At 71.4% G+C, this 57,120-nt stretch carries 50 protein-coding genes (2 of these 50 only partly in view); 35 read left to right on the top strand and 15 right to left on the bottom strand.

Going from position 1 to position 57,120, the window contains the following annotated elements:
* The 10 genes from ACVCAG_RS12060 to ACVCAG_RS12105 form a co-directional block, all read left to right on the top strand.
* Positions 1-398, top strand: the final stretch of a protein-coding gene (locus ACVCAG_RS12060) for an ATP-binding cassette domain-containing protein (protein WP_440083428.1). 580 nt of this gene lie to the left of the window's left edge; only the last 398 of its 978 coding nucleotides appear in the window; its start codon lies beyond the left edge, outside the window; the stop codon is at positions 396-398.
* A gap of 91 nt (positions 399-489) precedes the next feature.
* A complete protein-coding gene (locus tag ACVCAG_RS12065) occupies positions 490-1,314 on the top strand; it encodes an ABC transporter permease (RefSeq protein WP_440083429.1) in 825 nt (274 codons plus the stop codon).
* A 159-nt stretch (positions 1,315-1,473) separates the two neighbouring features.
* A complete protein-coding gene (locus ACVCAG_RS12070) occupies positions 1,474-2,685 on the top strand; it encodes a methyltransferase domain-containing protein (RefSeq protein WP_440083430.1) in 1,212 nt (403 codons plus the stop codon).
* 57 nt (positions 2,686-2,742) lie between these two features.
* The gene (locus tag ACVCAG_RS12075; RefSeq protein ID WP_440083431.1) at positions 2,743-3,345 is read left to right on the top strand and encodes a dTDP-4-dehydrorhamnose 3,5-epimerase family protein; all 603 of its coding nucleotides are present in this window, start codon (positions 2,743-2,745) and stop codon (positions 3,343-3,345) included.
* A 120-nt stretch (positions 3,346-3,465) separates the two neighbouring features.
* On the top strand, positions 3,466-4,743 hold the full coding sequence (locus ACVCAG_RS12080; protein WP_440083432.1) for an activator-dependent family glycosyltransferase: 1,278 nt from the start codon (positions 3,466-3,468) through the stop codon (positions 4,741-4,743).
* Positions 4,744-4,825: 82 nt separating this feature from the next.
* Positions 4,826-6,142 carry a P450-derived glycosyltransferase activator gene (locus tag ACVCAG_RS12085; protein ID WP_440083434.1) on the top strand — a complete coding sequence of 439 codons (1,317 nt, stop codon included), beginning with the start codon at positions 4,826-4,828 and terminating at the stop codon, positions 6,140-6,142.
* 129 nt (positions 6,143-6,271) lie between these two features.
* Complete coding sequence (locus ACVCAG_RS12090; RefSeq protein ID WP_440083435.1) at positions 6,272-7,432, top strand: aminotransferase class V-fold PLP-dependent enzyme; 1,161 nt, start codon at positions 6,272-6,274, stop codon at positions 7,430-7,432.
* A gap of 12 nt (positions 7,433-7,444) precedes the next feature.
* Positions 7,445-8,179: a methyltransferase domain-containing protein gene (locus ACVCAG_RS12095; protein WP_440083436.1), complete on the top strand. Its 735-nt coding sequence runs from the start codon at positions 7,445-7,447 to the stop codon at positions 8,177-8,179.
* A gap of 25 nt (positions 8,180-8,204) precedes the next feature.
* Positions 8,205-9,503, top strand: a complete 1,299-nt coding sequence (locus tag ACVCAG_RS12100; protein ID WP_440083437.1) for an activator-dependent family glycosyltransferase — start codon at positions 8,205-8,207, stop codon at positions 9,501-9,503.
* A gap of 152 nt (positions 9,504-9,655) precedes the next feature.
* Positions 9,656-10,888, top strand: coding sequence for an activator-dependent family glycosyltransferase (locus ACVCAG_RS12105; protein ID WP_440083438.1), 1,233 nt, complete (start codon positions 9,656-9,658; stop codon positions 10,886-10,888).
* A gap of 21 nt (positions 10,889-10,909) precedes the next feature.
* Here the strand turns inward: ACVCAG_RS12105 and ACVCAG_RS12110 are convergent, their stop codons facing one another.
* Positions 10,910-12,148 (bottom strand): nucleotide disphospho-sugar-binding domain-containing protein, encoded by a 1,239-nt coding sequence (locus ACVCAG_RS12110; RefSeq protein WP_440083439.1) that lies wholly within the window; start codon positions 12,146-12,148, stop codon positions 10,910-10,912.
* Between the two features lie 7 nt (positions 12,149-12,155).
* Positions 12,156-13,337 carry a hypothetical protein gene (locus ACVCAG_RS12115; protein ID WP_440083440.1) on the bottom strand — a complete coding sequence of 394 codons (1,182 nt, stop codon included), beginning with the start codon at positions 13,335-13,337 and terminating at the stop codon, positions 12,156-12,158.
* Between the two features lie 134 nt (positions 13,338-13,471).
* On the opposite strand from ACVCAG_RS12115, the gene ACVCAG_RS12120 reads away from it, so the two are divergent.
* From ACVCAG_RS12120 to ACVCAG_RS12150, 7 genes are all read left to right on the top strand, one after another.
* Positions 13,472-14,779 carry an activator-dependent family glycosyltransferase gene (locus ACVCAG_RS12120; RefSeq protein WP_440083441.1) on the top strand — a complete coding sequence of 436 codons (1,308 nt, stop codon included), beginning with the start codon at positions 13,472-13,474 and terminating at the stop codon, positions 14,777-14,779.
* Positions 14,780-14,802: 23 nt separating this feature from the next.
* Positions 14,803-15,840 carry a cytochrome P450 gene (locus tag ACVCAG_RS12125; protein WP_440083442.1) on the top strand — a complete coding sequence of 346 codons (1,038 nt, stop codon included), beginning with the start codon at positions 14,803-14,805 and terminating at the stop codon, positions 15,838-15,840.
* A 29-nt stretch (positions 15,841-15,869) separates the two neighbouring features.
* The gene (locus ACVCAG_RS12130; RefSeq protein WP_440083443.1) at positions 15,870-16,169 is read left to right on the top strand and encodes an antibiotic biosynthesis monooxygenase; all 300 of its coding nucleotides are present in this window, start codon (positions 15,870-15,872) and stop codon (positions 16,167-16,169) included.
* A gap of 114 nt (positions 16,170-16,283) precedes the next feature.
* On the top strand, positions 16,284-17,066 hold the full coding sequence (locus tag ACVCAG_RS12135; protein ID WP_440083444.1) for an SDR family NAD(P)-dependent oxidoreductase: 783 nt from the start codon (positions 16,284-16,286) through the stop codon (positions 17,064-17,066).
* 12 nt (positions 17,067-17,078) lie between these two features.
* Entirely contained in the window at positions 17,079-18,008 is a 930-nt protein-coding gene (locus ACVCAG_RS12140; protein WP_440083445.1) for an SRPBCC family protein, read from the top strand.
* A 4-nt stretch (positions 18,009-18,012) separates the two neighbouring features.
* Positions 18,013-19,290, top strand: a complete 1,278-nt coding sequence (locus ACVCAG_RS12145; RefSeq protein ID WP_440083446.1) for an activator-dependent family glycosyltransferase — start codon at positions 18,013-18,015, stop codon at positions 19,288-19,290.
* A 6-nt stretch (positions 19,291-19,296) separates the two neighbouring features.
* A complete protein-coding gene (locus tag ACVCAG_RS12150; RefSeq protein WP_440083447.1) occupies positions 19,297-20,565 on the top strand; it encodes an activator-dependent family glycosyltransferase in 1,269 nt (422 codons plus the stop codon).
* On the opposite strand, the gene ACVCAG_RS12155 is transcribed toward ACVCAG_RS12150, so the two are convergent.
* Entirely contained in the window at positions 20,544-21,245 is a 702-nt protein-coding gene (locus ACVCAG_RS12155; RefSeq protein WP_440083448.1) for an NAD-dependent epimerase/dehydratase family protein, read from the bottom strand. The two genes, ACVCAG_RS12150 and ACVCAG_RS12155, sit on opposite strands and share 22 nt — an antisense overlap.
* Between ACVCAG_RS12155 and ACVCAG_RS12160 the strand changes: the two genes are divergently transcribed.
* Positions 21,244-22,119, top strand: coding sequence for a phytanoyl-CoA dioxygenase family protein (locus tag ACVCAG_RS12160; RefSeq protein ID WP_440083449.1), 876 nt, complete (start codon positions 21,244-21,246; stop codon positions 22,117-22,119). The genes ACVCAG_RS12155 and ACVCAG_RS12160 overlap by 2 nt on opposite strands.
* Before the next feature lie 52 nt (positions 22,120-22,171).
* On the opposite strand, the gene ACVCAG_RS12165 is transcribed toward ACVCAG_RS12160, so the two are convergent.
* The gene (locus ACVCAG_RS12165) at positions 22,172-23,377 is read right to left on the bottom strand and encodes an acyl-CoA dehydrogenase family protein (RefSeq protein WP_440083495.1); all 1,206 of its coding nucleotides are present in this window, start codon (positions 23,375-23,377) and stop codon (positions 22,172-22,174) included.
* 224 nt (positions 23,378-23,601) lie between these two features.
* Between ACVCAG_RS12165 and ACVCAG_RS12170 the strand changes: the two genes are divergently transcribed.
* The 3 genes from ACVCAG_RS12170 (at position 23,602) to ACVCAG_RS12180 (ending at position 27,632) form a co-directional block, all read left to right on the top strand.
* Positions 23,602-24,783, top strand: a complete 1,182-nt coding sequence (locus tag ACVCAG_RS12170; protein WP_440083450.1) for a P450-derived glycosyltransferase activator — start codon at positions 23,602-23,604, stop codon at positions 24,781-24,783.
* 914 nt (positions 24,784-25,697) lie between these two features.
* Positions 25,698-25,880: a hypothetical protein gene (locus ACVCAG_RS12175; RefSeq protein ID WP_440083452.1), complete on the top strand. Its 183-nt coding sequence runs from the start codon at positions 25,698-25,700 to the stop codon at positions 25,878-25,880.
* Between the two features lie 798 nt (positions 25,881-26,678).
* Positions 26,679-27,632, top strand: a complete 954-nt coding sequence (locus ACVCAG_RS12180) for a sulfotransferase domain-containing protein (RefSeq protein WP_440083454.1) — start codon at positions 26,679-26,681, stop codon at positions 27,630-27,632.
* Positions 27,633-28,012: 380 nt separating this feature from the next.
* Here the strand turns inward: ACVCAG_RS12180 and ACVCAG_RS12185 are convergent, their stop codons facing one another.
* The 5 genes from ACVCAG_RS12185 to ACVCAG_RS12205 all read right to left on the bottom strand — a co-directional run bounded on the left by ACVCAG_RS12185 (position 28,013) and on the right by ACVCAG_RS12205 (position 33,557).
* Positions 28,013-28,762, bottom strand: coding sequence for a DUF4158 domain-containing protein (locus tag ACVCAG_RS12185; protein ID WP_440083455.1), 750 nt, complete (start codon positions 28,760-28,762; stop codon positions 28,013-28,015).
* A gap of 156 nt (positions 28,763-28,918) precedes the next feature.
* Complete coding sequence (locus ACVCAG_RS12190; RefSeq protein WP_440083456.1) at positions 28,919-29,548, bottom strand: hypothetical protein; 630 nt, start codon at positions 29,546-29,548, stop codon at positions 28,919-28,921.
* Entirely contained in the window at positions 29,535-31,115 is a 1,581-nt protein-coding gene (locus ACVCAG_RS12195; RefSeq protein ID WP_440083457.1) for a VWA domain-containing protein, read from the bottom strand. Before ACVCAG_RS12195 ends, ACVCAG_RS12190 begins: the two co-directional genes overlap by 14 nt.
* Before the next feature lie 125 nt (positions 31,116-31,240).
* The gene (locus ACVCAG_RS12200; RefSeq protein ID WP_440083458.1) at positions 31,241-32,407 is read right to left on the bottom strand and encodes a toxic anion resistance protein; all 1,167 of its coding nucleotides are present in this window, start codon (positions 32,405-32,407) and stop codon (positions 31,241-31,243) included.
* Between the two features lie 34 nt (positions 32,408-32,441).
* Positions 32,442-33,557 (bottom strand): hypothetical protein, encoded by a 1,116-nt coding sequence (locus ACVCAG_RS12205; RefSeq protein ID WP_440083459.1) that lies wholly within the window; start codon positions 33,555-33,557, stop codon positions 32,442-32,444.
* A gap of 177 nt (positions 33,558-33,734) precedes the next feature.
* Here ACVCAG_RS12205 and ACVCAG_RS12210 point away from each other — a divergent pair, with 177 nt between their 5' ends.
* A complete protein-coding gene (locus tag ACVCAG_RS12210) occupies positions 33,735-34,292 on the top strand; it encodes an HIT domain-containing protein (protein WP_440083460.1) in 558 nt (185 codons plus the stop codon).
* 186 nt (positions 34,293-34,478) lie between these two features.
* Here the strand turns inward: ACVCAG_RS12210 and ACVCAG_RS12215 are convergent, their stop codons facing one another.
* Entirely contained in the window at positions 34,479-36,158 is a 1,680-nt protein-coding gene (locus ACVCAG_RS12215) for an ATP-binding cassette domain-containing protein (protein WP_440083461.1), read from the bottom strand.
* A 730-nt stretch (positions 36,159-36,888) separates the two neighbouring features.
* Between ACVCAG_RS12215 and ACVCAG_RS12220 the strand changes: the two genes are divergently transcribed.
* Positions 36,889-37,494, top strand: coding sequence for a TetR family transcriptional regulator C-terminal domain-containing protein (locus ACVCAG_RS12220; RefSeq protein ID WP_440083462.1), 606 nt, complete (start codon positions 36,889-36,891; stop codon positions 37,492-37,494).
* Here the strand turns inward: ACVCAG_RS12220 and ACVCAG_RS12225 are convergent.
* Positions 37,461-38,771 (bottom strand): phosphatase PAP2 family protein, encoded by a 1,311-nt coding sequence (locus ACVCAG_RS12225; protein ID WP_440083464.1) that lies wholly within the window; start codon positions 38,769-38,771, stop codon positions 37,461-37,463. The two genes, ACVCAG_RS12220 and ACVCAG_RS12225, sit on opposite strands and share 34 nt — an antisense overlap.
* Before the next feature lie 257 nt (positions 38,772-39,028).
* A complete protein-coding gene (locus ACVCAG_RS12230; RefSeq protein WP_447189834.1) occupies positions 39,029-42,700 on the bottom strand; it encodes an NB-ARC domain-containing protein in 3,672 nt (1,223 codons plus the stop codon).
* 548 nt (positions 42,701-43,248) lie between these two features.
* Between ACVCAG_RS12230 and ACVCAG_RS12235 the strand changes: the two genes are divergently transcribed.
* The gene (locus ACVCAG_RS12235; protein ID WP_440083467.1) at positions 43,249-44,358 is read left to right on the top strand and encodes an aldo/keto reductase; all 1,110 of its coding nucleotides are present in this window, start codon (positions 43,249-43,251) and stop codon (positions 44,356-44,358) included.
* Between the two features lie 128 nt (positions 44,359-44,486).
* Here the strand turns inward: ACVCAG_RS12235 and tuf are convergent, their stop codons facing one another.
* The 3 genes from tuf to ACVCAG_RS12250 form a co-directional block, all read right to left on the bottom strand.
* Positions 44,487-45,653 (bottom strand): elongation factor Tu, encoded by a 1,167-nt coding sequence (gene tuf / locus ACVCAG_RS12240; RefSeq protein WP_440083468.1) that lies wholly within the window; start codon positions 45,651-45,653, stop codon positions 44,487-44,489.
* 304 nt (positions 45,654-45,957) lie between these two features.
* Entirely contained in the window at positions 45,958-47,709 is a 1,752-nt protein-coding gene (locus tag ACVCAG_RS12245; RefSeq protein WP_440083469.1) for an ABC transporter transmembrane domain-containing protein, read from the bottom strand.
* Entirely contained in the window at positions 47,706-48,728 is a 1,023-nt protein-coding gene (locus ACVCAG_RS12250; protein ID WP_440083470.1) for a radical SAM protein, read from the bottom strand. Before ACVCAG_RS12250 ends, ACVCAG_RS12245 begins: the two co-directional genes overlap by 4 nt.
* Positions 48,729-49,132: 404 nt before the next feature.
* On the opposite strand from ACVCAG_RS12250, the gene lxmK reads away from it, so the two are divergent.
* The 11 genes from lxmK to ACVCAG_RS12305 all read left to right on the top strand — a co-directional run.
* The gene (gene lxmK, locus ACVCAG_RS12255) at positions 49,133-50,221 is read left to right on the top strand and encodes a class V lanthionine synthetase subunit LxmK (RefSeq protein WP_440083471.1); all 1,089 of its coding nucleotides are present in this window, start codon (positions 49,133-49,135) and stop codon (positions 50,219-50,221) included.
* On the top strand, positions 50,218-51,243 hold the full coding sequence (locus ACVCAG_RS12260; RefSeq protein WP_440083472.1) for a T3SS effector HopA1 family protein: 1,026 nt from the start codon (positions 50,218-50,220) through the stop codon (positions 51,241-51,243). The genes lxmK and ACVCAG_RS12260 overlap by 4 nt, the downstream gene beginning before the upstream one ends.
* 5 nt (positions 51,244-51,248) lie before the next feature.
* Positions 51,249-51,407: a hypothetical protein gene (locus tag ACVCAG_RS12265; RefSeq protein WP_440083473.1), complete on the top strand. Its 159-nt coding sequence runs from the start codon at positions 51,249-51,251 to the stop codon at positions 51,405-51,407.
* A gap of 81 nt (positions 51,408-51,488) precedes the next feature.
* Positions 51,489-51,647 carry a hypothetical protein gene (locus tag ACVCAG_RS12270; protein WP_440066705.1) on the top strand — a complete coding sequence of 53 codons (159 nt, stop codon included), beginning with the start codon at positions 51,489-51,491 and terminating at the stop codon, positions 51,645-51,647.
* A gap of 39 nt (positions 51,648-51,686) precedes the next feature.
* Positions 51,687-51,839, top strand: coding sequence for a hypothetical protein (locus ACVCAG_RS12275; protein WP_440083474.1), 153 nt, complete (start codon positions 51,687-51,689; stop codon positions 51,837-51,839).
* A gap of 79 nt (positions 51,840-51,918) precedes the next feature.
* The gene (locus tag ACVCAG_RS12280) at positions 51,919-52,887 is read left to right on the top strand and encodes an LLM class flavin-dependent oxidoreductase (protein ID WP_440083475.1); all 969 of its coding nucleotides are present in this window, start codon (positions 51,919-51,921) and stop codon (positions 52,885-52,887) included.
* Positions 52,880-53,461, top strand: a complete 582-nt coding sequence (locus ACVCAG_RS12285) for a flavoprotein (protein ID WP_440083477.1) — start codon at positions 52,880-52,882, stop codon at positions 53,459-53,461. The genes ACVCAG_RS12280 and ACVCAG_RS12285 overlap by 8 nt, the downstream gene beginning before the upstream one ends.
* A complete protein-coding gene (locus ACVCAG_RS12290) occupies positions 53,458-54,375 on the top strand; it encodes a hypothetical protein (RefSeq protein WP_440083478.1) in 918 nt (305 codons plus the stop codon). Before ACVCAG_RS12285 ends, ACVCAG_RS12290 begins: the two co-directional genes overlap by 4 nt.
* A complete protein-coding gene (locus tag ACVCAG_RS12295; protein ID WP_440083479.1) occupies positions 54,372-55,592 on the top strand; it encodes an insulinase family protein in 1,221 nt (406 codons plus the stop codon). The genes ACVCAG_RS12290 and ACVCAG_RS12295 overlap by 4 nt, the downstream gene beginning before the upstream one ends.
* Position 55,593: 1 nt before the next feature.
* Positions 55,594-56,790, top strand: coding sequence for an insulinase family protein (locus tag ACVCAG_RS12300; RefSeq protein WP_440083480.1), 1,197 nt, complete (start codon positions 55,594-55,596; stop codon positions 56,788-56,790).
* Positions 56,791-56,877: 87 nt separating this feature from the next.
* On the top strand, positions 56,878-57,120 hold the 5' portion of the coding sequence (locus tag ACVCAG_RS12305; protein ID WP_440083481.1) for a sulfotransferase. The gene runs 468 nt beyond the window's last position; only the first 243 of its 711 coding nucleotides appear in the window; its start codon is at positions 56,878-56,880; its stop codon lies off the right edge, out of view.

The raw sequence follows: 57,120 nt of genomic DNA on the forward strand, positions 1-57,120 counted from the left end.
AGTACCTCGACGAGGCCGACCGTCTCGCCCACCAGATCGCCGTGATCGACACCGGCGCCGTGATCGCCGACGACTCGCCGGCCCGGCTCAAGTCGATGATCGGCGGCGACCAGATCGACGTGGTCATGCGGGAGGTCGCCGACCTGCCCGCGGCCACCGAGATCATCGCCCGGATCTCCGGTACGAACCCCGAGGTCGATCCCGACTCCGCCCGGGTCACCGCCCCGGTCAAGGACCCGCTGGAGGCCATCACCGCCACGGCGCGGGAACTGCGCGAGGCGGGCCTCGAGGTGGAGGACCTCACGCTGCGCCGTCCCACGCTCGACGAGGTGTTCCTCAGCCTGACCGGCCGCGCCTCCGCCCCCGCCTCCGGCGCCGGCGCCGAGGAGGCCGGGTGAGCGGCCACCGTCCCGGCCGCCGCGACCGCCCGACCCCGGGGAACGGTCGCCCGATTCCGGAGAAGATTCCACAGAAGAGGATGATGCGCCCGTGAGCACACCCGCCCTGGTCATCCCCCGCACCCCGGCCGAACGGCTGCGCTGGGTGTTCACCGACGCCCGGATCATGACCGGGCGCGAGCTGATCCACTGGGTCCGCAACCCGGTCGTGATCCTCGGTTCCCTGCTGTTCCCGCTGATCATGGTGCTGCTGTTCGGCTTCATCTTCGGCAGCGCGATCACGGTGGTGGGAGGCGGGAACTACCGGGAGTTCCTCATGCCCGGCATGTTCGGGCAGACGATGGTGTTCGGCGTGATCTCCACCGTGTTCGTCGTGTCGACCAACATCGCCAGGGGGGTCACCGACCGCTTCCGGTCGATGCCGATCACCTCCGGCGGCGTGCTGCTGGGCCGGGCCGTCACCGACGTCATGACCTCGGCACTGGACCTGGTGATCCTGATGGTGTGCGGCCTCCTGGTCGGCTGGCGGGCGCACAACGGGATCGGCCCGGCCCTGGCGGCGGCCGGGCTGCTGCTGTTCCTGCGGTTCGCGCTGATCTGGGTGGGCATCTGCCTGGGGCTCAGCCTCACGCCGGAGGCCGCGGGAGCGGCGTGGATGCCGCTGTTCCCGCTGACGCTGCTGGCCAACACCTTCGTCTCGCCCGAGCTGATGCCCGGCTGGATGCGGTTCGTCGCCGAGTGGAACCCGCTGTCGGCGACCGTGCAGGCGTGCCGCGAGCTGTTCGGCAACCCGGGGGTGGGCGACCGGTCGTGGGCGGCCCAGCACGCGCTGGAGCTCGCGATCGCCTGGCCCCTGCTGATCACCGTGATCTTCCTGCCGCTGGCCGTGCGCCGCTACCGCCGCCTCAACCGCTGATCCACATCCGGTTCGAGAACCGCTGAAGAGCGGTCGCAGTCCCGCCTCCAGCGCGGGTCTACGACCGCTCAAGAGGAGAGGCCGACCGTCGGAAGGGTCCACCCCGCGGAGCCGTAACGGTGAACCGGTGCGGAATCCCACGCGTCCGAGGAAGGTCTCATGTGTCGTGTCTGCGGCGGTACCGTCCACGAAGTGTTCGACTTCGGGCGTCAGCCCCTGTCCAGCGCGTTCCTCGGTCCCCATGATGCCGAGAAGGAGTATTTCTACCGGCTCGCCGTGGGCGTCTGCGAGTCCTGCACGATGACCCAGCTCATCGACGAGGTCGCCAGGGACCGCATGTTCCACGAGGCCTACCCGTACCACTCCTCCGGATCGGTCCGGATGCGCAGGCACTTCGAGGACACGGCCCAGCGCCTCCTGGACACCCACCTGACCGGCGCGGACCCGTTGGTCGTCGAAGTGGGCTGCAACGACGGCGTCATGCTCAAGACCATCGGCAAGGCCGGGGTCCGGCACCTGGGCGTGGAGCCCTCCGGCGGAGTGGCCGAGCTCGCCAGGGCCCAGGGGGTCCGGGTGCGCGTCGACTTCTTCGAGGAGTCGGTGGCCGGCGACATCCTCGCCGAGGACGGCCCCGCCGACGTCATCTACGCGGCCAACACGATGTGCCACATCCCCTACATCGGCTCGATCTTCCGGGGGGTGGACGCGCTGCTGGCGCCGGACGGCGTGCTGATGTTCGAAGACCCCTACCTGGGCGACATCCTCCAGCGCAACACCTTCGACCAGGTCTACGACGAGCACTTCTTCTTCTTCACCGTCCGCTCCGTGCAGAACGCGGCGGCCCGGTACGGGTTCGAGCTGGTCGACGTGGAGCGGCTGCCGGTCCACGGCGGCGAGCTGCGCTACACGATCGCGCGGGCGGGGCGGCGCCGGCCCACCGCCGCGGTGGCGGAACTGGCCGCCGAGGAACGCGGCCGGGGCCTGGCCACCCCCGCGGACTTCACCGGCTTCGCCGCCGGCGTGAACCGCATCCGCGACGACCTCGTAGGCCTGCTGCGAGGGCTGCGGGCCGAGGGCAAGCGGGTCGTGGGCTACGGCGCGACGGCGAAGAGCGCGACGGTGACGAACTTCTGCGGGATCGGCCCCGACCTGGTCTCGTTCGTGTGCGACGCCACCCCGGCCAAGAACGGCAAGCTGATGCCCGGCTCGCACATCCCGGTGCGGCCGCCGGAGGCACTGGCCGACCCCTATCCCGACTACGCCCTGCTGTTCGCCTGGAACCACGCAGAAGAGATCATGGAAAAGGAGCACGCCTTCCGTGAGGCGGGCGGCCGGTGGATCCTCTACGTGCCCGAGGTTCACCTCATCTGAGGCGGCGCGGATCACCGCAGGCGGTCTTCACGATTCCGAGGATTCGAAGGACACGACATGCAGTTGCGGAAGCTCGCCGTCGAAGGCGCATTCGAGTTCCAGCCGCAGATCTTCGGCGACGATCGGGGGATCTTCGTGTCGCCGTTCCAGGAGACGGCGCTCCGCGAGGCACTGGGGCACGGGCTCTTCCCGGTCGCGCAGACCAACCACAGCAGGTCGCGGCGCGGTGTGGTGCGCGGCGCCCACTTCACGCTCACCCCGCCCGGCGTCGCCAAGTACGTGTACTGCGCGCAGGGCAGGGCGCTCGACATCGTCATCGACACCCGGATCGGCTCGCCGACCTTCGGGCGCTCCGACTCCGCCGTGCTGGACCCGGAGAGCTTCCGCGCGATGTACTTCCCGGTCGGCGTGGCGCACGCCTTCGTCGCCCTGGAGGACGACACGGTGATGTCGTACATGCTGTCCGGCGAGTACGTGCAGGAGAACGAGCTCGCCCTGTCCGTCCTCGACCCGGCGCTCGAACTCCCGATACCCCGGGACTTCGAACCGATCATGTCCGAGCGGGACCGGGCCGCGCCCACGCTGGCCAAGGTGGAGGCGGAGGGCGCGCTGCCCGGCTACGCCGAGTGCCTGCGGATCGAGCGCACGCTCCACGGCTAGGTTCCGCTCCTCGCGGTCCGCCGCGAGGGCTCGTCGAGGGCGTCGCGAGCGGCGTCTGGCAACCTCGCCTTCCCGCCACGCCGTGGCGGCGCGTTTCGATCCGGATCGGAGGTGGTGCACGTGCGAGTCCTGATCCTGGCCCTTCCCGTCAAGGCCCACATCTATCCGCACGTCCCGCTGGCCTGGGCGCTGCGGGCGGCGGGCCACGAGGTGTGCGTCGCGAGCCAGCCCGACCTCGTGGACGAGATCGCCGAGACCGGCCTCGCCGTGGTGCCCGTCGGCGAGGCTCTCAACCTGTCCGAGGCCATCAAGGCCATGCCCATGGAATCGGACCGGATGCTGAACCCGTGGGAACTGATGAGGATGGCGGAGTTCGCCCGCGACGATCTCGACGACGACTTCGTCCAGGGCGTGTCCCTCGTGATGGCGACCATGGGGTTCTCGCCGATCTTCCTCGGCGGCCTGGTGGACGACCTCGTGGACTTCGCCCGCTCCTGGCGCCCGGACCTGGTGATCTGGGACATGCTCGCGCTCGCCGGGCCGGTGGCGGCCAAGGCGTGCGGCGCCGCCCACGCCAGGGTCGTCTTCAGCCTGGACCTGATCGGGCGGATGCGGAGGCGGCACCGGGAGATCATGGCGCGCCGGCCGCCCGAGGCGCGCGAGGACCCGATGCGCGAGTTGCTCGAACCGGAGCTGGCGCGTTTCGGCTGCTCGTTCACCGAGGACGTGGTCGTCGGCCAGTGGACGATCGACTCCCTTCCGCCGTCGATGCGGCTCGCGACCGGGCTGCGCCGGATGCCGGTCCGGCACGTGCCCTACAGCGGGGGAGCGACGATCCCCGGGTGGCTGCGCGAGCCGCCGCGCCGGCGCCGGGTGTGCCTCACCTTGGGGCTGTCCCGCCGGGAACTGGCGGGCGCCGAACGGGTCGTCGTCTCGGAACTGCTGGAGGCCGTGGCCGACCTCGACGTCGAGGTGGTGGCCACGCTGAGCGCGGACCAGCTCGACGGCGTGCCCGAGGTGCCGGACAACGTGAAGGTCGTGGACTTCGTCCCGCTCCACGAACTCCTCGCCACCTGTACGGCCAGCGTGCACCAGGGCGGCTTCGGCACGATGCAGACCGTGCTCGCCAACGGCGTACCGCAGATCGTGCTGCCGAGCGGGCTGTGGGACACGGCACTGAAGGGCCGCCTGGTCCAGGACGCCGGGGCCGGCCTGTACGCCGATCTCGACACGCTCACGGCGGCCGGACTGAGGGAGATGCTGACCCGGGTGCTCGACGAGCCCTCGTTCGCGAAGAACGCCGACCGGCTGCGCGCCGAGATGCGGGGCCTGCCCGCTCCGAGCGAGGTCGTGCCGGTGCTGCAGAGGCTGACCGGCGAGCACCGCCCCGGGGCGTGACCGACATCCGGCCACCGAATCCGGCCACCGAATCCAGCCCTCGTCGAGCGAGCCTGGAGAGGCCGTCCCTAGCGTGGGCCGCATGGCGAACGGCACGACGGACAAGCCCCTGGCCGACACGATGTCGGACAGCGAACTCAGCTACGTGCTGCTCCTGGCGCACGGCGCCCAGTGGATCGCGGGAGTGCGGGGCGACCCCTACGCGCTGTTGCTGCGCGGGGCGGGCGACGACCCGCACGACCTCGGCCGGCGGATGCGCGACCTGGGCCCCCTCTACCGCAGCCACGCCGCGGCGTGGGTGACCGCGCACCACGAGCTCGCCGCCGCCGCGCTGCGGGATCCGAGGCTGAGCCCGGAGCACGCGGCCGCGCGCGAACCGGACGACCGGCGGGCCGAGGAGGAGCGCATCCTCCCGTTCGCGTTGCCGGGACCGGCGCTGCTGCTGCCGCTCGGCCGGGCCTCCCTCGCCCTGGACGGGCCGGGATACGAGCGGCTGCGCCGGCTGACCGGCTCCGCGCTCGGCGAGGCGGCCCTCGATCGCGCGCACGGGCGGACGGCGGACCTGTGCGCGGCCCGGCTCCGCGCGCTCGGCGACGACTTCGACCTGCGGGAGGACTTCGCCCGCCCGGTGGCCGCGGACGCGGTCGGCGCCCTGCTGGGCCTGCCCGCCTCCGGCAGCGAGCGCTTTCGCGCGCTCTGTTCCGGTACGGCGGGCGCCCTCGACGCCACCGTGTGCCCGCCCCTGCTCGCGGAGGCCCGCCGGATCACCGAGGCGATCGGCGGGATGCGCGAGCTGCTCGACGCGGCGGCGGGCCCGGGCGGCGTGTCCGGCGGCCTGGCCGGCGAGCTGGCCGCCGCCGCCGCGCGGGCGAACTCGCCGGAGGACGACGCCCCGGCCGCGTGCGCGTCGCTCGCCGTGGTCGGCACCGAGATGACGGCGAACCTGATCTGCGAGGCCATGGCCGCCCTTCTCGACCATCCGCAGGAGTGGGCGCTGGTGCGAGACGACCCCGCGCGGGCCGCCGCGGCGATCGAGGAGACCATGCGGTACGCGCCACCCGCGCGGCTGCATCGGCTCTACGCCCACCAGGACGTCGAGCTGGGCGGGCGGGCGGTGCGGGCCGGGGACGAGCTGGTCGTCGCGGCGGAGGCGGCCGGCCGTGACCCGGCCGCGCACGACGAGCCCGGCCGCTTCAGCGTAGGGAGAACGGGTGCTCGCGCGCTGCCCGACGGGCCGCTGACCGGGCTCGCCGGCCCGCCGGCCCGCCGGCTGGCCGCCGCCGCGGTCGGCGCGCTCGCGGCCCGGCTGCCGGGCATCCGGCGGACCGGTCCCGTGGTCCGCCGCCCGCGCTCGCCGGTGACCCGCGCCGTGCTGCGCCTGCCGGTCGCGATCCGCTGACCGATCTCGCACCCCGCTCGACGATCGCTGGACGGCTCGCTCCGCAGGGGAGGGGCCCGGCCACCATCCGTTCTCTGCCGGGCCCGGTTACGTTGCACCGACATGAAGCGCCGTTCCCGGAGTCGCGAGATGATCAATGTTTTCCAGCCGAGTGTCGGCGAAGAGGAACTCGAGGCGGTACGCGAGGTGTTCTCCGCCAACTGGCTGGGATACGGCCCGCGCACCCGGGCGTTCGAGGCGGAGTTCGCCGCGCACCTCAAGGTGGCGCAGGAGGGCGTGCTCTTCATCAACTCGTGCACCTCGGGCCTGTTCATGGCGATGGAACTGCTGGAGCTCGGCCCCGCCGACGACGTGGTGCTGCCCTCGGTGAACTTCGTGTCCAACGCCAACGCCATCGCGTCCACCGGCGCCCGGCCGGTCTTCTGCGACGTCGATCCCCGTACGCTCAACCCGTCGGCCGCCGACGTCGAGCGCGCGCTCACCCCGCGCACGAAGGCGGTGGTCGTGCTGCACTACGGCGGGCATCCCGGTGAGATCGCGGACATCGCGGGGCTGTGCCGGGAGCGCGGCGTGGCGCTGGTCGAGGACGCCGCCTGCTCCATCGCCTCCAGCGTGGACGACACGATGTGCGGCACGTTCGGCGACATCGGCGTGTGGAGCCTCGACGCGCGTAAGATCATCACCACCGGAGACGGCGGCTTCCTCCGCGTCCGAGATCCCGAGCTGGCCCGCCGGGCCCACCGGCTGGCCTACCACGGCATGGTCGACCGCAGCTCCTTCACCGCGATGGAGAACCTGCGGCGGCGCTGGTGGGAGCTGGAGATCCAGGAGATCGGCCGCCGCGACATCGGCAACGACGTCTCGGCCGCGATCGGCCGCGTGCAGCTGCGCCGCCTTTCCGGCTTCGTGGCGCGGCGGCGCGCGATAGCCGAGACCTACGACCGGCTGCTGGCCGGAGCCGAAGGCGTACGGCTGCCGCCCCCGCTGCCGGCCGGGCACGCCGGCTCGTACTACTTCTACTGGGTGCAGCTCGACGCGGCCATCCGCGACCAGGTGGCCGAGGACCTGCTGGACCGCGACATCTACACCACCTTCCGCTACCCGCCCCTGCACACGACACCGCTCTACCGGGCGCAGCGCCGGCTGCCCGCCACGGACGAGGCGGCCGAGACCACCCTGTTGCTGCCCATCCACCAGAACCTCACCGACGAGGACGCCGAGACCGTGGTCGTCGAGCTCCTCAAGGCCGTCGGCAACAGGACCGGCCGCGCCACAGGCGGCGCGCAGTGACGGGCCGAAACCGTGTTCGACGGTGACTACGCCGAGGTGTACGACCTGGTGTACCGCGGGCGCGGCCAGGACTTCCGCGGCGAGGCCGCGCTGGTCACCCGGCTCGTCGGGGAACGCCGCCCGGGCGCCGGCTCGCTGCTGGACGTGGGCTGCGGCACGGGGGAGCACCTCAGGGCGTTGCGCGCGTCGTTCCCGCACGTCGAAGGGCTCGACCGGTCCGAACCGATGATCGCGGTCGCCCGCGCCAAGCTGCCCGGCGTCACCGTGCACGCCGGCGACATGCGCGACTTCGACCTCGGCCGGACGTTCGACGCGGTGATCTGCCTGTCGTCCGCCGTGGCCTACCTCCCGTCCGCGGCCGCCATGCGGGCCGCCGTCGCGCGCATGGCGGCCCACCTCGCGCCCGGCGGCGTGCTGCTCGTCGAACCCTGGTACTTCCCCGACACCTACCTGGACGGGCACATCGCCGGCGACGTCCTGCGCGAGGACGGGCGCACCGTCTGCCGGGTCTCCCGGGCCGAACGACTCGGACAGGGCGTCCGGGTGGACAGCCACTACGTGGTGGCGGACCGGCGGGACATCAGGCACTTCACCGAGACGCAGGTCTTCGGGCTGTGGCCCCGGGAGTGGTACGCCAGCGCGCTCCGGGACGCGGGCTGCTCCACCGAGTACGTCGAGGGCGTGCAGTCGCGGCGCGGCCTGTTCGTCGGGCGGCCGGTCGCCGCTCCCGGTGCGGACGTCCCCTGAACGCGGAACCTTCGAGGAGAGAAACGTGCGCGTGCTTTTCGTGACGACCCCGACCAAGGCGCCGGGCTATCATCGCGTGCCGCTGGCGTGGGCGCTTCGGGCCGCCGGGCACGAGGTCTGTCTCGCCGACCGGCCCAACCTCGTCGACGACATCACGCGCACCGGCCTGACCGCCGTCGCGATCGGGGACGCGCTGGAGGCCGACGAGAACATCGCCGCCAGCGAACGCCGGCTGCAAGGGGTGTCGGCGGACCAGCTGCCCGACCCCGAGGTGCTCATGCGGATCGAGGAGACCCGCCCGGAGAAGCTCACCTACGACTTCATGCACGGCGTGCTCACCGTGATGACGACGACCGTCTTCCGCACCTTCAGCCCGTCGCGCACCGTCACCGAGCTCGCCGGCTTCGCCCGCGAGTGGCGGCCGGACCTGGTGCTGTGGGACCCGCTGGTCTTCGCCGGCCCGGTGGCGGCCAGGGCCTGCGGGGCCGCGCACGCCCGGCTGCTGTACGGCCTGGACATGGTCGCCCTGATGCGCCGGCGCTACCTGGAGGCGCTGGAGCGCCGGCCCCCGCGCTGGCGCGAGGATCCGCTGGAGGAGTGGCTGGCCCCGGCGCTGGAGCGGTACGGCTGCGCGTTCGGCGAGGACGTGGTCACCGGGCAGTGGACCGTCGACCCGGTCCCGCCCTCGCAACAGCTGCCGACCGGCATCGACTACGTCCCGATGCGGCACGTGCCGTACGCCGGGACGTCGATCGTCCCGAAGTGGCTGCGCGAGCCCCCGCGACGCCGGCGGGTGTGCCTCAGCCTGAACCTGCCGCATCCGGAGGTGACCGGCGGGGCCGGGGTGCCGGTGGACGCCGTCCTGGAGGCCGTCGCAGGACTCGACATCGAGGTGGTGGCCCAGGAGACGCCGCTGCTGCGCCGCGCCTCCGGGGAACTGCCGGCCAACGTGCGGCTGATCGACGCGGGGACGCTGAACGAGCTGCTGCCCAGCTGCTCGGCCATCATCCATCAGTCGGACGTGTGGACGCTGCACTCGGCGTTCGCGCACGGGGTCCCGCAGCTCGTGCTCCCCGGCAAACTGTGGGACATCCCGATGCGAGCGGCCCAGGTGCACGAGGCCGGGATCGGGCTGGCCGTACCGGACGCCGAGCGCGCCGGCGCCGCCGAGCTGCGCGCTCTGCTGCTGCGGGTGCTGCAGGAGCCGTCGTTCGCGCGGAACGCGGCCCGGCTCCAGGCCGAGATGGCGAGCGCGCCGGCGCCCAGCGACACGGTCTCGCGGCTGGAGGAGCTGGTCGCGCAACACCGGCGCCGGGCGGGCTGACGCCCGCCGGTCGAGCCCGCGCCCGGTCGAGCGGGAATCGACCGGGCGCACGTAGACCTGACGGCGGACTCCACGCCGGCGACCGCCCGCGACGCCCGCGCCGGCGGCCCCGAGCCCGCCCCCACCGGTATCCCCCAGGAAGAGAGCCGCCCATGCGGGTCCTGTTCACCGCGCCTCCGGCGAAGGTGCACCTCTACACGCAGGTCCCGCTCGCGTGGGCGCTGCGCGCGGCCGGCCACGAGGTGCGCGTCGCGGCCCGGCCCACCGTGATCGACGACATCACCGCCACCGGCCTCACCGCGGTACCGGTCGGCGCGGACTTCGACCCGGCCGCCTACATCAGGAAGGCCGACGCGCCGGCGCGTCCGTGGGAGTCGTGGATGGACGTGCTGCACTACGCCGAGTTCCGCCCGGAGAAGCTGACGTACGACTACATGCACGCCGTGCACCTCGCCTGGACGCTGCTCTTCAAGGGCACCTCGCCGCCGGACGTGGTCGAGGACCTCACCGGCTTCGCCCGCGCCTGGCGCCCCGACCTGGTGATCTGGGACATGTTCTCCTTCGCGGGCCCGGTGGCGGCGAAGGCGTGCGGCGCGGCGCACGCCCGGCTGCTGTGCGGCCTGGACCTGATCGGCCGGATGCGCGAGCGCTACCTGGCGGAGATGCTCCGGCGCCCGCCGGGACTGCGCGAGGACCCGCTGGAGGAATGGCTCGGCCGGTACGCCGACCCGTTCGCCGAGGACATGGTGATGGGACAGTGGACCATCGACGCGGTGCCGTCGTCGATGCGGCTTTCGGTGGACCACTTCTACGTCCCGATGCGGGGCGTCTCCTACAACGGCCGCGCCGTGATCCCCGAGTGGCTGCGCGAGCCGCCCAAGCGCCCCCGGGTGTGCCTGACCCTGGGCCTGTCGTACCGGGAGGTCCTCGGCGGGGACAGGGTGTCGGTGCGAGACCTCCTGGACGCGGTCGGCGGCCTCGACGTCGAGGTGGTGGCGACGCTCACCGCGGACCAGATCGGCGGGGCGCGGGTGCCGGACAACGTGCGGGTGGTGGACTTCGTGCCGCTGAACGAGCTGCTGCCGACCTGTTCGGCGATCGTCCACCAGGGCGGCTTCGGACAGTCGCAGAGCGCGCTGGTGCACGGCGTGCCGCAGGTGGTGGTGCCGCACGGGGGATGGGACACGGTGCCGAGGGCGCTGCGGCTGCGCGAGCTGGGGGCCGGGCTGTGCGGCGGGGACGTGCGGGAGATGCTCGTGCGGGTGCTGCGGGAGCCGTCGTTCGCCCGCGAGGCAGAACGGCTGCGCGTCGAGGCGCTGGGCACCCCGGCGCCGGGCGACGTCGTCCCCCTCCTGGAGAAACTGACCGCGGCGCGGCGTTCGTAGAGCGCCGCGCCGCCCTCGGCCTCAGCCGGCGCGCCCGTCGCCGAGTTCCTCCAGGCCGAGTTCCTCCAGGTCGGCCACGAACCGGGCGGGAGAGGGCCCCGCCAGGATCTCCTCGCGAAGGCGGCTGGCCGTGTCCCGGTAGGAGCCGTCGCCGAGCAGCTTGGCCACGGCCGCGCCGATCGCCGCCGGTCCGGCGAGGTGGCCGAGCAGGTGCAGGCCCGCCCCGGTGGCGGCCGTACGCCGCGCGGCCACGGTCTGCTCGGAGGCGAAGGTCAGGGCGAGCTGCGGCACGCCCGCCCACAGCGAGGTCAGCGTCGTCCCGCTGCCACCGTGGTGGACGACCGCGTCACAGGTGGGCAGCAGAACCCGCAGCGGGACGCGCTCCAGCACGCGCACCGACGGGGGCACCGGGCCGAGCGCGGCGACGTCCTCGGCGGTCGCCGTCACGACCACCTCGCAGTCCAGATCCCGCAGCCCCTCGACGATCTGCGGAAGCGCGTAGGAGTTCGGCCCCGACACCGTCGTCAGGCCGGTGGACCAGGTCACGCACACCCGCGGCCGGTCCGGCGGCGGCAGCGGCCACACGGGCCCGCTGCCGTTGTACGGCACGTACCGCACGGGCAGGCGGCGCGCCTTCGTCGGTGGCGCGAGCGACGGCGGGCAGGGGTCGACCGCGTACTCGATCATGTCCAGGCTCAACTCCCCGAGACCGTGGCGGGGAAAGGAGCCGCTGTGGTCGGCCGGCACGACGCGCATGTGCTCGGCCTCCTCGGTGCCGACCGGCCCCCACAGGCAGATCGCGGCGGGCACCCCGATCACCCGGGCGGCGAGCAGGCCCTCCAGGCTGACCGGGTCGTGCAGCACCAGGTCAGGCCGCCAGGCGGTGGCGAACTCGACGGCCGCGTCGAAGCCGCGCGCCGCCCGCGCCGCGACGCCGGCGGCGTCGAAGTGGGCCGGGTCGGCGGGGTCGAAGTCCTCGAGCCGGTCGAGCGGGGCGCCGGTGACCGGGTGCGGTGGCAGCCACGGGTAGGGCCAGACGCCGTCCCTGGCCTCCTGGTGGTACTGGAGGCGCAGGTGGGTCACCACGTCCATCCCGTCCAGGATCGGGGTCGGGTTCAGGCCCGCAGCGCTGACCCATCTGGTCTGCGACGGAGCGCACAGCACCCGGACCTCGTGCCCGGCAGCCTGCAACGCCCAGCCGAGCGGCACCATCGAGGCGTAGTGCGTCGGCCACGACGACAGCGTGAAGAGTACCCGCATCGTCGTCTCACCCACCGGTGTCCGTCGCGCCCAGGGCGGCCCAGGCGGCCGCGTTCATCCACGTCGGCAGGCCGGCCTCCCTGTTGACGCCTTTCTCGATGAAGACGATGTTGTGGTAGACGTGCACCCCGGTCACCGCGCGCTGGGTCAAGGTGAGCTCCTTGGCGGTGACCTCCTCGCCCTCCTGGTGGTGCAGGTCGTCCAGCAGGCCCTTGACCAGGCCGACCGACGTGTGCGGCTCCGCGGTCTCGCCGGCGCTGCCGCCGAAGCTGGGATAGTAGGCGGTCTGCAGGTCCTCGATCACGTAGACGCCGCCGTCGTTCAGATGGCCGAACAGCGTGTCGAACGACGTGCGGATGTGCTGGGCGTAGTGGCTGCCGTCGTCGATGATGATGTCGAACGGGCCGTGTTCCTTCGCCACGGCGATCAGGTCGCCGGGGTTGTTCTGGTCGCCGACCACGACCGTCAGCCGGGGCTCGCTCAGGGCCGTCTTGTCGTAGATGTCCATGCCGACGATCAGGCCGCGGTGGAAGTAGCGCTTCCACATCTGCAGCGAGCCGCCGCCGAGCTCGTCCTCGTAGCCGCCGACCCCGATCTCCAGGACGCGCACCGGCTCGTCGCGCATCGCGGCGAAGTGGCGCTCGTAGTGCGGGGTGTACCAGTGGAAGCTGGCCCACTTGTCCGACTCGTAGCGCACCGCGAGGCTGCCCAGGTCGCCGTGGTAGGCGGTCAGGCCGGACATCACGGTGCCGGTGGCCTGGCCCGAGGAGCGCACGATCTCCGGCAGCTCGGTGAAGTCGTTCTCCGGATACGGGGAGGTGGCCAGGAACGAGTTGCCGAAGTCGCCGTTGCGGCGGTGGGTGGTCCTTCCGTGCAGGCGGCGCAGGAGGCCGGCCACGTCGATGCTCAGGCGCGACCACACGATGGGATCCGGTTCGTCCACGATCCGGATGGGCTCGCCCCGGTGCACCCGCAGCACGACGGAGTGCCGCTCGTCGCGATGCCCGATGTCCAGCGCCACGTTGACCGGCTTGACGTTCACCGGCACGTCGCAGCGGAAGACGACCTCCTCGGCGAGGGCGTGGACGACCGGGCCGAGGCCGGCGTCCCGTACCAGCCGGTCGATCTCCTCGTCGGTGGCCGTCCCGGCGCGTACCAGGCGTTCGGTGAGATTGCTGCTGTCGCTCATGGTCCGAATCTGCGTGACGGGTCTCGGAATCGGCTCAAGAAAGACTCGGCGCGCCGCCACCGGCCCGCCGCGGATCGAGCCGGTCACGAGCGGCGGCCCGCACGCTGGTCACGGCCGACGAGGGGAAGAAGACCATGCGAGTGCTGTTCGTGACACTGCCGGTGAAGGCGCACCTGTACGCGCAGGTCCCGCTGGCGTGGGCGCTGCGGGCGGCGGGACACGAGGTGCGCGTCGCCAGCCAGCCCGACATGGCGGACACCATCACCGCCGCGGGCCTCACCGCGGTGCCGGTCGGCCGCGTGCTGCACCAGGAGGCGGTGAAGACGGAGAGCCGCCGCCTTCGCGAGGAGCTCGAGAAGCGCGGCGAGGAGGTCCATCCGTTCTTCCTGGAGTGGGAGCGTGAGCTGGACATCGCCGAGTTCCGCCAGGACCGGCTCACCTACGACCACCTGCACGGCGTGCACCTCGTCTGGACGCTGATCTTCCAGAACGTCTCGCCACCGGACATGATCGACGATCTCGTGGCGGCGGCGCGCGCCTGGCGGCCGGACCTGATCGTCTCCGACACGCTCATCCTCGCCGGCGCGGTGGCCGCCAGGGCGTCCGGCGCGGCGCACGCCCGCCTGCTGTACGGCCTGGACCTCGTGGGACGCGCCCGCGAGAAGTACCTGGCGATGGTGCGCGAACTGCCACGCGAGCGGCGCGACGACCCGGTCGAGGAATGGCTGACCACGGTCCTGGCGAGGTACGGGTGCCGGTTCGACGAGGGGGCGGTCGTCGGCCAGTGGAGCATCGACCCCGTGCTGCCGTCGATGCGGCTCGACGTCGACCACCGGTACGTACCGGTCCGCTTCGTGCCCTACAACGGCCCGGCCACGATCCCCGGCTGGCTGCGGGAGCCGCCGAAGCGCCGCCGGGTCTGCCTCACCCTCGGCCTGTCGCTGCGCGAGCTCATGCGCAAGGACCGGGTCTCGGTGGCGACCCTGCTGGAGGCGGTGGCGGACCTGGACGCCGAGGTGGTGGCGACGCTCAACGCCGATCAGCTCGACGGCGTGGACCGGGTGCCGGACAACGTGCGGGTGGTGGACTTCGTGCCGCTGAACGAGCTGCTGCCGACCTGTTCGGCGATCATCCACCAGGGCGGCTTCGGCCAGATGCAGAACGCGGTCGCGCACGGAGTGCCGCAGGTGATGCTGCCCAACGGCTACTGGGACACCGCGCCGAGGGCGCTGCGGCTCCAGGAGGCCGGCGCCGGCCTCTACGCGGCCGACGCCGAGCGGGCCACCGCCGGCGAGCTTCGCGGCCTGCTGGAGCGGGTGCTCACGGAGCCGTCCTTCGCCCAGGCGACGGCCCGGCTGCGCGCCGAGATGCTGGGCACACCCGCGCCCGCCGACGTCGTGCGGGTCCTCGAGCGGCTGGTGGCCGATCGAGCGGCGCTATAGCATCCCGCTCTAGCGTGCCGCGCATGAAGACGGACCCCCTGCTGGGCGACAGGCTCGTGACGCTGCGCGCCGTCCAATGGATCATGGGCCTCCGGGACGACCCCTACGCCCTGCTGCTCCGTACCGCGAGCGAGGACCCCCACGAGCTGGGGCGGCGGATACGGGACCGGGGCGAGCTGTATCGCAGCCACACCGGGGCCTGGGTGACCGCCGGGCACCGGACCGCCCGCGCGATCCTGCGCGACGGGCGCCTGAGCGCCCGCGCCCCGGTCGTCCCCGACGAGCCGATCCCCACACTGCGCGGGGTGCTGCCCCTCGACACCGGGTTCGGCGAGCCGGCGTTCCCGGAAGGGATCGCCGCGACCGAGTTCGAGGGGTTGAGCGGCCGGTTCGATCTCGCCGTCCTCGCCAGGCGGCTGGCCCTACGGGCCGTGTCCGTGCCGGACCGGCGCCGCCTCCAGGAGGCGTACGCCGGGGTGGCGGTGCTCCTGGACGCCACCATGTGCCCGCCGAGGACGGCCACCGCGCACGAGCTGCTGAGGGCGATCGCCGAACTGGGGGAGCTGACCGGCGCGGCGGTCGGCGCGGAGCTCACCGCGAACCTCATCTGCGAGACGGTGGCGGCGTTGCTGGACCGCCCGGACCAGTGGGCGGCCGTCCACGCCGACCCCGCGCTGGCGCACGCCGCGATCGGGGAGACCCTGCGATGGGCACCGCCGATACGCCTGCAGGCGCTGTTCGCGACGGAGGACCTGACCCTGGCCGGGCAGCCGGTGCGCGCGGGGGAGGAGGTCGTGATCGCGGTCGGGGCCGCCGAGCGCGACCCCGGGGCGCACCCCGACCCGGATCGCTTCGACCTCCACCGGGCGCCGACGGAACGGCTGATGCCCCCCGGGCTCGTCGGGACGCGGGTCGCCGCGGCGGCGGTCGCCACCCTGGCCGCGGAACTGCCGGGACTGCGCCGTACGGGCGACGTGCTCCGCCGCATCCGGTCCCCGGTCACCTCCGGCGTCCTGAGCTTCCCGGCCGAGGCGGCAAAGCAAGCCCACACATCAGCATAAATACCGGAAAAGATGTAAAAGGAGGCAAAGTGTCAGACGCCACCGGGGTGACCTTCGTCAACAGGTTCACCGTGCACGATTCTCCGGCGGAATTCGAGGCCGTCATCGAGAAGGCCGCGGAGTACCTGCGACGCCAGGACGGCTTCGTCCGGTACACCGTGCTGCGGCACGTCCCGAAGAACGGCGACTACCTCAACATCGCGCTCTGGCGCGACGCCGGGTCGTTCCAACGGGCGATCGCGGGCCCGGAGTTCGGGGCACTCGTCGGCGCGCTGCACAAACTCGGCAAGAGCGAGGGCGACTTCTTCGAGACGCTACTGGTCGTGTGAGCTCGCGGACCGCTCGAATCCCGGTGAGGACACCGATCGAGCACGCCACGAGCGGCGAGTGCGAGGTTTCGCAGACTGATTCGGTTTTCCCGGATGGATGCGGAGGGCGTGGTCATGGCCGATGAGACGCGGACGGCTCTTGTCACGGGTGGGACGAGCGGCATCGGACTGGCGGTGGCGCGACTGCTGGGCGGATCGGGCCTGCGGGTGTTCGTCTGCGCGCGGGACGCGCAACGGGTGGACTCGACGGTGAAGGAACTGTCGGAGGCGGGAATGGAGGCGGACGGGCGAGTGTGCGACGTCCGGTCCACGACACAGGTGGAGGCGCTGGTCGAGGCGGCGGTGAGCCGCTTCGGCGGGGTGGACGTCCTGGTGAACAACGCGGGCCGAAGCGGCGGAGGGCCGACGGCGGGAATCCAGGACGAGCTGTGGCTGGACGTGATCGACACGAATCTGAACAGCGTGCTGCGCGTGACACGGGCGGTGCTGGTGCGGGGCGGGATGCTGGAGCGAGGGCGAGGATGGATCGTGAACATCGCCTCCACCGGCGGAAAACAGGGCGTGGTGCTCGGCGCGCCGTACTCGGCCTCCAAACACGGGGTGGTGGGGTTCACCAAGGCGCTGGGACTGGAACTGGCGCGGTCGGGCGTGACGGTGAACGCGGTCTGCCCGGGTTACGTGGAGACGCCGATGGCCCAGCGGGTACGCGAAGGGTACGCGCGGGTGTGGGACGTCAGCGAGCAGGAGGTCCTGGAACGCTTCGAGGCGAAGATCCCGCTGGGGCGCTACAGCACGCCCGAGGAGGTGGCGGGCCTGGTGGGCTACTTGATCAGTGAACCGGCGGCGGCCATCACCGCACAGGCGATCAACGTCTGTGGCGGGCTCGGAAACTACTGACCGGAGGAACCCGTGACGCACCAGACCGAGCACCAGATCACCGTGTCCGCCCCGGCGCGGACCGTCTTCGACCTCATCCTGGACATCACCGCCTGGCCGCACGTCTTCCCCCCGACCGTCCACGCCGACCACCTCGAGCGCGGCGAGCACGAGGAGCGCATCAGGATCTGGGCCACGGCCAACGACGAGGTCAAGGGCTGGACCTCACGCCGCCACCCGGACCGGGAACGGCTCCGGGTCCGCTTCCGCCAGGAGGTCTCCCAGCCGCCGGTCGCCGGCATGGGCGGAGAATGGCGGATCGAGCCGCTGTCCGGCACCGAGAGCCGCGTCCGGCTCCTGCACGACTTCGAGGCCGTCGGCGACGACCCCGACAAGGTCGCCTGGATCCGGCAGGCGATCGACCGCAACAGCGAGGCCGAACTCGCGGCACTGAAGGCGGCGGCGGAACACGGGCCGGAACGCGCCGAACTGCTGATGACCTTCGACGACGTCGTACGGGTGGCCGGTCCGGCCAAAGACGTCTACGACTTCGTCCATGAGGCGAAGCACTGGCCGCAGCGACTGCCACACGTGTCCCGCGTGGTGCTCGACGAGGACGTGCCCAACGTGCAGATCCTGGAGATGGACACACGAGCCCCCAACGGCTCGACGCACACCACGAAGTCCGTGCGAATCTGCTTCCCGCACGACCGGATCGTCTACAAGCAACTACGAACGCCCGCGCTGATGTCCGCACACACCGGACAGTGGCTGATCGAGGCGGACGGCGACGAAACCGTGATCACCTCGACCCACACCGTGGTCATCGCCCCCGAGGCGATCCCCGACGTCCTCGGCGAGAACGCCACCCTCGCCGACGCCCGCGCCTTCGTCCGTGACGCACTCGGCCGCAACAGCACGACGACCATGCACCACGCGAAGACCTACGCCGAGCGGACCTGACGCGATGCGAGTCCTGTTCGTCACACTTCCATCCAAAGCCAACGTCTACCCGCAGGTCCCGGTGGGCTGGGCGCTACGGGCGGCGGGGCACGAGGTATGCGTCGCCGCCCGGCCCGAATTCGTGGACGACATCACCGCCACCGGCCTCACCGCCGTGCCGATCGGCGCACCGTTCGACCAGGCGGCGATGATGGCCGAGATCCGCGAGCGCCAACAGGACGAGACGCCGACCCCGGAAGAACTGCTGAGGATCGAGGAGACCCGCCCCGAGCGACTGACCTACGACCACATGCAGGGCATGTTCACCGCGCTGACCACGATCGTCTTCCGCAACCACTCCCCACGCGGCATGACCGACGACCTCGTCGACTTCGCCCGCGCCTGGCGGCCCGACCTGGTGATCTGGGACCCGCTGGCCTTCGCGGCCCCCGTCGCCGCGAAGGTGTGCGGCGCCGCCCACGCCCGCCTGATGTACGGCCTGGACCTCGTCGGCAGAATGCGCGAACGCTACCTGCACGAGGTGGGCAGGCGACCGGCCGCGCTGCGCGAGGACCCGCTCGAGGAATGGCTGACACCGACACTGGCCCGGTACGGCCACACGTTCACCGAGGACGCCGTGGTCGGACAGTGGACCATCGACCCGGCGCCCTCCTGGATGCGGCTACCGGTCGGCCTGCACTACGTGCCGGTACGGCACGTGGCCTACAACGGCCGCGCGATCGTCCCCGAATGGCTGCGGGAACCGCCCAAACGCCGCCGGGTCTGCCTGACCCTGGGCCTGTCCCACCGCGAGGTCCTGGGCGGCAACCAGATCTCCATCGAAGACATCCTGGCGGCGATGGACGGACTGGACGCCGAAGTGGTGGCGACACTCAACACCGGCCAGCTCGACGGCGTGGGCCGGATACCGGACAACGTGCGGGTGGTGGACTTCGTGCCGCTGAACGAACTACTGCCGACCTGCTCCGCCGTCGTCCACCAAGGCGGAACGGGCACGATGCAGACCGCCTTCGCGCACGGGGTGCCCCAGGTCATCGTCCCGCACGACCACTGGGACACCTTGCTCAAGGCCGAGCAGGTGCGGGAGTCCGGCGCAGGGCTGACGGTGCCCGACGCCGAACGGTTCACCGCCGCCGAACTGCGCGGCCTGCTGGTACGGGTGCTGGAGGAACCCTCGTTCACGCGCGACGCGGACCGGCTGCGCAGGGACGTCCTCGGCACACCCGCCCCCAGCGACATCGTGCCGCTGCTGGAACAGCTGACCGCCGAGCACAAGGAGTGACACACCGTGCGCGTCCTGTTCCAGACCCTGCCCACCAAGGCGCACGCCTTCCCGCAGGTCCCGCTCGCCTGGGCCCTACGCGCCGCCGGACACGAGGTGTGCGTCGCCAGCAGCCCCGAACTGGTGGACGACATCACCGCCAGCGGCCTCGCCGCCGTGCCGATCGGACCGGAGCTCGACCAGGCCGCCATGGCGGAGCAGAACCGCGAACGCGAGAAAGAGCTGAGCGACGACACCCCGAACCCGGAGAACCTGCTCAAACTCGACGAGCTTCGCCCCGAACTGCTGACCTACGACTTCACACACGGCCTCTTCACCGTGCTCACGACCCTGGTCCTCAAAACCTTCTCCCCACCCCGCATGATCGACGACCTCGTGCGATTCGCCCGGATGTGGAAACCGGACCTCGTGATCTGGGACACCATGGTCCTCGCCGGCCCCGTCGCGGCCAAGGCGTGCGGCGCGGCCCACGCCCGCCTCCTGTACGGCCTCGACCTCATCGGCCACATGCGCGAGCACTACCTGGCGGAAATGCTCCGACGCCCGCCGGGACTACGCGAGGACCCTCTCGAAGAGTGGCTGGCACCGACACTGGCCCGGTACGGCCACGCGTTCACCGAGGACGTGGTCGTCGGCCAGTGGACCATCGATCCCGTCCCGCAGGCCCTGCGACTGGAGACCGCGCACCTCGGCGTGCCCATGCGGGGCGTGCCGTACAACGGCCGCGCGATCGTCCCCGAATGGCTGCGGGAACCGCCCAAACGCCGCCGGGTCTGCCTGACCCTGGGCCTGTCCCACCGCGAGGTCCTGGGCGGGGACACCGCACCCGTGGCCGACCTGCTGGCCGCGATGGAAGGACTGGACGCCGAGGTGGTGGCGACCCTCACCGCGGACCAGATCGGCGGAGCGCGGATACCGGACAACGTGCGGGTGGTGGACTTCGTGCCGCTGAACGAACTACTGCCGACCTGCTCCGCCATCGTCCACCAAGGCGGCTTCGGACAGTCCCAGAGCGCACTGGTGCACGGGGTACCACAGGTGATCGTGCCGAACGGCCTGTGGGACACGATACCGAGGGCACGGCGGCTGCAGGACCTGGGCGTGGGACTGTACGGCGGAGACGTACGAGAGATGCTCGTGCGGGTGCTGCAGGAGCCGTCGTTCGCCCACGAGGCGAAACGACTGCGCCAGGAGGTGCTGGCCACCCCGGCGCCCCGCGAGATCGTGCCCGTCCTGGAAAGGCTGACCGCCGACTACCGCGTCTCCGCCAGATAACGCTCAAGGGCGTACCGATGGTACCCGCGCGCAAACGCGGCCTCCGGCACCAGCGCCCGGATCTTCTCGACCGACGGGCAATGGGAGACGTTCGCCCGCCCCAGCATGTCGTGCTCGGCGGTGACGTTCAGACAACGCTCGAGATGCTCGACCACCCGGACGATCTCCACACAGTCGCCCGACGCCACGTTCACGACCTGATTGGTCGTTCCGGTCTCCAGAAGCCGATCGAAAACGGTCACGAAATCGGCCACGTAAAGAATGTCCCTGCGAGCCCCTTCGTACACCTGGACGCGGCCCGACAATATCTGCTCGACCAACGCCGGAACCAGCCGGAAACCGGGACCGCCGGGACCGAGGACATATCCCAGCCGCAGGATGAGATGGTCCACCCCCGAGCCGCGGATCAGCCTCTCCAGGTCCAGCTTGTGCCGGCCGTACCGGGTGGACGGGACGATCGGGTCGTCCTCACGCCCCCGGCAGCCGGGCCCGCCGTACATACTCACGGTCGAGAAGAAGACAAGCGTCCGGCCCTGCCTGCGGCAACGCGGGATCGTCTCACGCACCAGCGCGATCTCGCGCTCGTGCTCGGAATCGGGAAGCTGTTGCCGGGGCACCCCCGCCGCGAGGACGACGACTCCGGGATGCACACCGCGCAACGGCCCGAGATGCCGGGCCATGAAACCGCGGCCGATTATCTCCATAACTCACTATAAAAACGCGGAATGGCGAACGACTCGAACACCGCAAAAGACGTCGAGTCCGGTTCGAGGCGCCTTTCCTAACCTGTCGGACGTGACTTCAACTGTTTCCGCGGAGACCATCGCCCGTTACAGAAGAGATGGCTTCGTGCACATTCCCAATGTGCTCGGCGAACCGGAGGTCAGGGAGTTCCTGACCGATTCGATGGCCTTGCTCGGCCAGGAGGAGAAGGTCCACTGGGAAGATGACGGCGACACCATCCTGGAGTTCGTCGAGGACGCCCAACTCAAAAGCGAGGCGATGCGCCGCCTCGCCCTCCACCCGCGCGTCACCGCCATCGCCGAACAGCTGGCCGGCGCACCGTTGCGGCTGTTCAAACTCGAACTCCTGCACAAGGGACCAGAACGGTCAAGGCCCACCGAACCCCACTTCGACGAGTTCGCCCTTCCGTTCCAGGGGGCACCGATCGGCCTGACCGCCTGGGTGGCACTGGTCGACGTCCCGGTGGAACGCGGATGCATGAGCTTCGTCCCCGGCTCCCACCTGCTGCCACCGACCGGCAACGCCTCCGACGCCTGGGACGCGTACGCCCGACCCGAGGTGGCCTGGCTGCCCCGCGTCGCGATCCCCGTACGAGCGGGCGACTGCACCTTCCACCATGTCCGGGTCGTCCACGCGGCCGGCGCCAACACGACCGACCGACCACGCGTGTCGACCACCGCGATCTACATGGACGCGGACGCGACCTACCGGCCGACGGGCAACACACACCTCGACGACCTCCCCGGCGCCGGCCCGCTGAGGCCGGGCCAGCCCCTCGACGGCGACCGCTTCCCGCTGCTGGACCCGTGACAGCGCGCAAGGAGCGGGAAAACCCGCGCGACGTCCCCGCCGCGCGGGCCCTTCACCGCCGCAGCGCCTCCTCGCCCAGGTAGTCGACGGCGTCGGGATAGGTGAAGGGATGCATGAAACTACCCGCCCGCACGTCGCGATAGAACCGGGACAACGGGTTGCCCCCCGCGTAGGAGGCACCGCCGATCGCGGTCAGGCAGTCACCGACAATGTCCGGCGCGAGACGGTTGACCATGAGCTTGGCGCGCTGGAACGCGTGCATCATCCGCCGGCCGCGCTCGCCGGGATCACCCTCGAACTCGGCGGAATAATAGTCGGCCGTCGCGTGAGCCGCCGCGACCGTCGTCCGCATCGCGTAGAGCCGGGCGTCGATCTCCGCCAGCAGCGTGCGCGTCGCACCCCCCGGCCGGCCGCGCCTGACGAGCGCGGCCACGGTGTGGTCCCGCGCAGCCTGCGCCACACCCGTGTAGATCCCCAGCATGGTGATCGAACTGACCGTCTGGCCCGCGAGCGCGGCGTCGTCGTGCGCGTCGACCGGCCCACGAAAGAAGATGTCCTCATCGGCGACGTGGCAATTCTCCATCACGACATCGACGCTGCCCGAGGCACGCATACCAAGACCGTCCCAGTTGTCCAGCACCGTCAAGCCCGGCGCCCCCCGCAGCACCAGCGCCGCCGCCGCCCGCGGCACACGACCCTCGGCATCCGCCCGCGCGGAGATCACGAAGTGCGTCGCGATCGGCGCCATGCTCGCCAGCGTCTTACGGCCGGACAACAACCAGCCGCCGCCCGGAGCGGGCGTGAGCCGGGTGACGATCCGGCCACCGCCCGCGTCCTTGACCGTCGTACAGACGACCGCCTCGCCGGAACCCATCGAGCGCAGGATGCGCCCCGCGAGCTCCCGCCCGCCATGCCGCCACTCGTAGCCGAGCGTGAGCCCACGACTGAGCTGCATGTGCAGGGCCAGCGCGGTGGAGGCATCGGCCTCGGCGACGGTGAGCAGGGCGAGACACACGTCGAACAACCGGTCCACGCCGAGCCCGCCGAACTCGGCCGGCACGGTCGCGCCGAGCACACCGTCCTTACGCAGAGCCGTGAAGACATTGACCGGGAACGTCCCCTGACGGTCATGCCCGGCCGCCTCGTCCCGGATCTGGCCAAGGTGCCCGGTAAGCAGGTCGAGCAATACGCGACCGGCGGGCGTCCTCGGCTCGCGGAGTTCTCCCGTCAGCGACGGGTCGCCGCCGTGCAGCTCCATCGAGTTCACCGCTTTCCCTCGGCTTTCCCTCGGCATGGTCGGATGTCCAACGACGATTCCACGACCCGTTCGAGAACCGGTGGACCGGCAGCCGCTCCACCGCCGTTCCACGACGTCCCCGAAACCAGCCCCGGCCCCGGGACGACCGGCCGAACCACGGTCACCACAACGGCTTAAAGCAGGATTTGAGGACCGCTCTAGCGACGCTCCCTAGCGTCAGGCCCATGACGAAGAGTGTGACGGACAGCGAACTGAGCGATGATCTGCTGACTCTCCGTGGCGTTCAATGGATCATGGGAACCAAGGACGACCCCTACGCATTGCTGCTCCGTGCGGCGAGCGACGATCCGCACGAACTCGGCCGACGGATCCGCGAGCGCGGCGCCCTCTACTGGAGCCACGCCGGGGTGTGGGTCACCGCCGACCACGAACTCGGCCGCGCCGTCCTGCTCGACCCCCGCCTCAGCCCGCGACCTCCGCAAGACGCGGAGGAGGAGACGGGGGAGGAGGCGGAACCCATGCCCTGGGACTTCCCCACCCTGAGGAAGGTCCTGCCCCTGCACGACGCCTTCGTGAACATGGACCGCGCCGACTACGACCGCCTGGCGCCGGTGAGACTCCAAGAGCCGGAGATCACCCGGCTGCACGAGGAGAGCGTCCGGCGCCTCGACGGCGAGTTCGACCTGCTGACCGGCTACGCGCTGGAGACGGCGGCCAGGGGCGCCGCCCTCCTCCTCGGCCTGCCACCGGACCGGCACGAACACTTCGCCGACCTGTGCGCCCGGTCCGCGGGCCTGCTGGACGCGACGATGTGCCCGCCCCAGCTCGGGACCGCACGCACCCTCGCCACCGCGGTCTCGGAGATCCGGGACCTGTTCACCGGCGACGCGCTCCCCGTGGGGGTACTCACCGCGGCCGTCGGCGTCGAGATCACCGCGAACCTCGTCTGCAACGCCCTGGCAGTCCTGCTCGACCACCCCGAGCAGTGGAAGACGCTGTGCGCCGACCCCGGCCTCGCCCCCGCCGCGATCGAGGAGACACTGCGGTACGCGCCGCCGGTCCGGCTGCGAAACCTGTTCGCACAGGAGGACGTCGAACTCGCGGGACAGCGGGTCGAAGCCGGCCAGGAAGTGGTGATCGCGGTCGAGGCGGCCAACAGGGACCCGCGCGCACACGCCGCCCCCGACCGGTTCGACCTCGGCAGACGGCCCGCGCCGGTACTGTTCGAAGGACCGCAGATCGACCTCGTCGCCCCCATGGCGCGGCTCCAGGCAACCGCCGCCTTACGCGCCCTCGCCACCGAACTGCCCGAGATCCGCCGCACCGGCCCCGTACTCCGCCGCCTGCGGTCACCGGTGACGGGCGGCGTCCTGGAATTCCCGGTCTCCACCGCCGGCGGGGCGTGAGCGGCCCGGCCCGAGCCGGGTGTTACGCGCCCACGCCCCATCGGTGAGATCGCCGACCGGGGGAGTGGTCCATCATCGGATCCGGAGCGGCTTGCCGGTTATGAGGGTCTTCAGTGGTGTTGACCTGCCCATATTTGTCCGCATACGTCCGTCAAAGCGAATGTTTGTTCTGGCGGTGTGGGGGAGGGGCTGCCTGGGCGCTGGCTTCGTGGATGATGGCGGTCGCTGTCATTGCGTAGTTGGAGGAACGACGCTTGATGGAGTAGGTCGAATCAGACAAATCGCTTGAATGGGGCGGATTGTTTGAGGCGATCATGATCACGGAACGGGTTGAGTGAGACGTGAGATCCGGCCACATCTATGAAGCAGTCTTCACTGAGTAGGTCGCCCGAGATGGGCGGGATCTTGCCGCTTCTTGATCGTTTTGGGTGGTCTGGTGGCTTGTGGATCTTGTTCGGCGAAATGATCAAGTGGGGGTGATCGTGCGCGGAAAGGGGCTCCGGGCGCCATGGCGCACCCGAGAGAAAACCGCACCGCGCCTTCTCGCGACAAGAAGCACTCGACGGACAAAAAATTCGCACGGCCCATTGAACGGCCCACCGCACGGCCCTATCAGCACAAAATACCTTATACCAGACAGAAACCTCATTCTGTCTGGTATAAGGTATTGTGCCGACAGGGCCTGTTCGGCGCATCGTGCAGGTTTTTGCCCTCCGAGTGCTCCCCGCTACGGGAAGGCGGAGAACGGCGCACTTCCCTCCCGGGTGCGCCATGGCGCCCGGAGTCCCTTTCCATGCACGATCATCGCCACTTGATCATTTCGCCAAACAAGATCCACCTATGCGGACCGCACAGGACCGTCCCGAATCGGGCGACCTATTCAGTGAAGGCTGCTTCATGGATGCGGCGCTCGCGTGAACCGTTCCGCGATCATGATCGCCTCAAACGATCTGCCCCATTTAAGCGATTTGTCTGATTCGACCTACTCCATCAAGCGTCGTTCCTCCAACTACGCAATGACAGCGACCGCCATCATCCACGAAGCCAGCGCCCAGGCAGCCCCTCCCCCACACCGCCAGAACAAACATTCGCTTTGACGGACGTATGCGGACAAATATGGGCAGGTCAACACCACTGAAGACCCTCATAACCGGCAAGCCGCTCCGGATCCGATGATGGACCACTCCCCCGGTCGGCGAAGATGAGGTTGTGTGACCTGCGCAGGGTGGCGAACAGGTGGTCGCGGCGGCGATCGGGACGTGGTCGTCGCCCGCCAGGATGGAGGCGACGGCTGGCGCAGCAGGGCGGGAGCGGCCCTGCTCCTGCGAGGTCACGACCGCGACGACGCTCGTCCTGCGCGGAGTGCGCACCATCTGGTGACACGACCTGCCGATGGCACGGCCCTGCTGCACCCCGGTGTCTGGCTTACTGGGCGGCTGGCTACGACGGCTTGATCTGGCCCCGCCCGGGCTGGGGCAGGTGACGGAATCCTTATGTCGGCTTGAAGTGGCCCCGCCGGGCGGGTTGCGCGCGGGAGCCTCGTGATGCTGCGCGGCGTCAGGAGGGTCTGGTGGCGGTCACGAAGGCTGAGCTGTTCGAGCGCATCCGGCATGATTCGTGGCGGGAGGGGCTGTCGGTCCGGGCGCTGGTTCGCAGGTACGGGGTGCACCGGCGACTGGTGCGGGAGGCGCTGACGCATGCTGAGCCGACGCCGCGGAAGACGCCCGGAAAACCGCACATTCGAGCAGACCGGGGCAATCACTTCGCTCCTGGCAGGAACCGACGCTGTTTACCACCGAGGTCCGCGCCGCGTTCCGGTCATTGCGCTAGCGGGGGTGTCCCAGTCATTCACGGCACGGTTGACGGCCCGATCTGGTTGCTGTCAGCCTCCCGGTATGGGCATGGGCATGGGGGAACGCGTTCGCTACCAGACCTCCTTTACGGACTCGGCCCGCTGGGATGGGTTCGTGTTCCGTCCCGGCGACATTGTGATCAGCACCCCGGCGAAGTGCGGCACGACCTGGCTGCAGATGATCTGCGCCCTGGAGATCTTCAAAAGCGCGCCATTCGACCGGCCGCTCGACCAGATCTCGCCGTGGCTGGACGTCCTGCTGCGCCCGCTCACCGGAGTGCTGGCCGACCTCGAGGCACAGGCGCACCGGCGATTCATCAAGACCCATACGCCCCTCGACGGATTGCCCTTCGACGACCGGGTCACCTACCTCTGCGCAAGCCGGGACCCTCGGGATGTGGCCGTGTCCTTGGACAGCCATACCAGTAACACCGACCGGGCCGTGTCCCTCGCATTGCGGGAGGATGCCGTGGGTGCTGTGGTCCTTGACGAGCTGCTGGCCGCCGCTCCGTCCCTGCCGAGCGGGACCGCGCGCGAGCGTTTCTGGTCCTGGGTCAATCCGGCCGCGCCCGGAAAGGCCGTGTCCGACCTGGAGATCATGCTTCACCATCTGGACACGTTCTGGCAGGTGCGTGACCAGCCGAACATCGTGCTGCTGCGCTACGAGGACCTCCTTGATGACCTCGAAGGGCAGATGCGCTACATAGCCGCCCGGCTCGGGATCGCCATTGCCGAGACAGCCTGGCCGGACCTGGTCCAGGCCGCCACGTTCGCGGTCATGAAGGGCCGGGCCGGCGAGCTCGCGCCCGAAGCCAGCCACGACGGCTTCTATCACGACCGCAGCCAGTTTTTCCACAGCGGATCAACAGGCCAGTGGCGGCAGGTCCTCAGCGAGGAGGAGCTTCCCCGGTACGCCGCCCGAGTCGCCGAATGCGCGCCGGCGGACCTTGCCGCCTGGATCCATCGGCCCGCGCTGCCGACGGAAGGCAACCTCTAAGGGCGCGGTGCATGAGTGGAGACGCGCCGGAGCTGACCACGGAACTGGTGGTGGACGGCGTCGTGCCGTCGCAGCCGGTGATCTCGCCCGACGGGCGCTGGGTTGCCTACGTCGTCGCTCCGGCCGGCGCAAGACAGAGCGTCGAATGTGCGCGATATGGCTGGCCGCCGTTGACAGTAGCTCACCGCCGGCGAAGCTGACCGCCATCACCCTGACCGCCAGCCTCATCGACTAGGCCGAGCGCTTCCTGCCCGAACTCGTGACCAGCGCCGCTTCAACGGGCACACCTGGCACGACATCGCCCAGGCCCTGGCCACCAGCCCCGACGAGGCCCGCCTGCGATTCGACCCCGACTCCCCGGTTGCCGACGGCCGCTGGCCCTACGACACCTGAAACCTCGAAGGCGGGACGCCCTCCAGCCACGCCTCGGTCGGCCCGAGTGCGTCCAGGTCCTGCAGAAACAACAGGCAGCCCTTGAACTTGCCGAGCGACGCCGCCTGCGCCACGTCTTTCAACCCGTCGTACTCACTGCGCCGCGTCACCGGGTCGACCGCCAACAGCCTGCCCAACCGCGCCCGCGCTGCCCCGTCCACCCGGCCGGAGACCAGTGCGAAGAACCCGCGATTGACCTCGGTCCGGATCTTCTTCGTCAGCTCGTCCAGCGTCGTATAGCCAGGCAGCTCGCACTGGGCCTTCACCAGCTCGTCCAACGCCACATTGATCAGGTCTGCGGGGTTGTCCTTCGCCTGCGCCGCCTTGCGGATCGCCTTGGCTGCCACCTCCCGCACCCCGACTGCGTCGTAGACCACCCGGAGCCGTTTCCGAACGAAACTACGGTGCCGCTTGGCCGACCGCTCCGCCGCCTCCGACAAAACCACCTGCTCTGGTAGACCCACGACCCCGCGGACGTGCTCGGCCACCACGACCGGCACGTCAGCCAACTTCGGGAAATAACCGAGCTTCTGATAGGCCTTCAACCACACCAGCAGCGCCAGCAGATGCTGATCATCTTTCGTCTGGCCGCGCGCCCACTCGGCCTCGACGGCAGATGGCGTGAACATCTCCGCCAGCTCCCGCGCCGACACCGCCCGCGCGAACCTCGGGTAGGCCGTCCGGTCGATAGATGCCACGCAGACCCCCGGAAACCGCCACCAACCAGCGCGAACTCAGCAAGCCTAACGACCGATGATCAACTACGTCGGGCCGTCGGCGGTTCCAGCCCGCGAACGTGCCGACGGAGGCGGTCGGGGGCCTCCTCGTGTCGCCGGAGACGTCGGGCGACCGGGTCAGAGGTCCAGGCCGGAGCCGCCGAACCGGTCCCGCAGGAACCTGCCCTGGTCGCGCAGGGCCTGCTCGTCGCCCCGGTAGACCGACTCGGCCACCTTGCGCAGCTGGGTGTCCAGCAGGTCGAGCTGGGCGAGCAGTTCCTCGTGCGCGCTGCGCTCCCGCTCGCCGCGCCGCGTGAGCGCGCGGGAGCGGGGCAGGTTCGCGTACGCCTCCAGGCTGGACGGCAGGTAGTCCCTGATCGTCTGCGACACGATGTGCAGGTGATCGGGCGAGGAGGTGAGCGTGTCCGCCCGCCGGAGGATGTCGCGCAGCACCTCGGCGAGCGCGCCGACCCTCGTCGTCACGTCGTCGGGGAAGCGGTTCTGGCCGACCTTGGCCAGCAGGGTGTCCAGGTCGGCACCCAGCTGCCGGGACTCCACCTGCGCGTGCGAGATCGTGAGCCTCACCCGGTCCGCCGGGGCCAGCAGCGCCCCGACGCCGTACAGCCCGGCGACCACGACGGGCCAGAACGTCCCGGCGACGCCGAGGAAGACCAGGACCACCCCGGTGAGGGCCAGGGCGCATCCGGCGATGTTCCTGGTCGACCCGGCGTAGGCGAGGATCCGCCCTCCCGGGCTACTGGTAGCCACGGATCTCCTTGAAGGCCGTGGCCAGCGATCCCTGTCTGGCGTCGAAGGTCGCTCCGCCGGTGAGCTCGGCGATACGTCTCATCTCGTCGACGTCGCTGTCGCCGAAGAGCACGACGAACGTCCGGAACTTCACCGGCAGTGACGCGTAGTAGGCGGCGAAGTCGTCGTAGGAGCCGCCGTCGGTGTTCTCGCCGTCCGTCATCAGCACGATGGAGGTGAAGTCCTCCGACGGCGAGGACCGCACCTGCTCGTAGGCGGCCCGCAGGCTGTCGAAGATCGCGGTACCGCCGTTGACCTGTAGTCCTTCGCTGTAGGAGCGGATCTGCTGGAGTACCGGTTCGGCGTCGCGGTCGGGCAGGGTGAAGGTCCGCGGGGTGCCGGGGCCGGTGTTGAACGGGATCATCGTGACCGTCTCGCGGTCGCGGAAGCGTGAGAACGATCCGCTGGCGGAGGTGTCGGCGCCGGACAGGGCGGTCAGCGCCTGCTTGAGCGCGCCGATCCGCTCCCCTTTCATCGAGCCGGAGGTGTCCAGCACGAACAGGGTCCGCGACGGCCTGCGGACCTGGTTGAGGTAGACGCCGATCAGCTTGTCGGCCGCGCCGCGCCGGTTGGGGAAGGGCAGCTCCACCAGCGACGCGGTCCCGAAACGCGGCTCCGGCCTGACCTCGGGGACGATGGGCCTGCGGTGGGTGGTGGTCATGATCTCCCGCTGGATCTCCGGCGTGCGCAGCCAGGTGGCGAGCTTGCCGTACAGCTCCTTCTTCTGCGGGGGCGCGGAGCTCAGGAGCGTGAGGGGGTAGTCGGCCGTCACCACCCCGTCGCCCGGGTAGACCAGTGTGAGTGGTTCGGAGAGCTTTCCGGAGGCGTTGAGGCCGAGCAGCACGGACTCGTAGTTCACGAGCCCGTCCACCGTGCCCTCCTTGGTGTACGCGTCCGCGAGCCAGCCGGAGGAGCCGGAGGTGAGCGTCTGCGCGGAGAAGAACTCCTTCAGTCTGGGGGTCGCCGCGGTGATCTGGGCCTCCTCCAGGGCCTCGCCGGCGTCGGAGAGCGCCGCCGTCACGCCGACCAGCGCCGAGAATCCGGAGTTGGACGCGGCGGGACTGGTCATGCCGAAGGTGAACCTTTCGGCCCTCGCGGCCGAGGCGATGTCGTTCCAGGTCACGGTCTTGCCGTCCCAGCCGAGCTCGCGGGCCTTGGACGCCTTCAGCCCGAGCAGCACGGGCGAGACCATGACCTTGGTCTGGGTCGAGAGCCGCGCGGCCGCCCCGTCGATCAGCGACAGGTAGCGGTTGGAGGAGAACCAGGTCGCGTCGTGGCGCCCGTCCGCGCCGCCGCTCGCCACCTGGTCGGCCCCGTCGAGCGTTCCGGCGTACGACAGCGCGACCCGCACGCCGACGGCGTCCTCGGCCCGCCTGAGCAGCGGTTCCAGGTCGCCGACCTCACTTCCGGCGAGGACGCGGAGCACGTCGGGGCCGTCGGCGGGAGTGTCGGGGGTGTCGGGCGTGTCGGCTCCGCCGCACGCGGCCGACGCCACCAGCAGGACCATCGGGATCAGCACGGCGAGCACCCACCTCACCCGGCGGCCACCCGCCCGCACGCCGAGCGCCGGCCCAGTCGAGCGTGAACCGAGTGGCACGCCGGATGCCGACCAGGCCGGGCGGGAGTCCGGTGACGCACCGGGCGCCGGGCCGTTCATCGCGGGAGTTCCTGCTCGTCGCCGCGCCGGGAGCGCTCCAGGTACGTGCGCGCGTGGTCCAGCTCGACGGTCAGGCTGTCCACGGTGATCGCCATGTTCTCCACGGCCTTGGCCTTGAACGTGTCGATCATGTCCATGGTGGCGTAGATGTTGTCGAACGCCTTGCGCAGCGCGTCCATGTCGACCGTGGTCGAGGTCGCCTGGGTCTGGATGTCGGCGGCCTGTGTGCGCAGCATCTCGCTGGTCGCCACGATCAGGTCGGAGGTGGTGGCGTTCAGTGCGGTGATCTGGTCGAGCACGAGTTTCTGGTTGGCGAGGGCTTGGGCCACGGTCACGGCCGTGCGCAGCGCCGCGACCGTCGTCGTGGTCGCCCGGTCCACGCCCTTGATCAGTTCGAGGTTGTTTTTGCGGATCAGGTCCAGTGCGAGATACCCCTGGGCGGACACCGCGAGCTGGGTGAGCAGGTCCTGGTGTTTTTGGCGGATGCCGAACAGCGCATCCGAGCGCAGCGTGGTGGCCTTCTCCGGTTCGGCCGCCTCGACGTACATGATCTTCTCTTCCACCGCGGCGTCGAGGGCGGCGGCGAGCAGCGCGTACTCCTGCAGGCGCTTCATCGACTCCCACAGGTTGGTCTTCTCGCCCTCGATGGCCGCGTTGTCCTTGCGCAGCTCGTCCTGCCCGGACTTCAGGGCGCGGATGATGTCGTCGAGGTGTTTCTGCGCCGACTGGTACTTCGCGAAGTAGTCGCGCAGCCGGTCGCCGAACGGGATCAGTCCCAGCAGCTTCTTGGCCGGGCCGGAGGTCTGCTTGGGATCGAGGTCGACGATCGTGCGGCGCAGCGCGACCAGCTGCCCTGCGACCGCCGCCTGTGCGTCCCGGCCCTCGCCCTTGACGGACGCCAGGGCGGCCACCGGGCGCCTCAGCATGCGGTTGGCCACCTGGGAGGAGGCCCGGATCTCCGCGTCGCCCATGGAGGTGATGTCGTGTACCTTGCGGGTGAATTCCGGCGACCTGGGGTCCAGGCCGCCCAGTTCCTCGGCGAAGTCGCCGGCCTTCTGCGCCAGTTCCGCGTCTCGCCCCTCCGGGACCGGCAGCATGGTGGCGGCCTTGTCCGTGGGCACTTTGGCCACGGGTTCGGGCGGGCTGAGCACGAGATCGCTCACGGTGGTCTCTCCTCGAAGCGCTGGGAAGGTGAGGTCAGGGAGTGGGTGAAGGGACCGCTCCGGAGCGGTAGAGCGTCTCGACCGCGGAGATCATGTTCTCCAGCCGGTCGTGGTCGGGGGGCTCCACCACGTCGACCAGGCCGGGTGGCAGCGGAGCCCCCACCTTCGCCACGAGGTCGTCGAACGCCCGGGGGGCGGCGGTGCGGAAGCCGTACAGGGCCGCGAGGCGCCCGAGTTCCGGGTCCTGCTGCAGGAGCCGGCCGACTTCGGTGCCCTGTGCGCTCAGCGGGATGAGCGTGTGTTTGCTCAGGACCGTGGGAGAGGGGTAGAGCAGTCGCATGTCGGGGCGGATCGAGCCGTCCCCGGCGAACAGGCGCGAGGCGTACTGCGCCTCGTAGATCACGACCATGGGCGTCTTTCCCATCCCCAGGGACAGGTAGTCCTCGAACGGCGCCTCGGTGGAGGTCTCGGAGTAGCCCTGGTCGAGGAAGAGGGGGGCGACGGCCTGGGCGACCCTAGCCCCCCGCTCGTCGGAGGTGACCACGTCGTCGCCGTTGGCCACGTAACCGGCGATCGCCAGGTACATCGCCGCGGAGTTGGAGGTGCGGATGTCGGTGGTGGTGAGCAGCACACGCTTGCGCGCCGGGTAAGCGGTATTATCCGGCAATTTATCCCATCGAGTACCTTTCGCCACCAAACCTAGATATTTCTGAATATCGAGCACCTGGTAACCCTGACCGGAGTCCCGTACGACGCCCGCCTTGGTGAGCACGTCCACGATCGGGGTGAAAGTGGCGATCGCCATGGGCGAGGAGAACGGCGCGAACGTGCGGGCGACGCCCCGGTCACGCCTGATCTTCTCGGCCGCCGGAGCGCTGGAGGGGAACGCGAAGCCGTACTTCCCCAGCTCCACCGAGGTCGCGATCTGGCGCGACCCGGCGGTGTCGACCTCCACCCGGAGGCCGTGCGCGGTGAAGGCCGCCCGCACTCTCGGATCGTCGAAGAACGGCTTCTTCTCCGATCCGATCACCCCCCGGACCAGGGTGAGCTCACGCGTCTCCGCGCCGCCGTCACGGTTGCCCACCACGATCGCCGCCACCACGGCGGCGCCGAGGAGCAGTGCCAGCCCGACGCCGATCCAACGTTTCATGTGATTCCTCGAAAGCTTGCTCCGTATCGCTATGAAATAGCGGTTGTCATTGAATTATGTGATTGACGACGACGGTGCGGGACGAGGCACTCACAACGTATTGACAATTCACTTTCCGTTCACCGATGCGCCGCTCAGAGGGCGGTCGCCCTCCTGCCCGGGCCTATGGTGGCGATCATGAGTCTGTATTCCTCCGAGGAGGAGGTGCCCGTCCTGACTCCGAAGATCGAGCGCAAAGAGGCGTTCGATCTCGCCGGCTACGTTCGGCGGGCCAGGAGCGGCCCCTGCTTCGTCTGCGCCATCCTGGCGGGCGCCCCCGGTTACGACTTCGAACAGGTCGTCTTCGAGGACGAGCACCACATCGCCTTCCTGGACCGCTACCCCACGCTGCCCGGCAAGGTCTTGGTGGCTCCCAAGGCACACGTCGAGCACGTGGTCCGCGACCTCGAGGAGGAGGCGTATCTGCGGTTGATGCGGACGGTCCGCCGGATCGCTGTGGCTGTTGAGGCGGTCGTTCCCTCTGAGCGCACCTATCTGCTTTCGCTGGGCAGTCAGCAGGGCAACACCCACCTTCACTGGCACATCGCCCCGCTGCCGCCCGGAACTCCCTACCCGAAGCAGCAGTTCCACGCCCTGATGACCGAGAACGGGGTGATCCCCTGGTCGGCGCAGCAGGCCTTCGACCTCGCCGAACGTCTTCGCGCGGCCTTGGCCGGGGCCGGCGGAGACGAGTGACCTTCACCGGGCGCCGGCCCGTACCGCCCCGGCGGCCGCGAGCGTTTGCGGGGCGCGGTGGGGCGCGGCCGTATGGACGTTTGTCGGGGTCGCTTCGCGGAGCGACCCCGACTTCGGCCGGCCTCTCCCCCGCTCCCGGGGAAAATATTTGTTGTTTGTCGGATTTTTGGCGCTTAGTTGGGCGGGTTAGCGCGGATCCTGTTCGTGAGACAGGCGGACGTGGCGGCCCTGCCAGTGTGAGCGCAACCAGCGGTCGTGGCTGGCGATCACGATCGCGCCCGGGCCTTCGGCGCCCAGCATCTCCTCCAGCTCGTCGCAGAGGCGGGGTGAGAGGTGGTTGGTGGGCTCGTCGAGCAAAAGCAGCTCGGGAGGGTCGGCCACCAGCAGTGCCAGCGCGAGCCGGCGGCGCTGGCCGACCGACAGCTCCCCCACCCGCAGGTTCATGTCGCGCGCGCCGATCAGGCCGAGCGAGCGCAGCGGTACGGCCTCGGCGCGTTCGGTGCCGAGCGCCAGCCGGTAGGTCTGTTCCACCGTGTGGCCGGGTCGTTCGAAGGTGGTGTCCTGGGGCAGCAGTCCGATGGTGAGTCCGTGCCTTCGCCGTATCCGTCCTCGCGCGTTCAGCCGTCCGGCCAGTACCGCCAGGAGTGTGGACTTTCCCGCTCCGTTGGGGCCGGTGAGCAGCAGCCGCTCCCCCGGTGCCATGTCGAGCCGGTCGATCGAGAGCCGTCCGGGCACCCGTACCTCGCGCAGGGACAGCAGGGTCTGGTCGCCGGGGTCGCGGGAGTCGGGGTCGCGGGAGGGGGTGGCGCAGGGTTTCGCGGGGTCGGCGGCGCCGATGGGGGCGGGCGGGGTCCGGGGGCGAAAGCGCAGCGGTGGCGGCGGGGCGGGGAGCTGGTCGCGTTCCAGTTCGGCGAGCCTGCGGGCGGCGTCGCGCACTCGTCGCGAGATCTGTTTCTGTACGCGTCCGGCGGCGTGTCCGTATCCCATTTTCTCGTTGTCGCGTTTCAGCCCGTCCGTCGGTGTCCGGCGGGCCGTCACCGCGACGGCGCGGCGCAGTTCGTCGAGTTCTTCCTGCTCTTCGCTGTGGCGTCGTTGCCAGCGTTGGCGTTGTGCGTGTTTTTCCGCCAGGTAGGCGCTGTATCCGCCTCCGTAGCGGACGGGGCCGTTCACCGCCGGGTCGAGGTCGATCAGGTCTGTGCAGACCGCGTCCAGGAAGGCCCGGTCGTGGCTCGCGACGATCACGACTCCTGTCATGTGGCGGAGTTGTTCTTGGACGAACGTCGCGGCGGTGTCGTCGAGGTGGTTGGTGGGCTCGTCCAGCAGTAGTGCGGCGGGCCGTCTGGTCAGTAGCGCGGCCAGGGCGAGCCGTCCGCGCTGGCCGCCTGACAGCGAGGTGAGGGTGCGTTCGTGGGGGAGGTCGCCGAGGCCGAAGCGGTCGAGGATGATTTTCGCGCGGCGGTCGGCGTCCCAGGACTCGTGTCGTTGTGCCTGGTCGAGTCTGGCGCCGTAGGCGGTGAGCAGGGTGGTGTCGTGGGGGGCGTCGGTGAGCGCTTTGGTGAGGCGGTCGAGTTCGGCGAGGTCGGTGCGGGCCTGGTGGAGGGCCTCGTCGAGGACGTCGGTGATCGTGGCCTGCGGGTCGAACGGCATTTCCTGGTGCAGGAAGCCGAGGTCGGCGGGCCGGGTGACGGTGCCGGAGTCGGGGGTGTCGGTTCCGGCCAGTAGTCGTAGCAGGGTGGATTTGCCGGCGCCGTTCTCGCCGATCAGTCCGATTCGGTGGCCGGGGGCGGCGGTGAGGGAGACGCCGTCGAGCACGCGCCGGGTGCCGAGGGTTCGTACGAGGTCGTGGGCGAGCAGTGCGTCACTCATCGGCGGGCCTGCCGGTCTTCGCCGGCCGCTCGCCGGTCGGCGGGGTCGTGTCGTGGGGGCCGGGGTTCTTCGCCGATCAGGTGTGGCGGGGCGGGGGCGGTGAGGCCCGTGTGGTCGCCGCCGGGGGTGAGGGCGGGTGTGTCGTGGGGCCGGGGGGCGGGGCGAGAGAAGGGCGGGCTGGAGCGGGTGGTGAATGTGTCGGACATGCGGGAGACCTCGTGCGTACGTGGTCCGGGCGTGCCGGAGCCGCCCGGCGTCGGGACAGGGGTTCAGGGAATGACGACCTGGCCACGTCGGCGGCGGTCATGTGCGCCTGCCGGGGCTGATCGGTCTCCGGTATCACCCGGAGATGTCGTCGTCGCCTGCCATGTCTGGTCTCCTCGTTGTCGATCCCGGGCATTTTACATCGTCGCGGCCGTCCGCCGGCGGGGCCGGTCCTGTGCGGGGGTGCGTTTTGGTCGTGGGGTCGGCGGTCATGGACGCCGGTGCCCGCGAGCTGGGCGCCGCTGCGCTCGGCGCCCTCGATGATGGCCAGTGCCAGCGGCCGGATTCGACCGCGAGCTCGGCGGCTCGCAGCGATCTGGCCGCTTTGCGTTGCCGTCCCTCACTGAGCCGGGCCGCCTGGTGCAGCGCCGTGATCGCGGCGACGGTCCCGCCCCGGTTCCGGGCCAGGCCGCCCGCCGAGACGCTCGCCGTAAAATACGGGGATAAGTCCAGTTCAGGGGGTGTTATGCGCTCGTTGACCCGCAAGGGAGCCGCGACGCGGCAGCGCGTTCTCGAGGGGGCGGCCGCGCACATCCGCGAGTACGGTGTGGCCGCCACGACCCTCGACGACGTGCTGGCCGTGACGGCGACGAGCAAGAGCCAGCTGTTTCACTACTTTCCCGGCGGGCGGGAGGAGTTGCTGCTGGCCGTGGCCCGTTTCGAGGCCGACCGCGTGCTGGAGGACCAGCGGCCCCAGCTCGGCGATCTCACCTCCTGGCCCGGCTGGCGGCTGTGGCGCGACAAGGTCGTCGAGCGCTACCGCAACCAGGGTCCCCGGTGCCCGCTCGGCTCCGTCGTGGCGCAGCTGGACGGCGGCACGCCCGGTGCCCAGGCCGTGGTCACCGAGCTGATGCGCCGCTGGCAGGCCGAGATCGCCGCCGGCGTGCGGCACATGCAGGAGGCCGGGGAGATCGACCCGGGCCTGGACCCCGACCGGGCGGCGGCCGCCCTGCTCGCCGGCATCCAGGGGGGCGTTCTGATCCACATGTCCACCGGTCAGACGGCCCATCTGGAGGCCGCCCTGGACATGGGCATCGCCTACCTTCGCACCGCCAGGCCCCCGTCGCCATAGCGGGCGGGAGGCGTTTGTGAGCGAGGGCCGGGGGTGACGGGCTTGAAGTGGTGCGCCCCCGTGTACTCGCTCACCCGCTTGCCGATCTCCGCCCCCTGCGCATCGGCCGAGCGGGTGTGAATACCACCCCACACCCGGGCCTCGATGACCTCGGCGAGCGCCTGCGAGAAGCTGTGGTAGTACCTGGTGGCGCCCGCTTGGGGACTGAACGCGCTGAAGGACAGGTCGTCCCGGCCGAAGAAGTGTGTCAGTGACGACATGCTCGCCCCGGTGGAACAGGTGTGCCCGGAGGTGAAGTCGGGATGCGGCGGCGTGTCGAGCAGGGGCTCCCAGCCGGAATCGGGCTTTGTGTCCGGATTTCCGTCGGTGCCGGCCTCCCGGATCGCGGTGATCGGCCGCCAGAAGTGCCAGGCCGCCTTCTCGCTGTTGCAGGCGATCGTGGCATCGGCCTTGGACAGATTCACCATCGCGTACATCCGCGCCGTCTGGAGCGTGCTGAGCCGTTGCGTCGTCGCGAGCTGGCGCTTGATCTCCCAGTCGCCGCCCCCATTGCGGTCGTGCCACCAGATCGCGGCCTGCGTCTGGTCTTCGGTCCTGACCGTGCTGGTCTTCGAGCCGATCTCCTTGACCTCGTTGATGTCCTCGGCATAGCGCTTGCTGGTGAGCGCCGGCGGGCCGGAGGTGCGGAACATGGACCCGCTGGGGATGAGGAACGGCTTGAGGTGAGCCATCCAGGCGCCGCTCGAGGCGAAGGCGGGAGGCGTCGGCCGCCATTGACCGGGCTTGGTGCCCACGGCCCAGGTCTGGTCGCCGTAGGCCCCGTCGTTCTTCCGCGCCGCGATCATCGCCGAGGCGGCCTGATCGCCGACCGCGATGCCACGCTGCTTGGGGCCGCCGGCCGGAATCCCGGCCAGCGCCTCGTCGTACTGCGTCGTCAGCCTCTCCCGCTGATCGGGGAACAGCGCGCTCAGCACCCGGTAGGCGGCGCTCGCCACGGCCGCGTCCATCGACGTGGCCCCCTTGACGCGAGGCGCGGTCAGATACGGCTGGTACGGAGTGCCCGCGATCGCGTTCACCGCGTCGTAGATGGCCCCGTGCACCATTGCAGCGCTACGGGACTGCTCCGGCGGCTGCTGCTGGGCGATGTCCCACATGGCGATCTGGGCGTTCCTGTCCCAGACGACGACGGCGTTGGCCCGCGGCGCCCCGTCCGACGCGTACGCGACCGGCGAACCCAAGCAGATCGGCGCCCCGGCAACGATTCCCGCGATGGCCACCCGGACGGCTTTCCGACGTGAGCCAGCGGTCATCCTTGCATCGCCTGAGTAGGACATACGAGCAAAATACTACGCCGGTTTCACCCGTCCCAGCAGCTCAACGACCGAATAATCGGTAAGGAGCAGGCCTAAAGCGATCTTCTCTCTTGCCCCCGGTGACGCCGACCCGAGCATCGGGCCCGAAGGGGGCCGGCGATGGAGCAGAGACGATGTGGGCGCGGCTGATGCGGCGCCCGGCCTGGCCGTGCGGGTAACCCTTAACCGATCACGGGAGGTGTCGCGCGGGCCGCTGTCGGGTGCGGGCTGCCCAGAACGTACAGGCCCTGCGGCCCGGCGGCGCACAGCGTGCCGGCGGCGTCCGCGAGCCAGGCCAGGGCGGTGATCCGTTCGGCGGTCTGGAAGGTGACCTCGTCGGATCCGTTCCACAGCTTGACGGTGCCGTCGTGTCCGCCGGTGGCCAGCCAGGCGCCGTCCGGGGAGAACGCCACCGCACCCACCCGGCCCCGGTGCGAGGAGAGACGGGCCTGCTCGTGGCCGTCCGGATCCCAGAGGCGCACGGTGCCGTCCGGCTCTCCGGTGGCCAAACGGTTGCCGTCAGGTGAGATCCCGATCTTGATCGGCTCCCAGTGCGGATCGCCGCCGAAGCTGCCGCGCCGCCCGCCTGCCGAGTCCCACACCACGACGTGGCGGCCGCCCCCGGCGGCCAGCCAGCTGCCGTCCGGCGAGATGATCACTGCGTTGACTTTCCAGAGGGGAGAACAGTCGAGGTCGAAGCGGAACGTGCCGTCGGCGTCCCAGATCCGGATCCGGTTGCGGGTCGCCGCGGCGAACCAGGTTCCGTCCGGGGAGACGGCGAGGGCGAAGATCGACTCTTTCGCGTCGTGGATCTTGAGGGTGCGGCGCAGATCGCCCTCGCGGTCCCACAACCGGACCTTGCCGGGGCCGCCGGCGGTGACGAGCCACGATCCGTCCGGAGCGATGGCGGGGGCCGACGAACTGTTCGACCCGCTCAGCCGGGCGAGCGGCTCGCCGTGAGCGTGCCAGAGCCGGACGTCCTCGTAGACGGCCGCCGTGGCGAACCAGGTACCGTCCGGGGAGACGGCGATCGCGGACACACCCCTGGACAGGGTGTCCACCTCGGCACGCCGGTGGCCGTCGGCGTCCCAGACACATACGCGGCCCCTGCCGTCACCGACGACGAACCACATACCGTTCGGGGCGGCGGCCAGGGCGGTCACCCGCCCGGTCTCACCCGGAGTCTCGACGGGCGGCTCAGGGGCGGTGTCCCATATCCTGGCAGCGCTGTTCTCACTGCTCGCGCCGGCGAGCCAGGTGCCGTCGGAAGCGATCGCGATCCCGCTCACCCAACCGGTGTGGCCGCCCAGCGTTCCTCGTGGCCTGCCGTCGCTCTGCCACAGGCGCACTGTGCCGGTCGCGTCGCCGCTGGCCAGCCATGCGCCGTCCGGGGCGATGGCCAGGGCGGTGACCGCGGCGTCATGGCCATCGATGACGCCGCGCACGCGCCCGTCGCGGTTCTGCATGTGGATCTGGCCGGCGTCGCTGCCGGCCGCGAGCCAGGAGCCGTCCGGGGAGATCGCCAGACAGCGGCATCCCGAGGTGAGGGCGAAAGCGTCGGGCAAGGCGGTGAAGTGCGAGTCCAGGACGTGGACGGCGCCGCGATCGTCACCCATGGCCAGCCAGGAGCCGTCCGGGGAGATCGCCAACGTCGTCACCTCGCCGTCGCCGGGATGCAGGAGGGCGATCGGGATGGCGCCGGGATCCAGGATCGTCACACGGGATCCGCGGACGCAGGCGAGCCAGTTGCCGTCCGGTGAGATGGCCAGCGCCGAGATCCAACCGATGGCGGCGTTGCTGTCGTACGTGGCCAGCAGGCGGCCCTGCCTGTTCCAGATGCGGACAGCGGCGCCGTGGTCGCCGGTGGCCAGCCAACCGCTGTCGGGGGCGATGGCGATCGCCGTCACCATGTCATGGTGACCTTCGAGGAAGGCGATGCGCTCTCCTTCGGGCGTCCACAGCCGGGCGGCGCCGACGGTGTGCTCCATGCTGATCGCATCGAAGCCGTTGCCGTCGCCGGTGACCAGGAAGGTGCCGTCGGGGGCGATGGCCAGCGCGCTGACTCCCCCTTGATGTCCGTCGAGAGTGGTCTGCAGGTCACCGTCGCTGTTCCACAGGCGCACGACGCCGACGGCGTCGCTGTAGTTGGCATTGGACTTCGGACCGCTGCTCTCACCGGTGGCCAGCCAACTGCCGTCGGGGGCGATCGCCAGCGCGGCCACGCCCTTGGGGTGGCCGGGAAGCAGGCGGCGCAGGTTCGCCGAGTCGCCCTCGGGAAGCGGCCAGCGGGCGGGCAGGAAGGGGATCCCGGCCTGTTCGGCGTACGAGGCGACCGACGATTGCCGACCGGGGATGGCGCTGAGCCGGGTCAGCAGGTCGCAGGAGGAGGCCAGCAGGTGCCCGAACCCGGAGAGCGTGCCGGCGATCCGCCGGGCCGTCGGCGAGGACGCGTGAGCGAGGTCGGCCGCCGCGGCGGCCGACCCGGATCGAGCGGTGCGCGGAACCAGCCAGCGGACGTCGCAGACGAGGTCGTTCACTTCGTCGTGCAAGCCGGCCTCTTTGAGGTGGAAGGCCAGGTTGTCCCACAGGTAGGGCTCGTCAGGCGGCAGGTTCCACCAACCGCCGGGAGCGTGCGCTCTGGCGCGGGTGATCAACCGGCGGCCGGCCATGATGAGGGCCGTCGACCCCGTTGCCGAGCGCAGATAGCCGCGGATGACGTCGTGCAGGGTGACCACAGCCGTCGAGTCGGCCCAGTGCAGCGTGAGCAGGGCGAGCTCGTGCAGCTTCTCGCACTGGCGCTCCGCTTCGGGCGTGGGGCATCCCCACAGCAGGGCGACAGTGTCGATCGGCACGTCGGTGTCCTCGGGCAGGACGCCGAGCTCGCCGAACCTGGCCTGCTCCTCGCCGGTGAGCAAGTCCAGGCTGTAGTCGACGGTCGCGCTCACCGCCTGCGCGCGCTCGTCGTTCACGGTGAGGTCGAAGGTGGCCGGTCCGTTCGCCCGCAGCCGCTGTAGCGCCCCCTCAGCGGCCGTGTCCACGGCGGCGCCGCCGGCCCGCTGTTTGCGCAGGCGGGCGTTGACGATCGCCAACAGCAGCGGCCAGCGGCCGGTGGCGCGCAGCAGATCCCGTGCGAGATCGGCCCGCATGTCCGGCAGGTGACGGGTGAGCAGGTGGGTGGCCGCCTGCGGGGACATCTCATCGACCTCGATCGTGGTGCCCCGCACGATGGACGGACGCCGAGTGGTGACCAGGAGCTGAGCATGGGCGGCCGCGAGCAGGAACGGACCGAGCTGGGCGGCGTTCCACACGTCGTCGATTACCAGTAGTACCGGCTTGCGACCGTCAAGGACCTCGGCCAGCCGGTGGCCGGCCTGCTCGGGATCGCCGAACTCGGGGCGTTCCCCGTCGAGGTGGGCCACGACGTCGTTGATGAGGGAGGCGAGTTCCGCGCCGGTCCGGTCGCGGCCGAGCGTCACCCAGACGATGCCGCCCTTGAACCGCCGGCGGGCCTCCCGGCGATGGCAGATCTCGGTGGCGAGCGAGGTCTTGCCGAAGCCGCCCAGGCCAACGATGCCCGTAGCCAGCCCGGCGTGCAGCGCAGCTGTGATCATGGCGAGTTCCGGCCGGTCGACCCACTCTGGATCCCGCGGCGGCACGCGGAACGACGGCACCCGAGCCCAGCGCTCGGACAACGTGGGTAACAGCAGGGTGAGGGCGACAACGAGCAGAACGGCACCGGCGAGACCGGCGATCCAGGCGGGCCGATTGCCGGTGACATTGTCGGGAAGGTAGTCGCTGACGACATTGACCGGCAGGCCGATCACGATGCCCAGCACCACGAGTGAGGTCGTCACCAAGGCCGGTGCGAGCGTCCTGCGGCGAGCCATGGATCACCTCGCGCTCACTTTAACGCCTGGATGACCCGTGCGAGGACCGGATGAGGCCATGACGATCGCTGGCGGTGGTTCGCCGGGAGCGCGCTTGCCTTACATGGCTGATGTCTTCTCTTGGGAAATTTCCTCATCGCTGCCGGGACCCCGGGATCCGGCGGACGCCGGCTCGGCCCGCGATCAGGTGAGGGCCCCGGGGCGAGGACCCCTCGCCGCCGCGGTTCGCGCCGGGCGGGGCCGGTGGGGTGGCCGGGCCGTGGCGTCCCGGCCCCCACATTTTGGACTTGACAGTCCATTTTTTCGTCCGCAAGCTGATGAATGGACCGCACGGTTCAGAAAGGACGTGGCTCCGGCTGCCGCCCCGGACCGCCCGGGCGGGTGTCGCGGCCGCGCGGGCTCACCCGTCCTTCGCCATCCGATTCCCGCCGGGAGACACCCGGGCCCCGGCCGCTCGCGGGAACCGGGACGGACCAGTCCCCCGGGCTCTGCCCACGAACGGAAGTGACACCCTCATGTCTTTGGATCACTACTACCTGCTCGGACGTTCCGGACTGCGCGTCAGCCGGCTGGCCCTGGGCACGATGAACTTCGGCACCGGCGGTTTCCACGCCGCGTACGGCAGGACCGAGCAGGAGTCCGGCGCCATCTTCCACCGCTACCTCGAAGCGGGCGGCAACTTCGTCGACACCGCGGACTTCTACACCGCGGGCGAGAGCGAGACCATCCTCGGCAACCTCATCGCCGCCGCAAAGGTGCGCGACAGGGTGGTGCTCACCACCAAGTTCACCAACAGCGTCGACCCCAAGGACCCGAACGCGGGGGGCAACGGCCGCAAGCACATGATCAGAGCGGTCGAGGCGTCGCTGCGCCGCCTGCGCACCGACTACGTCGACCTGTTCATGCTGCACACCTGGGACCGGATCACTCCCGTCGAGGAGGTCATGCGCACCCTCGACGACCTCACCAGGGCCGGAAAGATCCGCTACGCGGGGCTGTCGGACGTGCCGAGCTGGTACGCGGCGCGGGCCCAGACCTACGCCGAGGCCCATTCCCTGGAGCCGGTGATCAGCCTGCAGCTGCCCTACTCCCTCATCGACCGGGCGATCGAGACCGAGCACGTGCCGATGGGGCAGAGCCTGGGACTCGGCATCACCGCGTGGAGCCCGCTGGGCGGCGGCTTCCTCACCGGCAAGTACCGCTCCACCGACCAGGGCCTGACCGGGGAGGGCCGGCTCACCGGCGCGGGCTCGCCCGGCCGGCAGCGGACCGAGCGGGACTGGCGGCTGCTGGCCACGCTCGAGAACGTCGCCGACAAGCTCGGGCTGACGATGGCCCAGGTCGCGCTCAACTGGGTCGCCACCCAGCCCGGGGTCGCCGCGGCCATCGTCGGGGCGAGCAACACCGGCCAGCTCGACACCACCTTGACCGCGCTCGACGTCGAACTGCCGGCCGAGCTGCGCGCCCAGCTCGACGAGGCCGGCTCCGTGCCCCCCGCGTCGGTCTACCAGATGTTCACCCCCGCCTATCAGAGCTGGCTGGTCAACCCCGGCCTCAAGGTCGGCGACAAGCCCGCCGAGTACGCCCCGGTCGTACGGAACTGGACGCCCGAGGCCGGCGGCTGAGAACCGTCGCCCGCCACGGCGATCCCCCTTCATCCCCCGGGCGCGGGCCCGCGCCCGGGGGATGAAGGGGGTGGATGCCCGCGTGGGACGGGCGGGCCCGTCCCACGCGGCGCCACGGCGGCGAGCGGTCAGTCCGCCACGGTCAAGACCGTGCCCGCGCCGACCGTGAGCCCGCCCTCGCGGATCGCGAAGCCCAGGCCCGGCTCGGCCGCCACCGCCCTGCCCAGCTCCACCGACACCTCCACGGTGTCGCCGGGCCGGGCCGGCGAGGGCAGCGTCAGCTCACCCGGCACGTCGGTGGTGCGCAGGTAGAACTGCGGCCGGTACCCGGAGGCGATCGGCCGGCGCCGCCCGCCCTCCTCGGCCGTCAGGAGGTACAGCCGGGCGGTGAAGGACCGGCGGGCGCGCTGGCTGCGCGGGGCCGCCAGCACCATTCCGCGCCGCACCTGCTCGCGCCGGACGCCGCGCAGCAGCACGGCGGCGTTGTCGCCCGCCTCGCCCCGCTCCATCGTCTTGCCGAACGTCTCCACCCCGGTGACCACCGCGCTGAACCCGTCGCCGAGCCCGACGGCCTCCACCGAGTCGCCCACGCGCACGGTGCCCCGCTCGATGGCGCCGGTGACGACCGTGCCCCGGCCGCTCACCGTGAGCACGTTCTCCACCGGCATCAGGAACGGCGCGTCCACGTACCTGACCGGCACGGGGATGTGCTCGTCCACCGCCGCCAGCAGCGCCTGGACCGACGCCGCCCACTCGGGGTCGCCCTCCAGCGCCCGCAGCCCCGACACCCGCACCATCGGCACGTCGTGGTAGCCGTGCTCGGCGAGCAGGTCGGCCAGCTCCAGCTCGACCAGGTCGGCCAGCTCGGGGTCGGCGCCGTCGGCCTTGTTGACCGCGACGACCAGGTGCTCGACGCCCACCCGCCTGGCGAGCAGGACGTGCTCCCTGGTCTGCGGCATGATGCCCTCCCGGGCGGACACGACGAGGATCGCGCCGTCGAGCTGCGCCGCCCCCGTGATCATGTTCTTCACGTAGTCGGCGTGGCCCGGCATGTCCACGTGGGCGTAGTGCCTGGTGGCGGTCTCGTACTCGACGTGCGAGATGTTGATCGTGATGCCCCGCAGGTGCTCCTCGGGGGTACGGTCGATCCGCTCGAACGGCGTGTAGGTGGCCTGCCCCCGCTCGGCGAGCACCTTGGTGATCGCGGCGGTCAGCGTGGTCTTGCCGTGGTCGACATGTCCCATCGTGCCGATGTTGAGGTGCGGCTTGTTCCGCACGTAGGCCTGCTTGGCCATGATGTCTCTTCCTTCGCACTGCCTGGATCCGCGGTGACCCGTCTACGGGCCGGCTACCTCCCCCCGCCGGGTCACCTCGGGACTCACGGGAAGAGGTCAGCGCTCCAGGCCGTCGCGGACACGCCCGAAGGCACCCGCGGCGGCGGGTGTCACGAGGCGGGCGTACCGGAACATGGTGACCATGGTGACCGCCTCAGCAGCGGCGCACAACGGATTATTCCCCGCCCCCGGGCAGATGCGGGGCCCGCGCCCGGGGCCCCGCGACCCGGGACGGCGGGGCGATCCGAAACGGCGCGACCTGCCGCTAGGCGGGCCGGGCGGCGAGGAACTGGGTGGCGGCGAGCTCGCGGTAGAGGTCGTCGGTGGCGAGCAGGTCGGCGTGGGTGCCGGTGGCCCTGACCCGGCCGCCCTCCATCACCACGATCCGGTCGGCGCCGGCCACCGTGGACAGCCGGTGGGCGATCACCAGCACGGTGGTCTCCGAGGACACCTCGGCGATCACCTCCCGCAACAGCAGCTCGTTGACCGCGTCGAGCTGGGAGGTGGCCTCGTCCAGCAGCAGCAGGCGGGGGCGGCGCAGCAGCGCCCGCGCGATGGCCACCCGCTGGCGCTCGCCTCCGGAGAGCGCGACGCCGCGATGACCCACCTCGCTGTCCAGCCCCGCGGGGAGCCGGGCGACCAGCTCCTCCAGCCGCGTCAGCCCGAGCACCCGCCCGACGGCCTCGCCCGAGGCGTGCGGCGTCGCCAGGAGGAGGTTCTGGCGGAGCGTGCCGTCCAGCACCGGCGCGTCCTGCTCCACGTAGCCGAGGGCGGCGCGCAGCTCGGCCGGCCGCCACCGCCGGATGTCGCGCCCGTCGACGGTGATCGTGCCGGCCTGGTGTTCGTAGAACCGCTCCAGCAGGGCGAAGACCGTGGACTTGCCCGCCCCCGAGGGGCCGACCAGCGCCGTCACGCCGCCGGCCGGGACGGCGAAGGACACCTGCTGGTGCGCCGGCGGGCGGCCGTCGCCGTAGCCGAAGGCCACGTTCTCGAACGTCACACCGACCGGCGCCCCCTCCACCCGGCCCGTGCCGCCCGTGCCCCGCGGCGAGATCTCCTCCGCCGGAAGGTCCTCGATCTCCCGGATCCGGCTGAGCGCCGCCAGGCCGCCCTGCACCCGGGTGAGCCCCTGCACCAGCTGGGCGATCGGCGCGACCAGGTAGAACAGGTAGAGCAGGAAGGCCACCAGCGACGACACCTGCAGGGCCCCGGAGGCGACCCGGGCCCCGCCGACGCCGAGCACCGCCACGAAGGTGAGCTGGGCGGCGCCCCAGGAGGCGGTGCCCGCCACCGAGGTCCACCAGGCGACGGCGACACCGCGGTCGCGGGCCCGGCGAGCCGCGCCGGTCACCGCGTCGATCTCCCGCTGCTCGGCTCCGGCGGCCTTGACCGTGCGGAAGGCCTGCAGCGCCCGGTCCAGCGCCGCGCCCATCTCCCCCACCGACTCCTGCGCCTGGATCGAGGCCCGCCGGATCCGCGGCATGACCAGGCCCACCAGGGCGCCGACCAGGACGAGCACGCCCACGGTGACCAGCAGCAGGAGCCCGTCCATGAGCGCCATCATCACCACGGCGCCCACCAGCATGAACACCGCGGTGGCCGACTCGACGATCCCGTTGGTGAACACCGCGCGCAGCAAGGTGGTGTCGGAGGTGACGCGAGACAGCAGGGCGCCGGGCTTGAGCCGGTCCACCTCGCGGACGGGCAGCCGCAGCATCCGGTCCACCAGGGCGCGCCGGGCGCGGTAGACGATGCCCTCCCCCATGCGCTCGAGCACGTACCTGCCCAGCGCGCCGGCGAGCGCGCCCGCCGCGAGCACGACCACGGTCAGGCCCAGCAGCGGCCCGGCCGGTGAGCGCTGCGCGCCGAACGCCTCGACCGCCGTCTTGGCCAGCAGCGGCATCGCCAGCCCGGCCAGCGAGCCGGCCAGGGTGAGCGCCCCGCCGAGTGCGAGCAGGCCGCGGTGGGGCCGCAGGTGGCCCAGCAGCGGCCGCCAGGAGGCGTGCGCGCGGCTCATGCCGGGGTGGGAGCGAGGTAGGGCGGGCGAAGGGCTATGCGGCGGCGGACCTCCTCGGATCCGAAGTGGTGGTCCAGGCGCCGGGTCGCCTCGGCCCAGTCGCGCATCGAGCGGATCGCGGACAGGGTCTCCACCACGAAGGGGTCGCGCCAGCGGTCGATCGAGCGCTGCCACAGGGTGAGGGGGTCTTCGGCCAGCAGGCTTCCCACGGTCCCTTCGTAGATGGGCATCGCCCGCACCTGCCCGTCGGGCTCCACCTGCATCATCGGGAAGCCGTAGCGCGCGATCATGTCGGGGTTCATCTGCAGGAGGAAGTTGTCGGTCGTCATCACCTGCACCGAGGGCGGCGCCAGGGACCGCAGGTGCGCGACGCGCTCGGGGTCGGTCAGCGTGCCCAGTTCCTGCCCGGTGAGCAGCTCGCCCTCGAAGCCCGGCCTGCTGGCCAGCCCGGACGGCAGCACGGCGCCGAAGATGAGGAACGCCATGTTCGCGAAACGGGGGGCGACGGCGGTGCAGAACTCCTCCACCTGGTGGAGGTTGCCGCGGGTGACCACGCAGTCGATGCCGAACCTCACCCCGTGTCGCGGGGCGACCTCGTCGAGGATGGCCAGCGCCCGCATCGCCCGCTCGAACGAGCCGGCCCGCCCGCGGATCCCGTCGTGGACCTCGGCGCTGGCCCCGTCGACGCTCACGGTGATCCGGGAGAAGACCCGGGCGGCGTCCCGGGCCGCCCGCGGGGTGAGGGTCCAGCCGCCGGTGTAGAGGTTGACGGCGATGCCGGCCTGCCTGATGCGCTCGGCGACGTCGAAGATCCCCCGCACCAGCAGCGGTTCGCCGCCGGCGAACTCCACCGACTCCGGGCCCAGGGCGACGATCGCGTCGGCGACCCGGAGCATCTCGTCGTGGTCCAGCTGGCGAGAGGGCCGCCTGCCCGACTCGGAGTAGCAGTGCGTGCATCGCAGGGGGCAGGCATAGGTGACGTCCCAGGTGACGGTACCGGGCCCTTTGAGGCTGCTCATGGCATTCCCTTCAACGCCTGACGGTCGGTGGGCGCCAGCATGCGCGGCGCCACTTGTGGCGTACTTGGAAGCGGCTGAGGCGCGTTCCCAAGCGCGCCGGGCGCTCGCCCCCACCCGCCGCGAGCCGTCTGGAAACGCCGTGACCTGCGCGAACGATGGTGGCGGTGCTCGCTGTGCCGGTGGGCGCCGTCCTTGTCACCTGCACCTGCAGCCGCCTCCAAGCGCGGCGCAAGTAGCGCCTTGCATGCTCGAGACCGCGGTCAGCCGGACACGGTTCGACGTCACGTTCGGACGTCGTGTCCGGCCCGGGGACCGCGGACGTCCGTTCCGATGACGGGGAGAGGCAACCATGCACGACGAACGCCTACCGGCCGCGGGCGCGGCCCTTGTCCCAGGAGCCGGCGATGGCGGTGCGTGAGCGGCTGACGCTGGAGCCGGTACCGCTGGAGCAGGTGCCCGAGGTCACCCGCTTCCTCACCGAGCTCGGCCTGGGAGTGCTGCGGCAGGAGGCGATCACCGCGTTCTTCGGCCGCAACGACAGCTGGGCGGGGGTGACCGACGCCGGCGTCCCGGTCTTCGTCAAGAAGACCCTCGGCGAGGCGGAACCGGTCCGGCTCAGGGTGGAGCGGACCAGGGCGATGAGCGCGCTGCTCGACGGGCACCAGGTGATCAACGCGCCCCGGTTCCTGGGCGGCGACGCCGAGTCCGGCCTGGTGGCCTTCGCCCTGCTGCAGGACGCCCGCAGCGGAGCCGACCTCGCCTCCGACGACGACTTCACCTGGGAGCTGGCCCGCTCGGCCGGCCTGCAGATCGGAACGCTCCACACCCTCCAGGCGCCGCCGGTGGTGGCCGAGGACACCTCGCCGCCGCCGGTCCCGCCGCTCGGCCGCCTGTCGGCCCTCCCGCTGAGCGTCTACGCGGCCGCGAGCGGCGCCGAGCTGGAGGCGTGGGCGATCCTGCACAACGACCCCGCGATCGTCGAGGCGATCGGCGACCTGGCGCGGTGGGAGCGGCGCGCCCCCCGCGTCCCGGTGCACTGCGACATCCGGCTCGACCAGTTCCTGTACCACGACGCCACCCTCTACCTGACCGACTGGGAGGAGGCCAGGCCGGCCGACGCCGCGCGCGACGTGGGCGCCTTCGCCGGTGAATGGCTCTACCGGGGCGTGCTCGGCATGGCCGGCGGCGACGACACCCCGAACGAGCGCGAGGTCCTCGCCAACGGCACCCGCCGCTTCGAGGCCCTGCGGCCCTACATCGAGTCCTTCTGGTCGGGCTACCTGCGGGCCAGGCCCGCGGCGCGCTCGGATGGCGAGCTGGCGGCCAGGGCGGCGGGTTTCGCCGGCTGGCACCTGATCGACCGGCTCATCGTGGCCGGTCACCGGCGCGGGCGGCTGTCGCCCCTGGAGCGCGCCGCGGCCGGCGTCGGGCGCAGGCTCCTGCTCGACCCCGCAGCCTTCACCACCATCCTGGGCCTGGGAGACGAACGATGACGCGGGCGCTGACGGAGGCACTGACGCGGGCGCTGGAGCGGGTACGCGTCGGCGCGGACCTGACCTCGGCCGGCGTGGACGGCCGGGAGATCACCGCCGGCGGTCCCAAGGCCCTGCGCAAAGCGCTCGCCGACGCGCTGTACGAGGCCTTCCACACCGGCCGCGACCCGCAGGGGGAGCAGCCGCGCAGGCCGACGCGCGACCCCGGCTTCGAGCAGGCGCTTCGCGCGATGGTCCCGCACGACAGCACCCGTGTCCTGGCCGCGGTGGAGCCCGGCTCGCCGGCGGTGGTCCGGCTGAACGGCGTGCGCGTGCTGCTGTCGCCGGATCGGCTCGGCGCCGAGGCCCGCGACGAGGCCCGCGACGAGGCCCGCGACGAGACCGGCGGCGGGCTGTCGCGCTGGGTCACCCTGCCGGCGGTGTTGCCGGCACTGTCGCCCGGATTCCTGCTCGTCAACGGATCACACGGCCACGGCATGCGGGAGGGCGCCTGCGTGCGGGTGTACGCCGGAGCCCGGACGCCCGAGGCGGCCCCCGGGCTGTGGGGCGCGATACTGGCGCGGCTGGAGGAGCTGCGGCTGCCCTACCGGGCCAAGGTGCTCTCGGCCCGCGACCACTACCCCCGCCGCGACAGCATCGTCGTCTACCTGGGGCGGCGCTCCTGGCACGCCGTCCCGGACGTCGCCGCGGCCGCGGCCGCCGCCGGCGGGCTGCGCGAGGACCTGTCCCTCTACGTCGCCGCGCTCGGTCGCGGCGTCGGCTGGGCCTGGGAGCCGCACGACCCCCGGCCGGGGATGCGCGGGCTGAGTTTCGGCGAGCACCGCTCCCAGGCCGTCGCCGCCGGGCTGGTGGCCTGCGCCGGGCAGGGCGGCGACCGGGAGCAGGCGGTGACCGAGGCGCTGCGGGCCGCCGGGGTGGTGCCCGGCGCGGTGCACCGCAACCTCGGCTCGCCACCGCTGCCCTTCGAGACTTCCGGACCCGGATCGGGATCCGGATCCCCCGAGACCCAGGAAAGGAGGTGAACACCATGTCCATCGAGATCCTGATGGAAGGCGCCGACGCCTACACCTCGCTCGCCGAGGTCGCGACGGTCCCCGGCGCCGACAGCCTGGGGGCCTGGCCGAACCAGAGCTACCTCACCAGCCCGCTGTGCCTCATCGCGTACACGATCGAATCCGGCTGCTGACGAAACCCGCGTGGCGGCCTCGCGGACACGTGCGGCCACGCCACGGACTCACCTTCATCTGAGAGCAACGAGGAGAACACCATGTCCATCGAGATCCTGATGGAAGGCGCCGACGCCTACACCTCGCTCGCCGAGGTCGCGACGGTCCCCGGCGGCGACAACCTGGAGGCCTTCCCGCCCAACAGCTGGCTCACCAGCCCGCTGTGCAGCATCGCCTACACCATCCAGTCCGGCTGCTGAGCCGGCGTCCGAAGCCGGAGCCGGAAAGGGGGTGAACACATGTCCGCGGAGCTTCTGATGGAGGGCGCCGACGCCTATACCTCGCTCGCCGAGGTCGCGGCGGTCCCGGGGGTCGACACCCTTGAGGCCCTCCCGACGACGACCGACTGGATCTACAGCATCTGCACGCTGACCATCGAGGGCGGCTGCTGACGTACGTGATCGACGTGGCGGCGCCGCGGATTCGCGGCGCCGCCACGGCTCGGGAGGCGACACACACCTAGGAGGGTTCATGGCTCCCGCACTGCTGTTCCCGCTCCAGCCCGCGCATCCCGATGTGGTCGTGCCCTTCGGGGAGCTGGTGAAAAGCGGCCTGGCCGGCCGGCTCTGGCTGGGGCAATCGGTGATGGCCGAGTCCCACCAGACGATCGCCTACCTGGCGGGCCGGGGTATCAAGGTGGCGTCCGGGCTGGGCGTGACACTGATGCCGCTGCGCCACCCGCTGGAGGCGGCCACCCAGGCGCGCAGCCTGGCGGTGCTCACCGGCAGGCCGGTCGTCGCCGGGTACGGCGCCGCCACCCCGGAGCTGGTCAAGGCGCTGCGCGGCGCGCCGTACGACAGGCCCGCCACGGCCGCGGCCGGCTACGCCCAGGCGCTGCGCGCCATCCTGGACGGCGAGACGCCCCCCGCCTCCTGCGAGGCGTACGCCGCCGGCGGGGGCGGGCTGCCCCCGATGAGGCACGCCCCCGTCGAGGTGGGCCTGGGCGTGCTGCGCCCGGGCATGGCGCGCAAGGCCGGCGCCGTGGCGGACGTGGCCATCACCTGGATGACGCCGCCCGGCTACGTGCGCGACACGCTGATGCCCGCCCTGGCCGAGGGCGCGGCGCGTCGCGCCGCGCCGCCTCGCGTCGCGGCCGTCGTGCACGTGGCGCTGGCCGGCGCCGGCCGCGACCCGCGCAGGCTCGCGCAGGCCGGGGCCGGGCACCACCTGCGGGCGCCGCACTACACCGACATGCTCAGGCGGGCCGGGGTGAGCGCCGATCCGGCCGACCCGCGCGCGGGCGCCGCGGCCCTGGTGGAGGCGGGGGTCTACGTGTACGGCACGGCGCAGGAGGTCGCCGAGCGGTTGCGCGGTTACCGCGAGGCGGGCGTCGAGGAGATCGTTCTCAACCCGGCGGGGGTGATGCGGACCGAGGGGTACAAGGCCGCGCTGGCCGACGCCGAGCAGATCCTCGACGCGATGGCCGGCGCCGATGACTAGCGCACCGCCCTTCGGCGCCGAACGCCTGCTCGTGCTCGCCACCGGGTCGCTCGGTGCCGCCTTCCTGCCGTACTGGCTCAACTGGCTGCGGCACGGCTACCCGCACCTGGAGGTCCGGGTGGTGCTGACCCGAAGCGCCGAGCGCTTCGTGACCCGGCAGTCGGTCGCGGCCATCACCGGCGGGGACGTGCCGCTCGACGTCTGGCCGCAGGAGCCGGGGCCGGGCTCGCCGCACGTGGAGTACGCGAGCTGGCCCGACACCGTCCTGGTCTACCCGGCGACCTACCACTTCTTGAGCCGGTTCGCCGGCGGCTGCGGCGACACGCCCGCCCTGCTGGCGCTGCAGTGCACCTCGGCGCTGATCGGGATCGCGCCCGCCCTGCCGCCCGGCGCGGCCGGCTCCTATGCCTACCGGCACAACCTCGCGGCGCTCAAGGACCGGCCCAACGTCGTGGTCGCCGACCCCGTGCCCACGCTGAGCACCCACACCAGGGAGCGCGACGCCCTGGCGGCCGCTCCCCTGTCCACCCTGATCGAACAGCTGGAGCGACGGCGCGAGCGGGAGGATCGATGAGCGAGATCAGCGAGATCAGCGAGATCGTCGAGTCGTTCGGCACCGGCTTCCTGCACACCACGATCGTCCGGCACGGCGAGGGCGACTACCTGTGGACCCGGCGGCCCGGGCCCGAGCGCCGCGAGGCGATGCGCGTGCCCGGAGCCGGGGTGCTCGCGGCCGTCCGGGCGCTGCCCGCGGGACCGGTCAGGCTCGCGCTGCCCGAGCGGGGCGACGGCGACGGCGTGAGCTACCGGACCGATCAGGCCGGCTCGCTGGCGGGCCTCTTCCTGCGGGGCGCGCCGGGTACGGCCCGGATCGCCGACACCCTGGCGCAGACCGGCGCGACCCTCGCCCGGCTGCACGGCGTGCCGGCGCCGCAGCCCGGCCTGCCGGCCCCCGAGGGGCCGCGGCGGCTGCTGTCGTGGCTGCTGGGCGGGGACGGGCCCGGTGCCGCGCCGCGGCTGCACCGGCACGCGGCCGACATCCTCGGCCCCGATCGCAGCGCCGAGGTCGCGGCGTGGTGCGCGCCGGCGCGGCCGCGCGTGCTGCTGCACGGCGCCCCCAGCCTGGGCACCTTGCTGCCCCTGACCTCGGAGCGGGACGGCGCCCTGCTGACCGGGGAGGACCTGAGCGCCGGCGCGCCGGAGTCCGACGTGGGCTGGCTCATCGGGGAACTGGTGGAGTTTCGCGAGCTGGCCGGCCGGTTCGGGCGCGCCGCCCTCGACTACGACGCCCTCATCGGCCGCGTGCTGGACGGGTACGGCGCCCCCCTGGACCTGGCCGCCGTGGGCAGGGCCGCCACGGTGCGTTTCCTGAGTCACGTGCACGACTTCGCCGCGTACGTCAAGTGGCACGCCATCCTGCCGGACTACCTCAGGCTCGTCGCCGACGTGATCGACGCGGCGCGGGCAGGGCGGCTGATCCGGCGATGAGGCGTCTGACGCTGGGCAACGGCCTGCGGGTGGTCGTGGAGGAGGAGCGTTCGGCGCCGGTGGCCGCCGTCGCCGTCCACTACGGTGTCGGTTTCCGGGGCGAGGGCTTCGCCGGGCTCGCCCACCTGTTCGAGCACCTGATGTTCGAGGGGCACTTCCAGCAGGTGGAAGGCATCGGGGGGTTCTGCAACGCCTCGACCCGGCAGGACTACACCGATTTCTACACCGTCGTGCCTGCCGGGGCCGTCGGCCGGGTGCTGGCCCTGGAGGCCGCTCGCATGCGCGCCCCGAAGATCACCGAACGGGCCGTGCGGGCACAGACCTCGGTGGTGCGCGAGGAGATCCTGGGCAAGACCCGCAAACCGTACGGCGGTTTTCCCTGGCCCAGGCTGTCGCCGGTGCTGTTTCGCGACGCCGCCAACGCCCACGACGGGTACGGCGACCACGAGTCGCTGCGCCAGGTCACCCTCGACGACTGCGAGGACTTCTTCGAACGTCACTACAGCCCGGCCAACGCCGTGGTCACGGTGTCGGGGGACGTCTCGGCGCAGGCGGTGCTGGAGGTCGTCGCACGCACCTTCGGGCGGATTCCCGCCAGGCCCGCCCCGGCGCCCGTCTCCTGGTGGGAGCCGCCGGCCGGGCCGCGGGAGGTCTCCTACCGCGATCGGCTCGCGCCGCTGCCGGCCCTGGCCGCCGGCCACCGGGTGCCCGACCCGGCATCCGGCGCCCACGTCGCGCTGTCGGCCCTGGCGGGCCTGCTCGCCGGGGGCGGCAGGCCACGGCTGCGCGAACGCCTCCGCCACGAGACGGGGCATACCATCACTTTCTCGGCGCGTGTCGGGCTGTTCGACTTTCTCGACGCCCGAGACCCCGACATGTGGGTGCTCACCGCGGTGCACCCGAGGGAGGTGCCCGCCGAGCGGGTGCTGGCCGCCGTGGACGCCGAGCTGGAGTCACTGGCCGCCGACGGGCCCGGCGAGCAGGAGCTGCGGCGCTGCCGCAGCGCCTGGCTCACCTCCCATCACCGGTCCATGGACCGCATCGCCAACCGGGTGCGCCTGCTGGGACGCTTCGAGCTGCTGTTCGGCGACGCCTCGGGCGCCGTGCGGCTGCCGGAGATCTACGCCGGGGTGAGCGCCGCGGACGTGGCGGCCGCGGCGCGCGGCCTGCGCCCGGACTCGCGCGCGCTGCTCACCGTCCGCCCGAAGGAGGAATGACGTGGATCGTACGCTCGCCAACGGCCTGCGGGTGCTGGCCCTGCGCCACGGCGCCACCCCCCTGGTCGAGGCGCGCCTGCACCTGCCCCGGCCCTGCCCGGCCCGGGGCGACCTGGCCTCGTCCATGCTGCTGGCGGCCTTCCTGTCGCAGCGCGAGGACATGGAGTCCGACGTCGAGCCCGACGTGGAGCTCGGCGCGGCGGCCGACGTCCACCAGATGACCGTCACCGCCCACGGCCCCGAGCCGCGACCGCTGGCGGCGGCGCTGGCGCGGGTGGTGCGGGCGCTGCCCGGCGAGGCCGAGGTGGAGCCGGCGCGCGGGCAGCTGATCGCCCAGCTGAAGATGGTGGGCGCCCACCACGACATCACGGTCAGGCACGAGCTGGCGCGGCACCTGTTCGGCGATCACCCGGTGGCCTTCCAGGTGAGCGAGCAGGACGTCGGGCGGTGGCCGCGACGGCCCTTGGACCCCTCCGGCGCCGTCCTGGTGATCCTGGGCCGCGACGACCCCGGGAGCCTGGCCGACGCCGTCGGCGAGGCGCTCGCCGGCTGGCCGGCGGCGTCGCGCCCCGCTGCGTCCCTGCCGCCGCTGCCGCCGCTGCCCGAGATCGAGGGCGGCCGGCTCGCGCTGCTGCCGCGGCCCGGCGCGCCGCAGTCGCGCGTCCGCCTGCGCGCGCAGGCGGTGACGGTCGAGCACCCGCGCTATCCGGCCCTCTTTCTGGCCCTCAACGTGCTGGGCGGCTACCTGTCCTCCCGGCTGTCGAGAAGCCTGCGCGAGGACAAGGGCTACGTGTACGGCGTCACGACCTTCTTCGACACCCACCCCGGCAGCGCGCTGCTGGCCATCGAGGCCGACACGGCGGCGGCCACCACCGGCGCCGCGCTCGAGGTGCTGGCCGCCGAGCTGCGCCGGATGCGGACCCACCCTCCCACCGAGCGGGAGATCGACTCCGCCCGGGCCTACGCGCTCGGTTCCATGGCCACCCGCCTGGCCCCGCGCGCGGCCTTCGCCTCCGCCCTCGCCGACATGGCGGCCAAGGGCAGGGACCCGCTGTGGCTGCTCGACTTCCCCCGCCGCCTGGCGGCCGTGCCCTCCGGCGACGTGGTGGCGGCGGCGAAGGACTTCTTCGCGCCCGGGCGCTTCTCCGGCCTGGTCGCCGCCGACCCCGGCACACTCGCCTGCCCCCCGTCCCTGTGAGCGGCGGGGCTTCTCGCCGGCCTTCGACGATGATGAGACATTGCCCCGGTAGCCGCCGCGCGGTGTCCGGGGGGAATGGCAAAGATCATGCGCATCATCGGGGCAGGTTTCGGCCGTACGGGAACGCTCTCGCTCAAGACGGCCCTGGAGCAGCTGGGGTACGGGCCGTGTCACCACATGAAGGAGGTGATCGAGCGGCCGGAGCAGATCCGCCGGTGGCTCGCCCTGGCCGAGGGACGGCCGGTGAGCTGGGAGGACCTGCTGCGGGGGTACCACTCGTGCGTGGACTGGCCCTCGGCCGCCTACTGGCGTGAGCTCGCCGGGCACTTT

The organism is Streptosporangium sp. G12 (assembly GCF_052983175.1).

Bases quoted from the DNA above. Each gene is read 5' to 3' on its own strand.
- ACVCAG_RS12270 (WP_440066705.1), top strand. From the start codon at position 51,489: ATGTCCATCGAGATCCTGATGGAAGGCGCCGACGCCTACACCTCGCTC.
- ACVCAG_RS12155 (WP_440083448.1), bottom strand. From the start codon at position 21,245: ATGGCCCGGCATCTCGGGCCGTTGCGCGGTGTGCATCCCGGAGTCGTC.
- ACVCAG_RS12260 (WP_440083472.1), top strand. From the start codon at position 50,218: ATGACGCGGGCGCTGACGGAGGCACTGACGCGGGCGCTGGAGCGGGTA.
- ACVCAG_RS12135 (WP_440083444.1), top strand. From the start codon at position 16,284: ATGGCCGATGAGACGCGGACGGCTCTTGTCACGGGTGGGACGAGCGGC.
- ACVCAG_RS12180 (WP_440083454.1), top strand. From the start codon at position 26,679: ATGGGCATGGGCATGGGGGAACGCGTTCGCTACCAGACCTCCTTTACG.
- ACVCAG_RS12170 (WP_440083450.1), top strand. From the start codon at position 23,602: ATGACGAAGAGTGTGACGGACAGCGAACTGAGCGATGATCTGCTGACT.
- ACVCAG_RS12285 (WP_440083477.1), top strand. From the start codon at position 52,880: ATGACTAGCGCACCGCCCTTCGGCGCCGAACGCCTGCTCGTGCTCGCC.
- ACVCAG_RS12145 (WP_440083446.1), top strand. From the start codon at position 18,013: ATGCGAGTCCTGTTCGTCACACTTCCATCCAAAGCCAACGTCTACCCG.
- ACVCAG_RS12265 (WP_440083473.1), top strand. From the start codon at position 51,249: ATGTCCATCGAGATCCTGATGGAAGGCGCCGACGCCTACACCTCGCTC.
- ACVCAG_RS12275 (WP_440083474.1), top strand. From the start codon at position 51,687: ATGTCCGCGGAGCTTCTGATGGAGGGCGCCGACGCCTATACCTCGCTC.
- ACVCAG_RS12165 (WP_440083495.1), bottom strand. From the start codon at position 23,377: ATGGAGCTGCACGGCGGCGACCCGTCGCTGACGGGAGAACTCCGCGAG.
- ACVCAG_RS12210 (WP_440083460.1), top strand. From the start codon at position 33,735: ATGAGTCTGTATTCCTCCGAGGAGGAGGTGCCCGTCCTGACTCCGAAG.
- ACVCAG_RS12120 (WP_440083441.1), top strand. From the start codon at position 13,472: ATGCGAGTGCTGTTCGTGACACTGCCGGTGAAGGCGCACCTGTACGCG.
- ACVCAG_RS12245 (WP_440083469.1), bottom strand. From the start codon at position 47,709: ATGAGCCGCGCGCACGCCTCCTGGCGGCCGCTGCTGGGCCACCTGCGG.
- lxmK (WP_440083471.1), top strand. From the start codon at position 49,133: ATGGCGGTGCGTGAGCGGCTGACGCTGGAGCCGGTACCGCTGGAGCAG.
- ACVCAG_RS12070 (WP_440083430.1), top strand. From the start codon at position 1,474: ATGTGTCGTGTCTGCGGCGGTACCGTCCACGAAGTGTTCGACTTCGGG.
- ACVCAG_RS12105 (WP_440083438.1), top strand. From the start codon at position 9,656: ATGCGGGTCCTGTTCACCGCGCCTCCGGCGAAGGTGCACCTCTACACG.
- ACVCAG_RS12250 (WP_440083470.1), bottom strand. From the start codon at position 48,728: ATGAGCAGCCTCAAAGGGCCCGGTACCGTCACCTGGGACGTCACCTAT.
- ACVCAG_RS12085 (WP_440083434.1), top strand. From the start codon at position 4,826: ATGGCGAACGGCACGACGGACAAGCCCCTGGCCGACACGATGTCGGAC.
- ACVCAG_RS12295 (WP_440083479.1), top strand. From the start codon at position 54,372: ATGAGGCGTCTGACGCTGGGCAACGGCCTGCGGGTGGTCGTGGAGGAG.
- ACVCAG_RS12205 (WP_440083459.1), bottom strand. From the start codon at position 33,557: ATGAAACGTTGGATCGGCGTCGGGCTGGCACTGCTCCTCGGCGCCGCC.
- ACVCAG_RS12160 (WP_440083449.1), top strand. From the start codon at position 21,244: ATGAAACCGCGGCCGATTATCTCCATAACTCACTATAAAAACGCGGAA.
- ACVCAG_RS12215 (WP_440083461.1), bottom strand. From the start codon at position 36,158: ATGAGTGACGCACTGCTCGCCCACGACCTCGTACGAACCCTCGGCACC.
- ACVCAG_RS12280 (WP_440083475.1), top strand. From the start codon at position 51,919: ATGGCTCCCGCACTGCTGTTCCCGCTCCAGCCCGCGCATCCCGATGTG.
- ACVCAG_RS12290 (WP_440083478.1), top strand. From the start codon at position 53,458: ATGAGCGAGATCAGCGAGATCAGCGAGATCGTCGAGTCGTTCGGCACC.
- ACVCAG_RS12110 (WP_440083439.1), bottom strand. From the start codon at position 12,148: ATGCGGGTACTCTTCACGCTGTCGTCGTGGCCGACGCACTACGCCTCG.
- ACVCAG_RS12075 (WP_440083431.1), top strand. From the start codon at position 2,743: ATGCAGTTGCGGAAGCTCGCCGTCGAAGGCGCATTCGAGTTCCAGCCG.
- ACVCAG_RS12220 (WP_440083462.1), top strand. From the start codon at position 36,889: ATGCGCTCGTTGACCCGCAAGGGAGCCGCGACGCGGCAGCGCGTTCTC.
- ACVCAG_RS12235 (WP_440083467.1), top strand. From the start codon at position 43,249: ATGTCTTTGGATCACTACTACCTGCTCGGACGTTCCGGACTGCGCGTC.
- ACVCAG_RS12125 (WP_440083442.1), top strand. From the start codon at position 14,803: ATGAAGACGGACCCCCTGCTGGGCGACAGGCTCGTGACGCTGCGCGCC.
- ACVCAG_RS12090 (WP_440083435.1), top strand. From the start codon at position 6,272: ATGATCAATGTTTTCCAGCCGAGTGTCGGCGAAGAGGAACTCGAGGCG.
- tuf (WP_440083468.1), bottom strand. From the start codon at position 45,653: ATGGCCAAGCAGGCCTACGTGCGGAACAAGCCGCACCTCAACATCGGC.
- ACVCAG_RS12115 (WP_440083440.1), bottom strand. From the start codon at position 13,337: ATGAGCGACAGCAGCAATCTCACCGAACGCCTGGTACGCGCCGGGACG.